The following is a 57,671-nucleotide window of genomic DNA, read 5'->3' as shown; positions in this document are numbered from 1 at the left end:
CGGAGATCGACGTCATCGTCGAGGTGATGGGCGGAATTCCGCATACGAAGGAATACATTCTCGAGGCGTTGTCGCTTGGCAAGCATGTCGTCACCGCCAACAAGGACTTGATGGCGATGCACGGTCCCGAGATTCTCGCGAAGGCGCAGGAGAACCGCTGCGACGTCTTGTACGAAGCGAGCGTAGCCGGCGGCATTCCGATTCTGCGCACGCTTGTGGAAGGCTTCTCTTCCGATCGGATCACGAAAATTATGGGCATCGTTAACGGGACGACGAACTACATCCTGACGAAGATGAGCCAAGAAGGCGCCACTTACGGGGACGTGCTGAAAGAAGCGCAGGAGCTTGGTTATGCCGAAGCGGATCCGACTTCCGACGTGGAAGGGCTTGACGCCGCACGCAAGATGACGATTTTGGCGACGCTCGGCTTCCGTTCCAACGTAGCGCTGGAGGACGTGTCGGTCAAAGGCATCTCGTCCGTGAGCAAGGAAGACATCCTGTACGCGAAGCGCCTTGGCTACGAGCTCAAGCTGCTCGGCATCGCGGAGCGCCAAGACGATTTGGTGAGCATTAGCGTGCAGCCTACAATGGTGAAGAAGACGCATCCGATCGCTTCGGTGGGCGGCGTGTTTAACGCGGTATACGTATACGGCGAAGCGGTCGGAGAGACGATGTTCTACGGCGCGGGTGCGGGCGAGCTGCCGACGGCGACTTCGATCGTGGCGGATCTTGTCGCGGTCGTGAAGAACCTGAAGCTGGGCGTAAACGGCAAACAAAGCAGCTTGGCCTACAAGGAAACGAAGCTGAAGACGGACGACCAGATTTCGTCGAAATATTTCCTCTTGCTGCATGTTGCCGATCGCGCTGGCGTACTCGCGCGAATCACGCAGTCGTTCGCGGAATACGAGGTTAGCCTGGAGTCCGTGCTGCAGCAGCCGAATCCGAACAACCCCGACGCCGAAATCATCATTATTACGCATGACGCCAGCAAGGCAGCCGTCCAGAAGGTGCTTCAGACGTTCGAATCGCTGGACGTCGTGTACAAGGTGAAAAGCGTTTACCGGGTTGAAGGGTAAGCCGATGAACGGAGCAGGGAGCATGGAAAGCAGGATGTTAACGAAGACAGGAAACACGGACAATCGCCGTGTAACCGTGAAGGTGCCGGCCAGCACGGCCAATCTGGGTCCGGGGTTCGATTCGCTCGGGATGGCGCTGTCGCTATTCGCCTGGGTCGAAATGTCGGAGTCCCGTACGGGGGAGACGTCGTTCCGGCTGTATGGAGAGGGCATGGACGGATTACCGCGGGACAAAAGCAACTTAATCTATAAGGTCGCCCAGCTCGTGTTCGACGAGGCGGGCGTCAGCGTTCCGGAGTTGGACATCGCGATGTACAGCGATATTCCGCTCACGCGCGGCCTCGGAAGCAGCGCGTCGGCGATCATCGGAGCGCTCGTCGCCGCAAACGCGCTGATCGGAAGCCCGCTTGGCGACGATAAGCTGTTCCAGCTGGCAACGGCGCTGGAAGGCCATCCCGACAACGTCGGCGCCTCGCTGTTCGGTGGCATCGTCGTCGCGGCTTGGGACGGCGAGAGCGCGCATTACGCGCGAATCGAGCCGCATGCGAGGCTGGAGACGCTGGTGGCCATTCCGGCGTTCCAGCTGTCGACGGAGAAGGCGAGGCACGCGCTGCCTTCACAGCTCTCGATGGCCGATGCCGTCTATAACGTCGGCCGCAGCTCGCTCCTCGTCGCCGCGCTGGCTGGCGGTGAGCTCGAGTTGATCCGGCATGCGATGAAGGATCGGCTGCACCAGCCTTACCGCGCGGCGCTTATCCCCGGCATGACGGAGATTCTCGAGCGCGCGACGGAGTTTGGCGCGCTTGGCGCAGCGCTCAGCGGAGCCGGCCCGACGCTGATCGCTTTCGTGGACGCGGCCAGCTCGTCGAAGGCGGAGCTGGAACGTTTTTTGCAGGAAACGCTGCGAAAGGAAGGCATCGAGGCAGAGACGATGTGGCTTGCGCCATGCGGCTGCGGACCGGCCGTGACGGTGGAGCAATTGCCGGACGCCCAAGCGGTTGCGGATGCGCCAACGTTGCTTGATCGAATCAAAGGAGAAGTCAAAGCATGAAGACGATAGCGTTATTGCCTGCGGGCTCCGTGTCGGATGAAGCGGCGAAGCAGCTGTTTGCCGGGGAAGAGGTCGGATGGAAACATCATCGGATGATCTCCGACGTGTTCCTGTCGACCGTAAACGGCGTCAGCGATTACAGCATCATTCCGATCGAGAATACGATCGAAGGCTCCGTGAGCCTACATATGGATTGGCTTGTGCATGAAGTCGATCTTCCGATGCAGGCGGAATGGGTGTATCCCTCCATTCAGAACTTGATTGGAAGACGCTCCGAGCTGTCGGGCGAGTCGGGCGAGTTGGATCTGACCCGCATCAAGAAAGTTATCAGCCATCCCGTGGCGATGGCGCAATGTACGCAGTTCCTTCGCGAGCGCATGCCGCAAGCGGAGACGGAGCATGTGAGCAGTACCGCGGAAGCGGTGCGCATCGTCCGCGACCATCCGAACGAGGGCATTACGGCGATCGGCACCCGCATCGCGGCCGCGAACAACGGCCTCGACATCTTGGCGCCCGAAGTGACGGATCACGACAATAACTATACGCGGTTCATGCTCGTCGGCTCCGAGCCGTATACGGCCCGCAAGTCGGAACGCGTGAAAACTAGCATTCTGATTACGCTGCCCGAAGATTACCCGGGCGCGCTGCATCAAGTATTGTCGGCGTTCGCTTGGCGGCGCATCAATCTGTCCCGCATCGAATCGAGACCGACGAAGAAGAAGCTCGGCAATTATTATTTTTATATCGAAATCGAGATGTCGCTGGATACGGTGCTGTTGCCCGCGGCGCTTCAAGAGATCGAAGCGATCGGTTGCCAGATTCGCATCCTCGGCTGTTATCCAAGCTTCACCTATGAGCAGCTGCTGTAAATTGGGGAACCTAACGACAACGAAAAGCGATTGGAATGACTATTTCTCGGAGGTGCAAGGGAAGGTATGGCACAGCAATGGATTTACTTAAACGGCGATTTCGTATCGAAGGAAGACGCGAAAGTTTCCGTCTACGATCACGGCTTTTTGTACGGGGACGGCATTTTCGAAGGCATTCGCATTTATGAGGGAAATATTTTCAAATGCAAGGAGCATCTTGACAGGCTGTACGATTCAGCCAAATCGATCATGCTCGACATTCCGCTTACGATCGACGAAATGCAAGCCGCGCTCGTCGAGACGATTCGCCGCAACGAGCTGCGCGACGGCTACATTCGCCTCGTCGTATCCCGTGGTCCCGGCAATCTTGGGCTTGATCCTCGCCGCTGCCCTTCCGCTTTCGTCATCATTATCGTGGAGCAGCTGGCGATCTACCCGGAGGAGGCTTATCGCAACGGTCTCGTGTCCGTATCGGTATCCCAGCGACGCAACATTCCGGACGCGCTGAATCCAAAGATCAAATCGCTGAACTACCTGAACAACATCCTGGTCAAAATCCAGGCGAACCTCGCCGGCGTCGGCGAAGCGATCATGCTGAACGCGCAAGGTTACGTGGCGGAAGGCTCCAGCGACAATATTTTCATCATCAAAAACAACGTCGTTTATACGCCTCCATGCTACATCGGCGCGCTGGAAGGCATTACGCGCGCTGCGATCATGGAGCTTTGCGGCAAGCTTGGCTACAAGCTGAAGGAAGAGCCGTTCACGCTGCACGACGTGTACGTCGCGGACGAAGTGTTCTTCACGGGCACGGCTGCCGAAGTTATCGCGGTTCGCGAAGTCGATGGACGCAAAATCGGTTCCGGACAAGCCGGCCCGATCACGACGCATCTGCTTGAGCAGTTCCGCAGCATCGTTACGGTCGACGGAGTTAAAGTTTACGAATAACGCATATTTGCGAAGAACCTGCCCGGGGCGACATGGAGACATGCGTCCGGGCAGGTTTTTTTTGCGAAGATGGCGACACCTGCCCATGTGCTGCATAGGATGTAGAGATTGATAACAGGCATTAGCCGTGCCGAGTTATCCAGAACGTGACAGGAGGTTGTCGGCGAGTGAAAATCCATCTCGTAAAAAAAGGCGATACGTTGTATTTCATCGGCCAAAAATACAATGTTTCGATCGAAGAAATTTTGAGCTTGAACCCGGGCATTACGAACCCGGATGTTCTTGAGGTGGGGATGAAACTAAAAATCCCAACCGTGCAAGGACAAAACGGCATCAGTGGAATGGAAGTTATGCATCAGCATGTCGTGAAGCAAGGGGATACGTTGTGGAAGCTTTCGAAAGCATGGGGCGTTCCGCTGGCGACGATGATTTATGCCAATCCGCATCTGAAAAACCCGAACGTGCTTCTGACGGGGGAAGTCGTAAACATACCAAAAGCCGATACGATCGTGCCGGCATCCGCCATGCATGCGATGAGCAACCCAGGGAAGACGCCGACGGGCGTCGCGCATCCTCTGCACCCGACATCGATCAAGCAGGGCGTGCAAGGCATCGTCGGCAAGCTGTCGACCGCTCCGGCGGCGATCGGCAAGACGCTGACGGGACTTGCGACGGACAAAAAAAATACGGCACCGATCGCCGGAAAAACGCCAACCGGCCCGATCGTATCGCCGGTTCCAAACCCAGCCCCGGCGCCAGCACCGAAGGAAACGAAAGTCGAGCCGCTGGATACGGGCAAGGTCGAACCGCTAGGTACAGGTAAAGTCGAGCCGCTGGATACGGGCAAGGTCGAACCGCTAGGTACAGGTAAAGTCGAGCCGCTGGATACGGGCAAGGTCGAACCGCTAGGTACGGGCAAGGTCGAGCCGCTGGGAACAGGCAAGGTCGAGCCGCTCGGCGCGGGCAAGGTCGAGCCGCTGGGTACGGGCAAGGTCGAGCCGCTCGGCACGGGCAAGGTCGAACCGCTGTCGTCCAACATTGCTCCGCTTGGCACGGGCAAAGTCGAGCCATTGTCTGCCGGAACAGGCAAAACATTGCCGAATACGCCGGTTTCGCCGCTCAGCGCGAACAACGTGGCTCCACTGTCGACGAACGTTTCGCCGCTTAGCACGAACAACATGGCTCCGCTGTCGACGAACAATGCCGGACCGAATGTTTCGCCAACTCCTTACGCGGGCAAAAAAGCATTGCCGATCGAGAAGCCGGTCGAGCATAAAGTGAGCCCGGCCCATTCCGAATACATGCAGAACATGGATATGAATTTGTTCCAGCAATACTACGTGCCGGCTACCGAAGCGATCTATATGAACCATCAACCGAGCGTTTCGCCGTACGGAGCGCATGGCGGAATATCCCCATACGGCGAAATGGCGCCGATGTTCCCATACGATTGCCCGCCGGGAACCTTCATGACGGGGTATCCTTTACCTATGCCTTACGGCGGAGGTGGCCCTGGTTGGGGTTATCCTGAAGCATTTTCGGGCATGAACGAGAATGGCATGGTGTCACCGCTGTCGAACATGTCCAATGCGGGCATGGTGTCGCCGCTGTCGAACATGTCCAATGCGGGCATGGTGTCGCCGCTGTCGAACATGTCCAATGCGGGCATGGTGTCGCCGCTGTCGAACATGTCCAATGCGGGCATGGTATCGCCGCTGTCGAACATGTCCAATGCGGGCATGGTGTCGCCGTTGTCGAACATGCCAAATGCGGGCATGGTCTCGCCAATGTCGGGCATGCCGACGAAAGGGCTTCCGAGCACGATGTCGACCTTGTCGATGCCAAGTTATGACGGAGGCGGTTATCCGATGACTTACCCGCCATATGCGCCATACCCGCTCTGGCAGCAAAACGCAGGGGTGTCGCCTGTTCAAACGGCCAATACCGCGAATGACGATTGCGGCTGCGGCGGCAAGCGCGAAGACGAGTTGGAGCAGCCGAAACAAACCTCCGGCAAATTCGCCGCTCCGAAACCGCGCAAAAAAGGCAAAAAAGCGGCGATCCGGACTGTCGCACCGCGTCCGAAGAAAAAAACGACGATCGGCAGCCGGCCATGGCTGAATCGTTAACGTAGATTTATAAGCTGAAAAAGAAGCAAGCTCCGCAGCGCCGGGGCTTGCTTCTTTATTTTGCCGCATTGTTTGCCATGTCTGAATAATTACCCATTTCTGGCGCACACTATCAGCAAAACGAAAGCCAAAGGGGGCTTCCCCATGATGTGGTTCAGCTTGTGGAAGCAAGTCAAAAAAAAAATCCGAAGAAACCGCAGGCCGTTATGGACGTTAGGCGGATTTGCGATCATGTTGGCGATAGCGGCCGCGCCGCAGCCGGCTTGCGCCGAGACAGACCTATATGAAACGCCGTCGATCGGCAGCTACTTGCAAGACAGGAACGCCCCGGTGCAAGTGAAGCTTCATCGAATCTATGTGTGCGGAGAAGAGACGGAGCCGCTCGGGCTGATGAAGCCGGAGACGATCATCCAGCTGCTCAGGCAGCATCCGGAGTGGAGCGCGAGCCTTGAAGAGGACGGCCGGACGGTGCGCGTCATGCAGCAGATCGATGATCTGTCGTCCGAGTGCAAGTCGAACGCTTATTTCGGCATGGATCGGAACGGCAATTTCTCCTTGTTCAACGGGGAACCGAGCAATGAGAAGGTGATGCGAACGTTCTTCCAACTGGACGTCAGGTTCATGGAGAGCAGTCTGCCGCAGGATCAGCTCGACCAGCTTTCCCAGGGCATTCGGGTCAGCGATATCGACGAATACAACAGCGTGTTGTCGACGTACAGCGATTATGCGATGGAAACCGAGGACGCGGCAAGCCAGAAACATAGCTACTGAATTCTAAAGGATATCATTAAAATCAACGAATCGAATTGCCGCCCGGACAGCCGGGCGGCTTTTTTGTCATTTTACGATCGGTCGCTCACAGAATGGACAAACGTTCGTTCTCATTTCGGGTTTCTTTTGTTATAATGAAGGACGGACAAGAATCGTAGTTATTCGTCTTTATTACATACTGAAGGGGTTGACGGCTTGCGCGTATTAGGCATTGACCCCGGCATCGCGATTGCGGGTTTTGGTTTCGTGGACAAAAACGGGCATAAGCTGACGCCCGTGCAATATGGCGCGATTACGACGGAAGCGCATACGCCTGCCGAGACTCGGCTGGTGCAGATATACGAATCGGCGGGCGCGCTGATGGACCGGTACAAGCCGGATTCGGTCGCGGTAGAGAAGCTGTTCTTCAACCGCAACGTTACGACCGCGTTCGCGGTCGGGCAGGCGCGTGGCGTCATTATTTTGGCGGCGGCGCAGCGGGGGCTTCCGGTTGCGGAATATACGCCGCTTCAAGTGAAGCAGGCCGTCGTAGGCTATGGCAAGGCAGAGAAGCGGCAGGTACAGGAGATGGTGAAGATGTTCCTAAGGCTGTCGGCGATACCGAAGCCCGACGACGTCGCGGACGCGTTGGCCGTGGCGATCTGCCATGCCCACTCGGCGGTGCTGGCTAACAAAATCAACGAGGTGAAACGTTCATGATCGATTACTTAAGAGGACCGGTCGTCCATATCGAAGCCGAATACATCGTGATGGACGTAAGAGATACCGGCTACCGCGTGTTCACGCCGAACCCGTACGCGTTCGCGGGCAAGGACGAACCGATTGTCGTTTATATCCATCATCATGTCCGGGAGGACGCGATCCATCTGTTCGGCTTCGAATCGAGGGAGCAGCAGACGTTGTTCCGCAAGCTGCTCGATGTGTCGGGGATCGGTCCGCGCGTGGCGCTCGGCGTTTTGTCCGCGGGGCGTCCGGAAGCGATTATTGCGGCGATTCAGCAAGAGAACTTAACGTTTCTGACGAAGCTGCCGGGCATCGGCAAAAAGACGGCTCAACGCATGGTGCTGGATTTGAAGGACAAGCTGATCGGCGCGGGAGGCGAAGGGCTGCTACTGACGGCTGCCGGCTTTGCCGCCGAGCTTGGCGCGGCGGGCATCGGCAACGGGCAAGGAGCCGGCACCGCATGGGAAGAGGCGCGTGAAGCGCTCGCGGCTCTAGGCTATACGGCTGCGGAGCTTGACCGCGCGTGGAACGGCCTGCAAGGAAGCGTTACCCCGGACGAGTCCGTCGACTCGCTCATGAAGCGGGCGCTGCAGCAGCTGTTCAAAGGGTAACGGAAAGGAGAGAGACCGAACATGGACGACAGAATCATCTCCGCGAACCTGATGATGGAAGACCAAGCGGTCGAGCTGAGCCTCAGGCCGCGTTATCTGGCCGAATATATCGGACAGACCAAAGCGAAAGAGAATCTCAAAATCTATATCGAAGCGGCCAAGATGCGCAAGGAAGCGCTTGACCATGTGCTGTTGTACGGTCCTCCGGGACTCGGCAAAACGACGTTGTCCAATATTATCGCCAACGAGCTCGGCGTGAACCTGCGCACGACGTCCGGACCCGCCATCGAACGTCCCGGCGATCTCGCGGCGCTTCTCACGAACCTGCAGGAAGGCGACGTCTTGTTTATCGACGAGATTCACCGGCTCCACCGCACGGTCGAGGAAGTGCTGTATCCGGCGATGGAGGATTTTGCTCTCGACATTATGATCGGCAAAGGGCCGAGCGCGCGCTCGGTCAGGCTCGATCTGCCGCCGTTCACGCTGATCGGCGCGACGACGCGCGCGGGATTGCTGTCCGCGCCGCTGCGCGACCGGTTCGGCGTCGTGAGCAGGCTGGAATTCTACACAGTGGACGAGCTGGCATTTATCGTATCACGCGCGTCCGAAATTTTGAATGTCTCAATCGTTGGCGAAGCTTCGGAAGAGATTGCGATGCGCTCGCGAGGGACGCCGCGGATCGCGAACCGGCTGCTGAAGCGCGTCAGGGATTTCGCGCAGGTGCGGGGAGACGGCGTCATCACGCACGAAATCGCGCGCTCCGCGCTAGAGCTGTTGCAGGTCGATCCGATGGGGCTCGACCATATCGACCACAAGATGCTGCACGCGATGATGACAACCTTCTCGGGGCGTCCGGTCGGACTCGATACGATCGCGGCGACGATCGGGGAAGAAAGCCAGACGATCGAAGACGTGTACGAGCCGTATCTGATGCAAATCGGTTTCCTGCAGCGGACGCCGAGAGGAAGAATCGCTACGGACAGCGCGTACCGTCATCTCGGTCTGCCGATTCCCGGCCGTCCCTAACAAGCCGATGAACGGACGATAACAACTTGCGATCCATACATACGAGAGGAGCATGTCAATGAGGAAGACGAACAAGCCAAATAAGCCGTCATACAGGCGAATTGCGCTTGTGACGATAGCAATGGCGTTGCTGGCATCGACCTGGACGGCGCAGCCGTCGAGCGCGGCGGTGCCGACTCTGGATAAGATAAGGGTCGCATTATTTCTGCACCTGCCCGGCAAATACGATACGACGACGCCTGCCGCGACGTTCTCGTCGCAAGGGGGCTTAAGCGTCGGCATTCGGGAGCCCGCCGGAGAGCAAGCCTGGTTCGGCGTCCCAGCGGACCAGAGCGCAAGGTTCGGCGCGGACGATTACAAGGCGAAGCTGTACGAGTCGGAGACTTTCGCTGCCGCGCTAGCCGTATATCAATACGTGAAGGCAAGCGGCGGCGCGGCGTTCCTGACGTCGATCCCGACGATCGGCGCGGCGCGGTTCCAAGTCGCTGAAGGTACATACAAAACCGAAGCGGAGGCTGCTGTGGCGCTCGCCCGTTGGACGGGCGACGCCAAGCTGACAGGTTTGCTCGGCGCGTACAAGCCCGCCCTGCAAGGCCCGTTCCATTTGGAGACGGCGCCGTACGGCAGCAAGAAGGACGCGCAGACGGCGGCGGCCGCTTTCGGCGGAGCGGGTCTCGATGCCTTCGTCGCCGTGCGGAGCATCGGAGAGAAAGAAACCTACTCCGTGATGGTAGGCAGCGAGACCGCGCAGGAACGGCTGCCCGCCGTTCAAGCCTCCGCGGCCGCCGTCCCGAACGGCGCGGCGCTCAAAGCCGTCGCCCCTCAGTCCCGTCATATGATCATTCGCAGGGACCATACGGTTGGCGGCAAGGCGAACGCGAGCCACGAGCTGTATCAATTCCCCGGCGGCGGCGACATGAAGGTATGGATCGCGCCGGCAGGCGATGCCGTCATCGGACTCGCTGAGCGAAGCAATCGGACGTATAGGGGAAGCTTCGAGCTTAGCTCGTTTAATGGCAAGCTTGCCGTCATTAACGAGCTGCCGTTCGAGGAATATCTGTATTCCGTCGTGGCGGTCGAGATGTATACATCCTGGCCGCTCGAGGCGCTGAAGGCGCAGGCGGTGGCCGCAAGGTCTTACGCGCTGAACAAAGGTTTCGGTTTCCAAATCGCTCATGTCGTCGATACGACGCTCAGCCAGGCTTATTTCGGCTCGAGCGTGGAGCGCCCGTCCTCGACGGACGCGGTCGAAGCGACGAAAGGTGTCGTAGCTCTTTACAACGGCAAGGTTATCGAAGCGATTTATTCATCGAGCGGAGGCGGCATGACGGCCGATGCTTCCGAAGCGTGGAATAACGCCATCCCGTATTTGCAGCCGGTCGGCAGTCCGGACGATATTTCCGAGGCAGGTCTTCGAAGCTGGTACCGCGTCGTATTGCCAAGCGGCGCGATCGGCTATATTCGCGAGGATCTGGTTGCGGATACGGGCCGAATGACAGAAGCGGGCAGCGCCATATTGGAATCGACCACGGATGCGACGAACATTCGCCGCCATCCGGTCATCCAGGATACGGTGCCCGTCATCGCCCAGATACAGAAAGGCACTACGCTGATCGCGATCGACAAAGTGATCGAGTCCAACCCGATGAGTTGGGAGCGAGGCCCGTTCACGAGCGACGAGCTGCTTACGGTCATGAACGCGAGAGTAAGTCCGAAGGTGACGGGGCCGATTACCTCCCTGGAAGTCGGCAAGCGCGGACCATCCGGCCGCGCAACGGAATTGACGGTGAACGGCGCGAAGCTCGGCGTCTCGTCGCCTGACGCTCTGCGCTCGGCCTTAGGTTACGGCGGATCCCTCCCCAGCACGAAGTTCGACGTGGAAGAGACCGGCAAAGTCGTGATTCGAGGCGCGTCGGGAGCGACGTCGACGAGAACCGACGATTCGAAGAAGCTGTACGTCATGGGCAGCGGGGGCAAATCCGCCGCTTACGCTCAAGACCATCTCTTCGTCCTTGACGGCAAAGGCGAAGTGCGCGCGGCGACAAAGACGCCGGCGTTCGCCTTCTCAGGCACCGGCTACGGGCACGGCGTGGGACTCTCGCAATACGGCGCCTACAGCCTGGCGAAGCAAGGGTATGACTATGAATATATTTTGAAATACTACTATAATGGCATAACATTGGCTAAGGAATGATTACTTCGATATGAACGTAAATTGGTTTGATTTTGAATTGCCCGAACGGCTGATCGCCCAGACGCCGCTCGCGGAGCGAACCGCTTCCAAGCTGCTGATGCTGGACAAGGAATCGGGCGAGATCCGTCACGGCGTTTTCACGGATTTGGAAGGCCGATTAAACGATGGCGACGTGCTTGTCCTGAACAATACGAGAGTGTTGCCCGCCAGATTGGTGGGCGCGAAGCTCGATACCGGGGCGAAGGCGGAGCTGCTGTTGCTGAAGCAACTGGACGGGGACCGCTGGGAGGCGCTCGCCAAACCGGCGAAACGGCTTAAGACGGGAACGGTCGTAGGCTTTGGCGACGATGGGAACGGACAGCCGCTGCTGAAGGCAGAGGTGCTCGCAGAAGGCGATATAGGCGCTCGAGAGATCAGGTTCCTCTATGAAGGGATCTTCCAAGAGCTGCTCGACAAGCTTGGCGAAATGCCGCTTCCTCCTTATATTAAAGAGCGGCTGGAAGAGCGCGAGCGATACCAGACGGTATATTCCAAACATCAAGGATCGGCAGCCGCGCCGACGGCGGGACTACATTTTACGGAAGACTTCCTGGGCAAGCTGCAAGCCAAAGGCGTCAAGCTGGCATACGTTACGCTTCACGTCGGCCTCGGCACGTTCCGTCCGATGTCGGCGGAGCTTGTGGAAGAGCACGAAATGCATGCGGAATATTACGAGCTGGACGAAGAAAACGCGGCCATTCTCCGGGAGGCGAAGGCGGAAGGCAAGCGGATCGCGGCGGTCGGCACGACGTCGGCCCGCACGCTGGAGACGGTGGCGGCCCGATTCGAAGGCGCGGCCATCGAAGCTTGTAGCGGCTGGACGTCGATCTTTATTTATCCCGGCTATTCGTTCAAGCTGGTCGATGCGTTGCTAACGAACTTCCATCTGCCGAAGTCGACGCTTGTCATGCTGGTCAGCGCGCTAGCGGGAAGAGAACATATTATGCGCGCGTACAAAGAAGCGATCGAACGCGAGTACCGGTTCTTCAGCTTCGGCGACGCGATGTTTATCGAATAACGGATGACGTTCGTTCATCTCAAAGAATAGGAAGCGTGTAAAAGTGGCAGTCAAATACGAATTGATCAAACAATGCAAACAATCCGGAGCCCGGCTCGGCCGCGTCCATACGCCGCACGGCGTCATCGAGACGCCGACCTTCATGCCGGTCGGAACGCAAGCAACCGTAAAGACGATGAGCCCCGAAGAGCTGAAGCAGATGGATGCCCATATTATTCTGAGCAATACGTACCATCTGTTCCTCCGTCCCGGTCACGGCATCGTGAAGCAAGCCGGCGGACTTCATAAGTTCATGAACTGGGATCGTCCGATCCTGACGGATAGCGGCGGGTTCCAGGTATTCAGCTTAAGCGAGATGAGGAAAATTTCGGAGGAGGGCGTTCACTTCCGGTCCCATCTGAACGGCGACAAGCTGTTCATCTCGCCCGAGGTCGCGATGGAGATTCAGAACGCGCTCGGCTCCGACATCATGATGGCGTTCGACGAATGTCCGCCTTACCCTGCGGAGTACGAATACGTGAAACAATCGACCGAGCGGACGTCCCGCTGGGCCGAACGATGCCTTGCCGCGCACGCGAGGCCGCATGACCAAGCGCTGTTCGCGATCGTGCAGGGCGGCATGCACAAGGATTTGCGCATACAGAGCGCGAAAGATTTGACTTCCATGGATTTCCCGGGGTATGCTATTGGTGGACTGAGCGTAGGCGAGCCTAAGCATTTGATGTATGATGTGCTCGATTATACGGTGCCCGAGTTGCCCGCCGACAAACCTCGTTATTTGATGGGCGTCGGATCCCCGGACGCGCTTGTGGAAGGCTCGATCCGTGGCATCGACATGTTCGACTGCGTATTGCCGACGCGCATTGCCCGCAATGGGACAACCATGACGAGCAGCGGCAGATTGGTGATCCGCAACGCGAAGTTCGCGGAAGACTTCGGTCCGCTCGATCCGAATTGCTCCTGTTATACGTGCACGAATTATTCCCGGGCCTATATTCGCCATCTTTTGAAAGCGGACGAAACGTTCGGCATTCGCCTCACGACCTATCATAATTTGCATTTCTTGCTCCAGCTTATGCGTGACGTCCGTCAAGCCATCATGGAAGACCGACTGCTCGACTTCCGGGATTCCTTCTTCGAGGCTTACGGGCTGAATGATAACGACAGAGGATTTTGAAAGGGGTGAATTCCATGTCTCAATTACTAGCAGAAGGTGCTGGCGGTTCCCAAAACATTTGGCAGCTGATCTGGCCGTTTATTCTGATGTTCGCAGTATTTTACTTCTTGCTTATTCGTCCGCAACAGAAGAAACAAAAACAACGCAGCTCCATGCTGAACCAAATCAAGAAGGGCGACAAAGTGACGACGATCGGCGGCTTGCACGGCACGATCGTGGAGATGGCCGACGATACGGTCGTTCTGCGCGTCAACGATACGACGAAGATGACGTTCGAGCGCAGCGCGGTTAACGCCGTCGTTAGCTCGGCGCCTGCCGCAACGGAGAAGGAATAATCGCCATAGAAGAACGGCCCGCGGAATATTCCGCGGGCCGTTCTTTTTTGTACACGAATAGAGATTAACTAGACCGTGATCGACCTAAATGAATCAATCAGGCGCGAGATGGCTAACGGAGGCCAAAGCCGTTATTCGATTCAAATCGGCGGTTAACAAATTCTAACGGAGCAGGAGGCCGCTATTGACTGTCAAACGTGGCCATTTCCCTAGAAATCCATCCAATAAGCGCGCGTAACTCCGTTAGATTTTAAAATGAGGCATGAAAGGCAGAATAGCGGCTGTACGCTCCGTTAGCCATCCGTCCGGTTCGACGTACCGTTTAAGGAAGCGCCGAAGTCGCGAAGGTAACGGAATTTAGGGAGGTTTCCTCACCTTTTGAGATTGACGCCGATCATTCCTCCAAAGGCTCCGGCCAGAAGAACCGCTGCCAGCATCAGCAGGCTGTGCCAGGATATAGACGCGTTGGAAGCGAGGAAGCTGACGATGATGACCAGAATGCCGTAAATTCCGCCAAGCAATCCGCCGTTATACCAGCCGCGCCTCTCCGAACGTCTGCCCGAAGAGAAACCTCCCGCCAGCGCGGAAGCGGCATGAACGAGCATCGAGTAGGTTCCCAGCTCGTTTTCTTTCATATTGCCGAAGTGGAGCATGAAGGACAGCAGCAGGGCGCCTGCTGCCAGCCAGATCAAGGAGAATGCGACTCCCGCAAGTAACGGGGGTCCGATTACGGGCGGTTTAGGGGATTGCTTGACGGAGCTCATCCTATTCCTCCATTCGATTCATGGTATTAGTACACCATATGGCCAAGCCGGCCGAAATAGTACAAGGAGTTCATGCGCCCGCCATAGATTTTGCCATATATTCGCGTTCTTTCTTCCGTATGAGGCGATGCCCCAAAGGTGAGAATAGCTGTACGAGCTTGAGCGAAGGCCGGACCGCCCGAGAGCCACCCTCTGGTTATCGCGCGGGCCGAATGAACGGAGGAGGCGCTAACCTTTGGAATTGTGGAGCCTGTTGATCCGGACTACGGTCATTTATTTTGTCGTATTCCTGATTATGCGGTTAATGGGAAAGCGGGAAATCGGCAAACTGTCGGTGCTGGATCTGATCATTTCGGTTATGATCGCCGAGATCGCGGTCATTGTCATAGAAGATGTCGAAAGGCCGATCTGGGATGGGGTCGTCCCGATGGTAGCGCTGCTTGTCATACAGGTCAGCATGGCGCTGCTCGCCATGAGCAATCGAAAAATCCGGTTGTTGTTCGACGGCAAGCCAAGCGTCTTGATCGACAAAGGGAAAATCAACAAGGACGTCATGCGTAAGCAGAGGTATAACTTGGACGATTTGATGCTTCAGCTTCGAGAGAATAAAATAACTTCCGTCGCCGACGTTGAATTCGCCATTCTTGAGACAAGCGGGAAGCTGTCGGTTATTCCGAGGGAAGATGACGATCAATCGAATTCGGAAGAACCCGAGAAATCAACCGCATCCGTTTCGAACCTAATGAGCGTAAAGAACGGTCAAACTCAAAACCCAACGCGAAGCGGGAAAACAAAAATTATACCTTCGGGCTACCGATTCGAAATATTGCCGATTCCGCTTATTATGGACGGCAAGGTGCAGGACGAAAACCTTGCCAAAATCGAGAAGACGCGATTCTGGCTCAAAAATGCGCTGCAAGAGGAAAATGTACATGATTTCAAGGAAGTGTTCCTCTGCACAATCGATCATAAGGGAAAAATATTTGTGGACGTCCATCAGAAAAAATTCACCTAAACCACGCGCCGATCCAAGGGATGCGCGCAATGTCGTGACGATCGATGATTTTCATCCAAATCATGAGCAGCAGATAAAGAATGACGCTAATGAAGCACGCGGACACGAGGGCGATCCATTCCAGCGTCATCGGCATGCGGTGCATGATCCATTGCGCGGCCGCTCCCATGATGACCATGGCTGCGCCTACTTTGACGAAATCAGTGAATTTCATGCGGAAGCCGATAAAACGAAGCACGCTAATGCCGTGCAGAAGCGTCACGAGCACGATATTGACGTTGATCGCGATCAAAGCGCCGTAGATGCCAAGTTCCGGCTTGGACGCCAGCTGCACGATCAGTATAAGCTTCACCGCCGCACCAATGAACGTATTCATGAGCGCCGACCCGGGTTTGTCGAGCGCTTGAAGCGCGGCCTGCAGCGGAGCCTGCAGGTAAATAAATATGCCGATCGGCGCCATAAGCTGAAGCATCGGGGCATATTCCTCATGCGCATAAATGATGCGGCACAGCGGCTCGGCGAACAAACTCATGACGACGACGAACGGTGCGCCGGATACAAGAGCGATCCGCATCGATTGATGCATCCTTTTCTGAATCAGCGCCTTGTCGCCGCGCGCGGCGGCTTCCGACAACGACGGTACGAGCGATACGGCCAGCGAATAAGTTAATGCCGTGGGAAGCAGCAGCAGCGGAATGATCATGCCTTGCAGCGCCCCGTATTGCGCAGTGGCAATGCCGGTTACGATCCCTGCCGCGGCCAGGCTTTTGGCGGTGAAGATCGACTCCAGCAAATAGGATAACGAACCGACCAGCTTGCTACCCGTAACCGGAAGGGATAAACCAAGCAGCCGCTTCAGGACCGGCTCGCTGCCGACAGCGCCCTTCTTGACGCTGTTCGTTCCTTTGCCCATATTCTCGGCGGTTCCCGGTTCGTCCCTATCGGCTACTGTCTTCCTCGATTTACGATCTTCCTTGCGTCTTCGAAAATTCCACAACAGCACGGCTAATCCCCCGAGCTCTCCCGCGACAACGCCAAGCATGGCGCCGGCTGCCGCCCATTCGAGACCGTATGGCAGCAGCATGTAGGCGAAGACGAGCGAAGCGATAATCCGGATGATCGTCTCGAGCGTCTGGGACAGAGCGCCAGGAATCATGTTTTGTTTGCCTTGGAAGTATCCGCGGTATACGGAAGAAACGCCTATGATCAGAAGCAGGGGCGTCATCATGAGGAAAGTGCGATAGACTCGCGTGTCCGGCAGCAGATAGCGGATAATGTAAGGAGCGAAGAGCAGCATGGCTATCGTCAGCACGACAGCGACGGCTACCGTCAGTAACATGGCAGTGCGGAAAATATGATTGGCGCGGCGGGTGTCGCCTGTCGATTCCGCCTCCGCGATCCACTTGGCGATCGCAAGCGGAATGCCTCCGGTGATGATGGTCAGCATGACGATGAGGAACGGGTAGGACAATTGATAGAGCCCCACGCCTTCCGCGCCGATGATCCGCGGGAGCGTAATCCGCGGAACGAAGCCAAGTATCCGGTTCACGATGCCGGCGGCGAGCAGGATCATGGCTCCTTTTATAAAGGTTTGTTTCGTCATGGCTAGCAACTCAACTCCTTCGGTTTGGACCTTGCCGCATTGCTTGTACCCATATCATTATCTTTATGCGTGGCATGTCCACTTCCATGTCTGCCAATTTTGTTCACTCGCGTCCCGGCAGGAGAATGGAGAGCGGCATCGAATACATAGGAAGTAAGGTGAAACGGCTGTCACAGTCCTCTAGCGGAGAAGCGCGTTTCATTCCGAGAATTCTAAGCATGGATAAGGTGCAAAACTTATAAATTCTTAGAATTTACGGAAGACGGATACGGATACGGGAGGTTAGCCATGGCGGATGAAGAGCTTAACGCAATGATCGAAGAGTTGTGTCTCAGCAAAGCGGAGGAATTCCGGCTCATCGGCTACGAGCACGTTACGGGCAAGGAAGTTTGGGAATGCGTCAGCGCGGGTTACGTTAAGACGGGCCAGCCGGGTTTGCACAAGATGGTCAACGACATCCTGTCGCTGAAGGTCACGCAATTCATGAACCATATGACGCTTAGCGCGTATAAGGGAACCTCGTTCTAACGGAGAGGTTCTTTCTTTTTGACTCGTTTTTGCGCCATCTGTATAATGGGAATATTGAGATCATAAGGAGGATTCAGTCGTATGTTCGGGAAGAGAATAGTAGCCTTCCTCATGGTCGTGGTCGTCGCGTTCGCCGTGATGGCGGGGACAAGCCCTTGGCTGCTGAAAGGCGTCAAGCTAGGCCTTGATTTGAAAGGCGGCTTCGAGGTGCTTTACGAAGCGGTGCCGTTCGAAGGCGGTGCGGCGGTAACGCCGGAGAGCTTGAAGCAAACGGCGCAAAGCTTGCAGGATCGGGTGGACGCACAAGGTCTTGTAGAGCCGGAGATTACGACGGAGGGCGAGAACCGCATCCGCGTCAAGCTGCCTGGCATCGAGGACGAGACGGCGGTTCGGGAATTGCTTGCGAAACCGATCAACCTTACATTCAGATCGCCGGAAGGCGAAATCATGCTGAACGGAACGGACTTCGTGGAGAATGCGGCGGGGCTGGAATTTAACGAGCTGAATCAGCCGGTCGTCACGATCAAGCTGAAAGACGCGAAGAAGTTCGAGGAAGTAACGACCAAGCTGGTAGGCAAAACGATGTCGATCTATCTGGACGAAGAAGAGATTTCGAGTCCGATGGTCAATCAAGTAATCGCCAGCGACAGCGCGGTCATCGAGATGGGCAATTCCTCCACCGAGGAGGCGAGGGAATTGCGCGACCTCATCAACATGGGTTCTTTGCCGCTTAAGCTGGAAGAGAAGTATACGCAGAGCGTCGGTGCCAAGCTCGGGATGGAATCCCTCAAGGATACCGTCACGGCCGGCATACTGGGCTCGCTGATCGTCCTCGTGTTTATGGTCATCGTCTACCGCGTGCCGGGCTTCGTGGCGGCGATTACGATCATTACGTACGCTTGGATGCTTATTCTCGTGCAGAATTTGATGAATGCGACGCTGACGCTTCCGGGCATCGCGGCCTTCGTGCTCGGCGTCGGGCTGGCGGTCGACGCCAATATCATTACCGCTGAGCGGATCAAGGAAGAAATCCGGACGGGCAAGAGCATGCTGTCTTCCCTGAAGGCCGGTTCCAAAAACTCGTTCAGAACGGTTATGGACGCCAACATTACAGGGATCATCGCAAGTACCGTTTTGTTCTTCATCGGCGACGGCGCCATCAAAGGGTTTGCGCTTACGATGATTTTCAGTATTCTGGTCAGCATCGTCACGAATATTTATTTCGCGCGTTTCCTCTTGGATTTGCTCGTACGAAGCAACCGGTTCTTGAAACCAAGCTACTACGGCGTGAAGGAGAGTGAAATCCGTGAACTTTGATACTAAAATCCGGTACGACATCATCAAAAACCGGAACAAATTTTTTATCTTTCCCATCGCGCTAACGCTCGCGGGCATCATTTCCTTGCTTTTGTTCCAACTCAATTTCGGCGTCGACTTCAAAGCCGGAACAAACATGGACGTCTCGATGGGCAAATCGGTTACCCAGCAGGACGTGAAGGCAACGATGGACGCGGCCGGCTTTCCCGATGAAACGCCGACCGTAGGCGGCGCGAACAACGACCGGGTAACGATCCGCTTCAACGATATTCTGAATCAAGAGCAATCGTCCAAAGTGCTCGCGGCTCTGAAAGCGAAATACGGCGAGGAGATTTCGGCCGAGGTTAACGTCGTGTCCCCCGAGCTTGCGCAAGAGCTGGGAATCAAGACGATCTGGGCGATCCTGATCGCCAGCCTAGGGATTATGCTTTACGTCATGATCCGTTTCGAGTGGCGCTTCGCGCTCGCTTCGAATATTTCTATTTTGTACGACAGCTTCGTCGTTATCGCGGTGTTTTCGATCTTCCGCTTCGAGGTGGATCTTCCGTTTATCGCGGCGGTGCTGACGACGCTAGGCTACTCGATCAACGACAAAATCGTCATTTTCGACCGGATCCGTGAGAATATGCGATTCTCCCAAATCAAGAACGAAGAACAGCTGGCCCATCTCGTCAACGCCAGCATCTGGCAGACGATGGCCCGTAATATGTATACGGTCTTGACGGTCGTTATCGTGACGACATGTATTTTCTTGCTGGGCAGTCCTTCGATCAAAATGTTTTCGCTTGCCCTGCTTGTCGGTCTCGTCAGCGGCGCGTATTCGACGATATTCATCGCGAGCCCGCTGTGGTTCCTCTTCAAGCGTAGAGAGAAACCAAAGCAGAAAGCTGCAGCGAAGACGGCTCCTTAATCATCACTTTTAGGCAATACGCTTGCGATACAGGAGGTACATGGAACACATGTCAACCAGAGAGCGAGAGGGCGGCAGACGGCCCGTCGGCAAGAAACGCTTATGGGATCACGTGACGAACGTTCTGTTTCGTGGCATCGGGAAAGGCGGAATGGACCGGAAGCGGGAGGAATCGGCGGAAGAACTCATGCAAGTCGTTCAACGCGTCGAGGGCGTCGTGACGGTCCAGTCGCTTCGGGCAAGGGAACAAGGGCATTATGTCGTGGCCGAAATCGTGATTAGCGTAAATCCTAGAATAACGGTGCTGGAAGGGCAAGACATTGCGAAAAGAGTTAAGCTTCTGCTCATGCACCGATTCCTGCACTTATCCGAAGTTATGATTTACGTTGAGCCTTATGATCCCGGGTATCCATACAAATCCAATCACGACCCTAATCAGGAGCAGATGCCCACACTGCTGCAATAGGCATTAGACAGCAGGAAGGAGAAGAAACCTGATGATTACGAGAAAGACCCGCTGGCAATTGGCGGAATGGAATGAAACCAGCGAAGCGAAGGCACGCCGGCTCTGCGAGGAGCTCGGCGTGCCTCCTCTTGTGGGTAGGCTGCTTGTCCAGCGCGGGTACGCAGATAGCGAAAGCGCAAGCCGGTTTCTGCACGGCAATTCGGATCATCTCCATGATCCTTATCTCCTGCACGGCATGGACGCCGCCGTGAAGCGCATACGGGAAGCTCGCGAACGCGGCGAAAAGGTCCGCATATACGGCGACTACGACGCTGACGGCGTATCCAGCACTTCGCTGTTATGTCATGTTTTTCGTGCGGTAGGCCTTATTTACGATTATTACATTCCTCACCGAGCGCTCGAAGGATATGGCTTAAACAAAGGAGCGATCAAGCTTGCGGCAGACGAAGGCGTGACGTTGATCGTGACCGTCGATACCGGGATCAGCGCGTATGAAGAAGTGGAATACGCCAAATCCTGCGGTATTGATATCGTCGTGACGGACCACCACGAACCGCCGGATCGCATACCGGAAGCGGTTGCGGTCGTGAATCCGAAGCAGGAGCATTGCCCTTATCCGTTCAAAGGACTGGCCGGCGTTGGCGTTGCGTTCAAACTCGCTACCGCGTTGATAGAGCGTCCTCCGCTTGAGTGGGCGGATATCGTCAGCCTTGGAACGATCGCGGATCTGATGCCTCTCCTGGACGAGAATCGCATTCTGGTCAAATACGGGCTGGAGCGGATGCGGAAGGAGGCGAGCATCGGCTTCCGCGCGCTCGCAGAAGCCGCAGGCCTTGAGCTTGATGCACTCACGTCGACGGGAATCGCGTTCGGAATGGCTCCGAGGATTAACGCGGCCGGCAGGCTGGACCACGCGAAGCGAGCGGTCGAGCTGCTTACGACGAACGATTACGACACCGCGATTCTTGCCGCGATCGGGCTGGACAGCTTGAACAAGGAACGTCAGCGCATCGTCGACGACATCGTGAAGGAAGCGGAAGCGGGATGGCTCGCGAAACGCGAAGCGGCGGCTGCGAACGGCGCCTCGGAACCGTCCGTCATCTTGCTCGCCGGCGAAGGTTGGAACGTAGGCGTCATCGGGATCGTCGCTTCCAAAATTCTCGAGCGTTATTACAAGCCGGTCATCGTCTTTGGCATCGATGCGGAGACGGGGATGTGCAAAGGCTCGGCCCGATCCATCGAAGGGTTCGATCTGCACGCCGCGCTTACGGAATGCGAAGCGCTGCTCGACCATTACGGCGGCCATCAAGCCGCAGCCGGCATGAGCTTGCATCGCGACAACCTGGAACTACTGGAGCTTCGCATGTCAACGCTCGCGGCGGAGCGCCTAAGCGATGACGACTGGATACCGAAGTCCGCCATCGATCTCCGGTGCGGACTTCGGGACGCGACGCTGGAGACCATCTCCCAGCTAGCCCTGTTAGAGCCGTTCGGCGTCGGCAATCCTTCTCCGCGCCTCTTGTTCGATCAGGTTGGCGTCGCGGACAAGCGGGCGATCGGCAAGGAATCGAAACATCTGAAGCTGTCTCTCGGCAGCGGCAGATCCGGACTGGACGCGATCGGCTTCGGCATGGGGCAGGCGGCGGGATCGCTTGTTCATGGCTGCCTGATCGATCTGGTCGGCGAGCTGTCCATCAACGAATGGAATGGGCAGCGGAAGCCGCAGCTTCAGCTCCATGATGTTCATTACGAACGCGCGCTGCCGGAACGTTTCCCCGAACGGGAGCAGTTCGGCGCGGTTTATCAGCAGCTTAGGAGGCTGAAGGAAGCGCCGGAGCGCGGACTGGCCGAGAAACTTGCGGCCGGCTGCGGCTTGACGGTTAGCGCGGTTCAGCTTATGCTTGACGTATTCGATGAGCTGGGCTTTATCGCGATCCGAGGCGGCTACGTAACCGTCGCGGCTGCGCCCGCAAAGCGGGAGCTGGCTTCGTCCGAGCGCTACCAATCGGAATTGCGGCGTTATCAAGCCGCGCATTCGCCCGCTTAGCGGGTGTATCGGAAGCGAATCGGCAAATCGATATATGGATGATGAAATTTAACTGCGATAAGCATGTTTAGCGAGAAAGGATTGACCACCTGTGTCCAAAACAATTTACAACTTCAAAGACTATATTCGGGTAATTCCCGACTTCCCGCAGCCGGGCATCCGGTTCAAGGATATTACGACCTTGCTCAAGGACGGAGGCGCGTACCGCGCGGTTATCGAGGAGATGCGCGCGGCCGTCGAACATCTGAACATTGACGTCGTGGCCGGACCCGAAGCACGCGGCTTCGTTGTCGGGGCTCCGCTCGCGATCGCGCTTGGCGTTGGTTTCGCGCCGATCCGCAAGAGCGGCAAGCTGCCGGGTGCGACCATTACGGCTAATTACGATTTGGAGTACGGCAAGGATCAATTGGCGATGCACACGGATGCCATTACGCCCGGCCAACGCGTTCTGATCGCAGACGACCTGCTCGCGACAGGCGGCACGATCGCGACATCCATCAATCTGATCAAGCAATTAGGCGGTGAAGTCGTCGGAGCCGCATTCCTGATCGAATTGGCTTATTTGACGGGACGCACCAAGCTGGAAGGCATCGACGTCTTCTCGCTAATGACGTACGAATAAGAACGATCGCGCTATTAGTAGCGGCAACATATCCAAAAGGAACCTCTTCGCAAGGAAATGCCGGGTTTAACCCCCTTCTTCCGACGCGGGGCGGTTTCTTTTTTTTGAATCTTCAGCTCTGCGCGGTCGATTTTCTAAGCCGGAAGTTGACGCGGCGGGACTGTTAAAGGCATAATATTAGAAAACTCACATTAGAAAACTCGGAAATTTAGCCGAACTTTGGCGATAACCGTCAGCGCTTGACATAGACGCAGGTTAGGGCTTTAGCCATACTTGGCTACCACTTATTCGAGAATCGGCTTGAGGGCTCGTCCGCGTAGGACGGAGCCGCCGTTTCTTTTTGGGAAGGGACGTTTCATGGGCATAGAGCAATTACTTGAGAAGGCATCCGCGTATATGAAGGAGCAGGACCTCGAACGCATCAAGGAAGCCTACGACTTCGCGGAGCAGGCCCATCATGGACAAGTGCGGAAGTCGGGGGAACCTTATATTTTGCATCCGGTCACGGTCGCGGATATATTGGTGGATATGGGCATGGACGTGCTGTCGATTATCGCGGCGCTTCTTCATGACGTCGTCGAAGACACCACGGTGGATTTGCAGACCGTCCGCGCGAAATTTGGCGAAACATGCGCCATGCTCGTGGACGGACTGACGAAGCTGGAGAAAATCCGGTTCCAGTCCAAGGAAGAGCAGCAGAACGAAAACTACCGCAAAATGTTCGTCGCCATGGCCCAAGACATCCGCGTCATTCTCATCAAACTGGCGGACCGCCTTCACAATATGCGAACGCTCAAGTATCAGTCGGAGGAATCGCAGCGGCGAATCGCTTACGAGACGCTTGAAATTTTTTGCCCGATCGCGCATCGGCTCGGCATTTCGGCGATCAAGTGGGAGATGGAGGACATTGCGCTCCGTTACCTGAACCCGCAGCAATATTACCGCATCGCGAATCTCATGAAGAAAAAACGCGCCGAGCGCGAGCAGTTTATCGACGACGTTATTACCCGGATCCGGGAGAAGCTCGAGGAGATGGGCATCGAAGGCGATATTTCCGGTCGACCCAAACATTTATACAGCATTTATAAAAAAATGACGACGCGTAACAAGCAGTTCAACGAAATATACGACCTGCTCGCCATTCGCATCATCGTAGAAAATATTAAAGACTGTTACGCCACGTTAGGCATCATCCATACTTTATGGAAGCCGATGCCCGGCCGGTTCAAGGATTACGTCGCCATGCCGAAGGCGAACATGTACCAATCGCTCCATACGACCGTGATCGGTCCGAACGGTGAACCTACGGAAGTTCAGATCCGGACCTGGGAGATGCACCGCACTTCGGAGTACGGCATCGCGGCCCATTGGGCGTACAAGGAAGGCATGGTCGTGCCGGACGGCAATTTCGAGGACAAAATGTCGTGGTTCCGCGAAATTCTCGAGCTTCAGCAGGAAGCCCGCGACGCGTCGGAATTTATGGAATCGCTGAAAATGGATTTTTTCGCCGACTTGGTGTTTGTCTTCACGCCGAGCGGGGAAGTCATCGAGCTGCCGGCAGGTTCCGTTCCGCTGGACTTTGCGTACCGGATTCATACGGAGGTCGGCAACCGGACGATCGGCGCCAAAGTGAACGGCCGGATCGTTCCGCTTGACCACAAGCTGAAGACCGGGGATATCGTCGAAATTCTAACGTCGAAACATTCGTACGGGCCGAGCCAGGATTGGGTCAAGATCGCCCAGTCGTCGCATGCCCGCAGCAAGATCCGCCAATGGTTCAAGAAGGAGAAGCGGGAAGAGAACGTGGCCAAGGGCCGCGAGATGCTGGAGCGCGAGCTGAAGCGTCTCGGACTTGAGCCGTCCGCTTGGATGAGCGACGACAAGCTGCAGGAAGCGGCCGCGAAATATACGTTCAACGACATCGAAGACATGATGTCCGCGATCGGCTTCGGCGGCATTACGGCGGCGCAGATCTGCACGAAGCTGACCGAGAAGATGCGCAAGGAAGCGGAAGAAGCCAACCAGATCGAGCTGACCGGCGAGCTGAAGGAAATCAAAGCTTCGGCTCCGGGCAAGAAGAGCAGGCCGAATCACGGCGTGACCGTGAAGGGCGTCGACAATCTGCTCGTCCGGTTCGCCCGCTGCTGCAACCCGGTTCCGGGGGATGCGATCGTCGGTTACATTACGCGCGGTCGCGGCGTGTCCGTACATCGAATGGACTGCTTGAACATCCCGTTCGGCGCGGACGGCGAAGAAGCGGAACGCGTCATCGAGGTGGAGTGGGAAGATTCGATCGAGGCCAATTACAGCGTCGACATCGAAATTACCGGCCACGACCGCAGAGGCCTCTTGAACGAAGTGCTGCAAGCCGTGTCCGAGAGCAAAACGAATATAAGCGCCGTAACGGGACGTTCCGTGAAAAACAAAATGGCGCTTATTCATATGACGGTGCTCATTCGCAATATCGATCACCTGTCGGCGGTCGTGGAGAAGATCAAGCGGGTACAGGATATTTATTCCGTGCAGCGCATTATGCAATAATTGCGGGTTCAAAAAATCCGATTTTCAGCACCGAGAAGATTGGATGAAGCTAGGAAATGAGGTGCGGAGCGTAGTGGAACTACGTGAGCACCTGCAATGTTTCCGGAGGAAACATACTTCGAAAGCATATGCTTAGTTCCGGCTGAATTCAAGATTCGATGTCGAATAAGCTTTCAGTTAAAGCTTCGTGATCAAAATTGGATTTTTTAAACAACCTTAAAAAAGGAGATTTGGTTGTGAGAGTTGTCGTGCAGCGAAGCAAGGAAGCCAAAGTATCCGTGGAGGGCGAGATCGTCGGGGCAATCGACCGCGGTCTCGTTCTTCTCGTTGGGCTGACCCACGAGGATACGATGCAAGACGTACGGTGGATGGCGGACAAGATGGCCGGGCTGCGTATTTTCGAGGACGAGGCGGAGAAGATGAACTTCTCGGTGTTGGATGTCGGAGGCTCGATCCTGTCGATCTCGCAATTCACGTTATACGGGGATTGCCGGAAGGGCCGGAGGCCTAACTTCATGGCGGCCGCCAGGCCCGAGCAGGCCGAAGAGCTTTACGACGCGTTTAACGAGACGCTGCGCGGACTCGGACTGAAGGTCGAGACCGGCCGGTTCGGGGCGATGATGGAAGTTTCGCTTTGCAATGACGGTCCCGTCACGTTAATTTTGGAAAGCGGTGCTTAAGGTGGGGCAGTCGGGGCAACAATAAGGGAGAGATCAATACAAATCGAACATTCCCTTATTGGAGGTAATAGACATGCATCAATCCAGGAAGGAACAAGGACTGGAACGGACCACGAGGCAGCTGATGCTGCCCGATCTCCGGGAGGCCCGCATCATGGCGGAGCTGGAGGCGGACATCGCGGCAACCGAGCAATGGGGCGGACGATCTCAGACGATCCGGCGACCGGGCTTTGGATTGTAGGACTCGGGGAGTCTGTCAGTAAAACGCTTACGAAATTGTAATATTCCTGTAATCAAACGCTAACGTTCGTTTAACATCGTTAACCTATAATAAATCTCGACCCCCTTTTTTAAAATATAAATTACTTTGGACCTGCATACGGAATGCAGGTTTTTTTCTGTCCTTATCCGTCCTTGCGTCTGTCCCTTGACTTTCGGTACAGTGGACTGTACAATTACAATCACTATTGTTATATGGATTCAATGACGGGACAAAGTAATTCCTCTTGGGATACGCAGAGAGGGGCGCCAAGGCTGCAAGCGTCCTTATACCGGTCGAATGAAGAACCTCCCCGAGAACAGACGGTGAACGGCTTGCTCATGCCGCGCTTTAGCGCCGGCGCGAACGCAAGCGTTATTAGCCGAACTGCGAATGACGGACGTTACCCGTTCTGGAGCGAATGTTTTGATGCGGATTTAACGTCACATCGAAGGTTCGGAATGTGGGTGGTACCACGGGAGCTACAACTCTCGTCCCTTGCGGCAGCGAATGCCGCGGGGGACGGGAGTTTTTTGGTTTTTTAAGAAGCAGTGTTAGGAGGAATAAGGGATGAAATTTCAAAAGTCGCCCGGCACGCAGGATATCCTGCCTGGCGCGGTAGAGAGATGGCAATACGTCGAAGGCAAGGCTCGAGATATCTGCAGGCGCTTCAACTTCCGCGAGATTCGCACGCCAATGTTCGAATCGACGGAGCTGTTCCAGCGCGGCGTAGGCGAAACGACGGATATCGTCGAGAAGGAGATGTACACCTTCACCGACCGCGGCGATCGCAGCTTGACGCTGAGGCCCGAAGGAACGGCGGGCGTCGTCCGAGGTTACGTCGAGAACAAGCTGTTCGGCGAACCGGATTTGACGAAGCTGTATTACATCGGACCGATGTTCCGGTACGAGCGCGCGCAGGCAGGCCGTTACCGGCAGTTCCACCAGTTCGGCGTGGAGGCGATCGGGGCGGTCGATGCGGCGCTGGATGCGGAAGTCATCGCTTTGGGTTATACGTTCTATACGGAGGTTGGCCTGAAAGGCGTCCGCGTCGAGTTGAATTCCGTCGGCACGCCGGCGGTGCGCGCGGCGTTCCGCGAACGTCTGCTGGCTTTCCTCGAACCGAAGCGCGAATTGCTCTGCAAGGATTGCCAATCGCGTATGGAGCGCAATCCGCTCCGCGTGCTGGACTGCAAGACCGACCAAGCGCATTTCACGGACGCGCCTTCCATTCTGGATAGCTTGGACGAGGAATGCCGGATCCACTTCGAGAAGGTTCAGGCATGCCTGACCGACATGGACATCCCGTATGAGATCAATCACCGTCTCGTACGCGGCCTCGACTATTACACGCATACGGCGTTCGAGTTCAAGGCGGAAGGCATCGGCGCCATCGATACGATCGGCGGCGGCGGTCGTTATAACGGACTTGTCGCCGATATCGGCGGGCCGGATCAGCCGGGCGTCGGCTTCGGCATCGGCCTAGAGCGCACGGTTCTGCTGCTGGAGCACCAACAGACCGAACTGCCGGAATTGCACGGCATCGACGTCTACCTCGTTGCGCTTGGAGAAGCGGCGGACCGCGAAGTGTCGAAGGTCATCTACCAGCTTCGGACACGCGGCATCCGGGCGGAACGCGATTATCAAAGCCGCAAGATGAAGGCCCAGCTGAAGTCGGCAGACCGTCTCGGCGCGAAGTTCACGGCCATTCTTGGAGACGATGAGCTTGCGCGCGGCGAAATCGCGCTGAAGGAAATGGCGACAGGCGACCAACGCATGGTAGCCATCTCCGTTTTGGCCGACGAACTTTCGAAATAATAGATTGAACAACCTCTAATACTTGATAATAAGGAGTTTGATGATGATGATGTTAAAGACGCATAGCTGCGGAACATTGACGAAAGCAGACGTAGGGCAGACCGTAACGCTGAACGGCTGGGTACAGCGCCGTCGCGACCTTGGAGGCGTATTGTTCATTGACCTGCGCGACCGTACCGGTATCGTCCAGATCGTGTTCAACCCGGATTTCTCCGGCGATGCCCTTGCGGTTGCCGACCGCGCGCGGAACGAATACGTGCTTGCCGTCAGCGGCAAGGTAGTCGAGCGCGATCCCGAAACGTACAACGCGAACCTGGCGACAGGCGAGATCGAAATCCGCGTAACCGAAATCGAAGTGATGAACGCGGCGAAGACGCCTCCGTTCCCGATCGAGGACGGCGTTGAGGTCGACGAATCGCTCCGCCTGAAATACCGTTATCTTGATCTGCGCCGTCCGGAAATGCAGAAGACGCTTCTTCTTCGTTCCAAATCCGCGAAGATCTTCCGCGACTTCCTTGACGGCGAAGGTTTCATCGAAGTCGAGACGCCGATCTTGACGAAGAGCACGCCGGAAGGCGCGCGCGATTACCTCGTGCCGAGCCGCGTGCACGAAGGCGAATTTTTTGCCCTGCCGCAATCGCCGCAAATTTTCAAGCAGCTTCTTATGGTCGGCGGGTTGGAACGTTACTACCAGATCGCCCGTTGCTTCCGAGACGAAGATCTTCGCGCAGACCGCCAGCCCGAGTTCACGCAGGTCGACATCGAGACATCGTTCCTGTCGCAGGACCAATTGCTCGGCATGATGGAGCAATTGTCCGCGAGACTGCTCCGCGAGACGCTGGGCGTGGAGCTTGAGCTTCCGTTCCAACGCATCACGTACGCCGACGCCATGAACAAATACGGCTCCGACAAGCCGGATCTGCGCTTCGGCCTCGAAATCGAGGATATTACCGATATCGTCGCGAGCAGCGAAGTGAAAGTATTCGCGAGCGTAGCGGCGGGCGGCGGCGTCGTGAAGGCGCTGAACGCGAAGGGCTGCGCGAGCTGGAGCCGCAAGGAGCTTGACGATCTGCAGCCGTTCGCGGCGCGCTACGGCGGCAAAGGTCTGGCTTGGATCACGGTCAAGGACGGCGAATGGCGCGGTCCGATCGTGAAGTTCCTGAAGGAAGAAGAGATCGCGGCGCTGACGGAGCGTCTTGGCGTCGAGGAAGGCGACCTGCTAACGTTCTCCGCGGACAAACCGAAGGTCGTTGCCGACGTTCTCGGCAACCTGCGCCTGAAGCTCGGACGCGATCTCGGTCTGATCGACGAATCCAAGTTCAAGTTTGCCTGGGTCGTCGACTTCCCGCTGCTTGGTTGGGACGAGGATTCCAAACGTTACGTGGCGGAGCATCATCCGTTCACGCGTCCGAACGAAGACGACTTGCATTACTTCGAGACCGATCCGGGCAAGATCCGCGCGCAAGCGTACGACCTTGTGCTGAACGGCTACGAAGTAGGCGGCGGCTCCATGCGGATCTACAAACGCGACGTGCAGGAAAAAATGTTTAAAGCGCTCGGCTTCTCCATGGAAGAAGCGCAAGAGAAATTCGGCTTCCTGCTTGACGCGTTCGAGTTCGGCACGCCTCCGCACGGCGGCATCGCATTCGGCTTCGACCGCATCGTCATGCTGCTTGCGGGCCGCACGAACCTGAGAGAGACGATCGCCTTCCCGAAAACGGCAAGCGCGACGGATCTGCTTTGCGACGCGCCGTCCGAGGTGGAGCTCTCCCAACTGGAGCAGCTGCACATCCGCACCGTCGTGAAGCCGAAGCCGGTTGCGGCGGCAGCTGGCGCCGCTGCAGGCGAGTCCAAAGAATAATAATCGGTTAGATAGATGAAGGAGGCGGCACACATGCTGCACCAATTCTCGCGAACGGAACTGGCGATTGGCCCCGAAGGCCTTGAGCGGATGAAAGGCAGCACGGTTGCCGTGCTCGGCATCGGCGGCGTCGGCTCCATCGCCGCGGAGGCGCTGGCTCGTACCGGCGTCGGCCGCATTATCCTGATCGACAAGGACGTTGTCGACATTACGAATATCAACCGCCAGATCCACGCGCTGATGACGACGGTCGGCCAGCCGAAGGCGGATTTGATGAGAGACCGGATCAAGCTGATCAACCCGGAATGCGACGTTATTTCCTTGCGAATGTTCTACACGGAAGAAACGTACGAGAAGTTGTTCGAGTACCCGCTTGATTACGTGGTCGACGCGTCCGATACGATCATCTACAAGGTACATCTGATCAAACAATGCCTGGAGCGCGGCATTCCGGTCATCTCCAGCATGGGCGCGGCGAACAAGATGGATCCGTCGAGGTTCCGGGTGGCGGACATTTCCAAGACGCATACCGATCCGATCGCGCGCGTCGTCCGAACGAAGCTTCGCAAGGACGGCATCAAAAAAGGCGTCAAGGTCGTCTTCTCCGACGAGGAGCCGATGAAGCCGCGCGAGGACGTTACGCAGCGCATCGTGCCGGATAACGCGCCGGAAATCCGGAAGGCGCAGCAGCCGCCGTCCAGCAACGCGTTCGTTCCGCCCGTCGCGGGACTGATCATGGTGAGCGTCGTCGTGAAGGATTTGCTAGCTTCCGGGGGCAACTAACCATGAACGAAGACCTGATTCGAAAGCTGCACCTCTCGGAAGGGGCTAGGGCGATCGTCCTGAATCCGCCCGAAGGCTACGAAGCGTTGCGGGAGCTGGGCTTGCCGGAGTCTGCGAGTGAGTCGGCTGATGCCGAGCTTGAGGCCGGATCCTACGATTATGTGCATCTGTTCGTGTGGTCCATGGCAGAGCTTATGGAAACGGCTGCCATAGCCGTGCGCGCCGTGAAGCCGGATGGGCTGCTGTGGATCAGCTATCCGAAAGGCACGTCCAAGGTAAAGACCGACATTAACCGGGACAGCGGCTGGCGATTCTTGAAGACGCTAGGCGTGGAAGGCGTCGCGAGCGTCTCCATGAACGAGACATGGTCGGCCATGCGCTACCGTCCGGAAGGCGCGGCGACATCCCGTCCCTCGCGTTCGAACCGGCAAGGGCAGCCTGCTTCCGATGGCAGCGTGTTCTATACGGTTGGAGCCCCCGTGCCCGACATGCCGGACGACTTGGCAGCAGCGCTTCAGTCTTCACCCGCGGCAGTCGACTTTTACGGCACGCTTACCGATTCCATGAAGCGGGACTATCTTCGCTGGGTTTTGGACGCGAAGCGCGAGGATACCCGCGCCAAGCGGGTCGCTTCGACCGTAGAGAAGCTGGAGCAAGGATTGAAACGTCCGACGGACAAATCATAATCCAATCGCCTAAAGCCGCCGTTGAACGGGACATGTTCCCGTTCGACGGCGGTTTTTTTTCATCGATGGGCTCGCCGAAATATCGCGAATAAGGGGATTTGAGTCCGTAGCGTTGAACGCGCATCATGACAAAGCCCGATCTCCGTCCCGATTTTGTCCTGGATATTTAGTTCGGATTTATGATTGTGCGGTTACCAAAAATGGGATAAAATAAAGGTGATTAAATGGAACTGTGTTTCATTAGGTGAAACGAAAAAAGCGTGTGAGGTTTATCATCCGGCACCGATGTGCCTTGAGGGAGGTGATCGCAGTGACGTTTCGATTTATTGGCATCGACCATGTGCAGCTGGCCGCGCCGCCGGGCTGCGAGGAGGAGGCTAGACGTTTCTATGGATCGATTCTGGGATGGCCGGAGCTCCGCAAACCGGAAAGCCTGCAAGCCCGCGGGGGTGTTTGGTTCCAGTGCGGAAGCAGCCAGGTTCATGTCGGAGTCCAAAAGGAATTTCGGCCGGCCGAGAAAGCGCATCCCGGATTTGCCGTGGACGATTTGGCTTCGCTCCGTTCGAACCTCATCGCATCCGGCGTTCAAGCGCTGGACGACGAGCTGCGGGAAGAAGAGGGCATTCGCCGATTGTTCGCGAAGGATCCGTTCGGGAATCGGCTGGAGTTTCTGGAATACGTAAGCAAGCCATGGCATTCGAAGGAGGACGAATCGAGATGAATAACAAAGAACGTTTCACCGACCGCGTCGACACGTATGTGAAGTACCGTCCGAGTTACCCTCAGAAGGCGCTTGATTTCCTATATGGGAAGGTTGGTTTCTCCGACCGCAGCATCATTGCGGATATTGGCGCCGGTACGGGCATATTCTCCGGGCTGCTTCTGGACCGGGGAAGCCGCGTTGTAGCGTTGGAACCGAACGAAGCGATGCGGGAGGCCGCGATCAAGCAATACGCCAGCCATCCGCGGTACGCCTCGTGCCCGGGCTCCGCGGAGCGTACGGGTTTATCCGAGGAGTCCGTCCATCATATCGTCTGCGCGCAGTCCTTCCATTGGTTCGACCGTCCGGCCGCCCGAGAGGAATTTCGCCGGATTTTGAAGCCAGACGGCCGCGTCGCGCTCATTTGGAACTCCAGAAGGACGGCGGGCACGCCATTCCTGGAGCAATTCGAGCAGCTTCTTCTTCGATACGGAACGGATTACGAGAAGGTTGGGCACAAAAACATTACGCGCCAAACGTTATCGGAGTTTTTCTCGGATGACGGTCCGGCATTGGAAGTGTTTGCATCGGAGCAGCGCTTGGATGAAGAGGGTCTGAAGGGAAGGCTGCTTTCCTCCTCCTATTGCCCGTTGCCGGGACATCCGAATTACGAGCCGATGATGGAGAGGCTTTCTGTCATTTTCAAGCAATGTGCGGTGGACGGGCTCGTTACGATGACGTACGATACGGAGCTTTATTGGGGGACCGTTTAAGGAATCTTGTGCAGTATTCGGCCAGGTGGCGAACGTTTGTGCGGATGTGCTATGATTTAGAGAGCATTCATCATTTCGTACGAAGGATTGAGTAGCAGTATGGATTTGTTCACCTATCAGGAAGAAGAGACTCCACGCGCCAAATTGCTGGCGGATCGGATGAGGCCCCGGACGCTGGATGAATATATCGGTCAGGAACATATCGTGGGAGAAGGCAAGTTGCTGCGAAGGGCCATTCAGGGGGATCAGGTATCGTCCATTTTGCTTTACGGTCCTCCCGGCTGCGGGAAGACGACGCTGGCCCATATTATTTCGTTGACGACGAAAGGCGATTTCGTCAAGCTGAACGCGGTCGACGCATCCGTCAAGGACGTACGGGACGTGATCGACCGGGCCAGGAGCAATAAGACGTTATACGGCAGGAAAACGATCCTGTTCCTCGACGAGGTTCACCGGTTCAACACGTCGAGGCAGGATGCGCTGCTGCCGGCTGTCGAGCAAGGGATCATCATATTCATCGGTGCGACGACCGAGAATCCGTTCCACCACGTAAACGGGGCGCTCTTGTCGCGCTCGACGTTGTTCCAGCTTCACGCGCTGGAGGAACGCCATGCGCTGGAAGCGATGAGACGGGCGCTGACGGATACGGAGCGCGGCCTCGGCTTTATGACGCTGCAAGCCGACGAGGATGCGCTAAACCATATTGCGGCCATGGCAGGCGGCGACATTAGGCGGGCGCTGAACGCGCTGGAGCTAGCGGCGGTCACGACGCCCTCCGAACCGGACGGATCCGTGCGGCTCACGCTCGAAGTCGCGCAGGAATCGATCCGCAAGCCGACCATCCGGGCGGACCTGTCCACGCAGTACGATGTATTGTCCGCCTTCCATAAGAGCGTGCGGGGCTCCAGCGACGCCGCATTATTCTGGTTTCTCTACGCGGTGGAGCGGCTCGGCATGGATCCCATGACGTTTATCCGGCGGCTGATTGTCGCCTGCAGCGAGGATATCGGGCTTGCGAATCCGCAAGCGATGATCCAAGCGGTGACGGCCATGGACGCCTATCACAAGATCGGCTGGCCGGAAGCCAAATACAATATCTCGCAGGCCATTCTGTTCGCCGTGGAAAGTCCGAAGTCCAATGCGACGGCGGTCGCGATCGGCAACGTCATGAACGCGATCGAACGGGCGGGCAATGCCGAGGTTCCGCTTCATCTTCGGGATACGCATTACAAGGGCTCCGCTCAGCTAGGCCATGAAGGGTACAAGTACCCGCACGACTACCCGAACCATTACGTTCGGCAGCAGTACCTTCCGGATCCGATCGCGGGCAAGACGTTTTACCAAGCGACGGAGCAAGGGATGGAGGACAAAATCAAACAGAACCAGCAGCGCCGCTCCACTTGAAGCTGCTGGTTTGTTTTTTGCGGCTTCATGCTAGCGGCGCAACCGCTAATCGAATGAAGGAGACAAACGATCATGCAGACGGAGACAAAGACGAAGACGAGGGCTCCCATTTTTTATGGCGCGGTACATCTTTTGTTTTTCAAGGATGACGAAGTATTGCTGCTGAAGCGGAAAAATACGGGATTCGAGGACGGGAAGTGGAGCGTGGTAGCGGGGCGTATCGATGGCAACGAGGAAGTGAAGGCCGCCGCGATTCGCGAAGCGAAGGAAGAAGCGGGTGTCGACATTGTCTCGGACGACTTGGAGGTGACCGGCGTATTCCACCGCAGGAATCCGAAGGGGGCCGGATCGGAATGGATTGATTTTTACTTGTCTGTTCGGAATTGGCAAGGGGAAATCGTAAACATGGAGCCGCATAAGTGCGAGGAGTTAAGATGGTTCCGCATGAACGAGCTGCCCGTCGATATGATCGGGTATGTCCGCATTGCCGTTCAGAAAAAACAGGACTCGCTTTGGTTCGACAGCATCGGCTGGGACGCGTGATCCTGTACTAAGTAAAAAAGACGCTTCGATCCCCGCATTCCATGCGGCGGTTGAAGCGTCTTTATACATTGTCACGCCATGGAGAACATAGCTCCCAGGTAAGCGAATACGGCGGTAAGCAGGCCCATGGCCAAAGCATATGACGGCCTCTTGGCGCGGTACATCAAGACGATGCCTGCCGCCATGACGAGAGCCGCAGCGAACAAAAGAATGCCGCTGCCTGTCAACCCAAACGTCAACGAGATATCAGGGCTGTATGGCCCTTGGAAAATCGTCGTGAAGAACGGCGATGGAGAAACGGACTGCAGCGTCTCTTGCACGTCATGAGGCGGTGACTGCTGGCCGAGAACCGCGGTTGCGGCCAGGACGAGCAAGGCGACGGCGCTTTCCGCCTTCAGCCAAGCGCCGGGCCTAAAGCTTTCATCCGATGATGCCATCCGTTTGTACAGGAAGCCGTTCGTGTATGCGAAAACAAGTAAAGGCAAAATGAGTGCGTGTTTCATGAGCAGCGCTTGGCCATAGGGCAGAATCCACGACTTGACGTAATCCGGCGTCGTGAAGGTCATGAGCGCGAATCCGGCTGCAAGCGTAACGAGAACGGCCGCGATCGCAAGCGGAGAGAACCACTTCAGGAACGCCGTCCAATTGTGATCATCCTTGGCGAACCAGCCGGCCGCGAACAGGATGCCGATCCAGACCGAGAAACCAAGGAAGTGGATTGTATGTAGGATCCAGCCTTTGGTCGGGCTTAGCGAAGACGCGTGGCTCGCATAACCCAGCCATACGATCAGCAGCAGGGTTACGAACAAAGCGATCTTTGGCATATGACGGTCATTGCGGAAAACTTTCACACCAAGCAGTACGAGTAGACCTGCCGAACCGATGACGGTCCAAATCCAGGCTTTGCCGGTGTTGACGTCGATCAGGATGCTGCGTAGCATCTCTGAGTACGAAAGCTCGAATTGCTCCGAGAACAGCTTGGCGAGCTGATGAATCGGCACGAACGACAAGACGGGGATGGCTGCGGCGCATGCGAGCAGCAGACCGTTCGGAACATGCACGGTAGGTTTGAACCGCTCCGGCACGAGCCGGAGCAGCAGCGCTCCCGTCAGAATCGCGAAGCAGATATACAACAATCCTTCGCTGACGTAGATCATGGTTTCCGTCTCCTAAGCAGCGCCGCGGCAACGGCGACAACGACGATGATTCCGCCTACCGCGAGAAGAGGTGACATGCCCGAATCGGCATTGTCCGGCTCCTCCCCGTCTTCGTTTGCGACCGGGCTTGGGGACGGCGAAGCCTCCTCTTCCGCAGCCGTCGGACTTGGCGAGACTTCGCCATCGGAGGTTGCTTCTGTCGTTGGCGACGGCGCAGCCGAAGGCGAAGGCTCCGGCGTCGCAGAAGGCACAGGAGTTTCGACAGCGAAGCCGTATTCGCCTTCGATCGCGTGGCCATCGGCGCCGACGATCGTCCATTTGACCTTATAGGAGCCGTTCGCGAGAGGAGCGGTCGGCCTGTTCGACATCGTATCGCCTTCAACGTCGGTTTCGCCAAGCGCCACCTCCTCTCCTTCGGCATCGAATAACTTGAAGCTGCTGATCTTCTCGATTTTGGTATTGAAGGTCAGCCTAATTTCTTGCGGCGAGGATTCGGACGTCGAATCCTTTTCGGGGACGGTGTCCTGCAGCTTGGAATGAGCGAGTGCCGCCTGAGGCAGCAACCAGATTAGCGCTAGGCAAATAAGCAGAATACGTTTCATGTCTGAGTTCCTCCTAGGATTTCCGATTTCATCGAACTTGGATAAGGTGTCAATAGCTTTCACTATTATACCAAACAAGAGCAGCGGCAGGCGCAGCCCGGATGATCATTTCGTTGCAGAGTCATGAACTTTCTATGAATGGGAATGCAGATCGTACTCATAAAGGAAAAGCAGCTTCGAATATACATCATTATTGATATCCAGTCATCTGCAAGGGAGGTGCGCCTGCCGTCGCAATGCGTTTGGCATGAAGCGGCAGGCAGGGAGGCGCTTGAGTGAACCGTTACCGTTAGGCTGGTCGTTGATCGTTGTGATGGCTCTGATTGGAATGAACGGTTTCTTCGCCGCGGCGAACGCGGCGATAGCCAAAGCCCGAATCAACCGGATCGAACAGCTGGAAGGTTCGGGGACGGCCCGAAACGTGCACGTACGATCGATACTGGGCAGCCAAGATTTGTACTCGGCGGCATGCAGGCTCGGCATGGCATCGGCCGTGGTCGGTCTGGGGTGGATCGGCTATATGATTGCAATCAATCATGTGTCTCCTTGGTTTGCGGCAATCGGAATGAAGTCCGGCGGACCTTCGTCGGCCACCGCGTTCCTTATCGTCTATATTGGCGTCGTGGCGCTCCATCTTGTCTTCGGGGAGCTCATCCCCCGAAGGGCCGTCCAGCGCAACGCGGAATCGGCAATCGTATTGCTGACGCCGCCGCTGAGGTTCCTTTACGTGGTCCTGTCGCCTGCCGTACGGCCGTTGCAATGGATCGCGAACGGCTTCATGCCCTTATTCGGCATCGACCCCACAAAGGGACACGGGGACGCGCATACGGAAGCGGACCTGCGGCTCTTGATGAAAGAAAGCCACAAGAGAGGTTATATCGATCAGACCGAGCTGACTCTCGTCGACAATATCTTCGAATTCACCGATACGACCGCCCGCGAAATCATGATTCCCCGCACCGAAATGATCTGCTTGCGCGCCGGCCTCTCCTTAGCGGCCAACAAGGCAATCGCGATCCAGCATATGCGAACCCGCTATCCCGTCTGCGAACACGACAAGGACAATATTATCGGCTTCGTCCATATCAAGGACCTGCTGAAAGACGACTTGCGCCTGCCGAGCGGCATGGCATCGCTAATCCGCCCCGTTACGACGGTGCCGGAGACGATCCCCATCAGCGCGCTTTTGAAGCTCATGCAGAGGAAACGGAGCCAAATCGCGATTCTGATCGACGAATACGGAGGTACTTCGGGTCTCGTGACGCTGGAGGACATCATGGAGGAAATCGTCGGCGATATCCAGGATGAGTTCGATACCGACGTCTCCAGCATCGTGAAGCGGGATGACGGCACGTATTCCATAAGCGGGCTCATGCTGATCGAGGAAGTGAACAGCTTCTTCGGGACAACCGTAGACACGGACGAATACGACACGATCGGAGGGTGGATGTACGCCCGAATCGACTTCCCGCCAGCGCGCGGGCAGTCGTTAACGCTCGGAAGCGAATACGAGCTGCTAATCGAGGAGACGCTCCATCTGCGCATTTCCCGCATCACAATTCGTCCATTGGGGCTAATGAAGGCGACGGTTCAACCGGCTCCGGCCGATTCATATACAAACGAACAATAAAAAAGAGGACGATGCCCGCGACTTTCGCGGTCGAGGCATCGTCCTCTTCGATTCTGCAAAATCAGGTGTCGGTATGCATGGCTACACGAACAGGTCCGCTTGGACCTTGTTCACGACGTCGATCGTGCCGCCGCCCAAACATTGATCGCCGTCGTATAGGACGACCGCTTGCCCCGGCGTTACCGCCTTCTGCGGCTGATCGAAGACAATCAGCGCCGAACCATCCGGCTGCACCGTCACGGTGACGCCTTGGTCGGGCTGGCGGTAGCGGAATTTGGCTGTGCACTTGATCGGACCAACGCAAGCCGGAGGCACGATCCAGTTCAGGCCGGTCGCGACCAGGCTCTCCGAGTAGAGGCTCGGATGCTTCTCGCCCTGCACGACATACAGAACGTTTTTCTCCAAATCCTTGTCCGCCACGAACCAAGGCTCGCCGGAACCGGTGCCGGAGCCTCCGATGCCGAGGCCTTGCCGCTGCCCCAAAGTGTAGTACATGAGGCCGTCATGACGGCCTTTCTTCTCGCCGGTGCGGATGTCGATCATGTCGCCGGACTTAGCCGGCAAATAACCGCTGAGGAATTCTTTGAAATTCCGCTCGCCGATAAAACATACGCCCGTGCTGTCCTTTTTCTTAGCTGTATATAAGCCTGCTTCTTCAGCGATCCGGCGCACCTCTGGTTTCGGAAGATGGCCGATCGGAAACATCGCCTTCGCCAGCTGGGTTTGGTTCAGCGCGCTCAGGAAGTAGGTTTGATCCTTGTTGCCGTCCACGCCTCTTAGCAATCGTGTCGTGCCGTCCGCATCCCGTTCGACGCGAGCATAATGGCCCGTCGCCAAATAGTCGGCGTCCAGCTCCAGCGCCTTGTTCAGGAAATCGCCGAACTTGATCTCGCGATTGCACATCACGTCGGGGTTCGGCGTGCGGCCGCGCTTGTATTCGTCCAGGAAATAGGAGAACACTTTATCGAAATATTGTTTCTCGAAGTTGACCGTATAATAAGGAATACCGATCTGGTCGCACACTCTGCGCACGTCTTCGGAATCTTCTTCCGCCGTGCAGTGCCCGAACTCGTCGGTGTCATCCCAGTTTTTCATGAAGATGCCGATCACGTCATAACCTTGCTGCTTGAGCAGAAGAGCCGTGACGGAGGAGTCGACGCCGCCCGACATGCCGACGACGACGCGCGTTTGCGCCTTACTCTTTTCCATTCGAATCACCACCTTTGATATAAAGCATGTACCATTGTACCACAAAGACAAAAGTTTTTCATGAATGAGGCAAGCTTTTTACACACGATAACCGATCGATATGTTAACATATAAGGATGATGGGAATACAGTGATTTATAGAGAGAGGTGCTACCTTTGAAAATATCGACAAAAGGCCGTTACGGACTAACGATAATGATGGAGCTTGCCGCCAAATTCGGCGAAGGCCCGATTTCCTTGAAGAGCATAGCGGAACGCAACCAGCTGTCCGAACATTATTTGGAGCAGCTTGTCGCTCCTCTTAGAAATGCTGGCCTGGTGAAGAGCATACGAGGCGCATACGGCGGTTACATTTTGTCCAAGGATCCGGCGGACATTACGTCCGGCGATATCATTCGGATTCTGGAAGGGCCGATCTCGCCGGTCGACTTCACCGAAGAAGACGACCCCGCGAAGCGCAATCTCTGGCTCCGCATTCGCGACAGCATCGCGGAAGTGCTGGACTCCACGACGCTGGAGAACCTGATCACGTATCAGGAAGCAGAGAAAAAAGACAGTTATATGTTTTATATTTAAGGTTTTAGGGTGAATGAGATGAACAACCATTATTTCGACCATGCCGCTACAACGCCGATGCATCCCGACGTTCTGGGAACGATGGTAGAGCTGATGCAAGGCCCCGGCGGCAACGGTTCCAGCGTTCACGCGTACGGACGGGCCGCGAAGGGCCGAATTAGCCGTGCGCGTGATCTTGTTTCGGCTGCCGTCGGCTGCAAGCCGGGTGAGCTGCTGTTCACCTCGGGCGGCACGGAGAGCAACAATATGGCACTAATCGGCGCGGCAAGAGCTCAGCGGAAGGACGGCAAACGCCATATCATTACTTCGTCCGCGGAGCATCATGCCGTACTGCATACCTGCGAATGGCTAAGAGACGAGGAAGGGTTCGAGCTAACGTTATTGCCGGTCGACGAATACGGCTGCGTCCATCCCGACCAAGTGCGGGACGCACTTCGGCCGGACACGGCGCTCGTCAGCATCATGCACGGCAACAACGAAGTCGGCTCGCTGCAGCCGATCGAAGCGATCGGCGAAGCCGTGCATGCCGGCGGTGCGCTATTTCATGTAGATGCGGTGCAGACGCTCGGCCTGATGGATTACCGCCTGTCCCAAATGCCCGTCGATCTCATGAGCTTCTCCGCTCATAAGATAAACGGGCCGCAGGGCGTAGGCGCGTTATACATCGCGGCCGGGACGCCTTGCGAGCCCCTCATGTACGGCGGATCGCAGGAGCGGAAGCGCCGGGCAGGCACGGAGAACGTCGCCGGCATCGCCGGATTCGCCGCCGCTGTTGACATTTGTGTGAACGAAAGAGAAAAAAAGCAACCTTTTATGGACAAGCTTCGTAATAGATGGATAGAACTGCTCGTGGAAGGAATTGGCGAAAACGGCATCGCGGTGAACGGTCATCCGGACCCGAACCAACGATTGCCCCACATCGTCAACATCAGCTTCTTAGGGGTTCAAACCGAAAGCATGCTCATGAATTTGGATATGGCGGGCATCGCCGCGGCAAGCGGCTCCGCCTGTACATCCGGCTCCTTGGAGAAGTCCCACGTGCTTCGGGCAATGGGATTGCCGCCCGAGAGATTGGATACAGCCGTAAGGTTTAGCTTCGGATTGGGGAATACTTTGGAGGAACTGGAGAATGCGGCCCGGACCGTGATCGGGATCGTGAACCGCGTTCGCACCAAAGGTTAGGAGGTTTCCTTCCGTCGTGATCAAACTCCAAGGACTGATCGGGCTTCCGGTCATCGTAATCCATTCTGGGAAACAAGTAGGGACCGTGAAGGACGCATGGTTCGACGAACATTGGCGGCTTAAGGGCCTCATTCTGGAGTTCGCCAAGTGGTTCGCATCGTCCGCAAGGGCCGTATCGTGGAACGAAGTCTTGACGTGCGGGGAAGATGCCGTTATCATCTCCAAAGAAGATGCGGTCATTGCCATGAAACCGAAACACGTGCGCCGAGCGTTCCATACCGGCATCGTCAAGCTGAAGGATTTGCCCGTCGTTACGGTGCAGGGCGTTCAGCTCGGGCGAGTGTCGGATGTTTATTTTTACCCATTTCAGGGTACACAAATAGTAGGCTATGAGCTTACAGACGGTTTTGTTTCGGATCTGATGGAAGGGCGTAAATGGCTGAAAGCGCCGAGTGATCCGGATGAGGTATTGCTCGGGGAAGACGCGATTATCGTTCCGGCTGTCAGTGAAGCGGAATTGGAGCCTGTCGCAGCTTCCAATTTCAGAGGATAGGGAGAAATGTATATGATGAGATGTCCGAATTGCAACTCGAAAGATATCGGGAAAATCGGTTCCCACCAGTTTTACTGCTGGGGCTGCTTTATCGAATTGACGGTGAACGGCGACAAAATGTCGGTTTACCAGGTGGAGGAAGACGGCACGCTGAGCTCGCTCGACGATCTGTTTTTCGAAGACGAAGTGTCTCTTACGGAAGCACAACTGAATTAAAGAATCGGTTGCCGCAGGGCGACATCATGAAGCGACGGAGCAATTCCGTCGCTTTTTTGCAGCGTTCCTTGCAGGCAACGGCGACTATATTTGGTCCGAATAGGATGATCGGCCGGACTTGTACATATACTGAACTAGACCTGCTTACGGCTCGGGCGGAAACGCCGCTTGCAGCCTACAGTCGAAGTTCGGGGGTGTTGCCGATGGAACGTTTCACAAGCAATAGGCTGTTCGTATGGCTGGTATATTTGATTCTCGGTCTCATCGCGATTTATTTCCTGCAGCAGCTGAAGCCGCTCATCGTCACGATCTACGGTTTCCTCAAGGCCGTGCTCGGCCCGTTCATTATCGCCATGATTATTTCTTACGTGCTTAACCCGATCGTGTCGATGCTTCACGAGAGGAAGGTGCCTCGTACGATCGCGGTGCTGCTCATCTATGCGGTTTTCTGCGCGGCTATTACGGTGCTGCTCGTCAACCTGATACCGATGTTCGTCGGTCAGGTGCAAGAGCTCAATCACCATATACCAGAGCTGACGATAAGGGCACAGAACATCGTGACCGATCTGAACAATACGACTTTCCTGCCAGAAAGCTTCCGGGACGGCGTCGACAAGGCACTGATCGGCATCGAGAAAAAAATATCGGAATCGTTGTTTCATTTCGTCAATAACATCGGTTCCATGCTGAGCGCGGTGTTCGTCGTATTCATCATCCCATTCCTCGCGTTTTATATTTTGAAGGATTTCGACGTGTTCGAGCGGACGATCATTACTTACGTTCCGAAGTCCCATCGGAAGAACACGGTCCGGCTCATGAAAGATATCGACCAGGCGCTCGGCAGCTACATCCGGGGACAATTCCTGGTCTGCATCATCGTGGGAACGCTGGCGTACGGCGGTTATTTGCTGATCGGCATGCCTTATGCGCTCCTGCTGGCGAGCGTCGTGGCGATCACGAACGTCATCCCGTACCTCGGCCCGTTCTTCGGCGCCGCGCCTGCGCTGCTGATGGCTTCGACCGTCTCGCTCAAAATGATGATCTACGTCGCCATCGTCAATACGCTTTGCCAAATTCTCGAAGGCAACATCATCTCCCCTCAGGTCGTCGGGCGCACGCTTCATCTGCATCCGCTGCTCATCATCTTCGCCTTGCTCGCCGGAGGTGAGATCGCGGGCATCGCGGGCATGATTCTGGCAGTGCCGATCTTCGCGGCATGCAAAGTGATCGTGCAGCACATGTTCGCCTACTATGTTAGGCGAAAGATCATTTGACAGCGATTCGGGGGATGGATATAATTTGTGCATATATGCTTAAGATAAAGGTTCAAAAATTCGCTTTTCAGTACTGAGAAGGTTGAATGAAGCTAGAACGTGAGGAGCGGAGCGTAGCAGAGCTACGTGAGCACCGGAAGGTTCGGCTGAATTCAAGATTCGATGTCGAATAAGCTTCTCGACATACTTCGTAATCAAAAGCGGATATTTGAACTTCCTTAAATCGATGATGAAAATAAGTAGGTCATTGCCCGACAGCCAGAGAGGGCGCTTCTTCGCTTCCATATCGCCACAGGCGGGGAGCGTCGGTTGAGAGAGCGCTTCTGCGAAGGATGGCCGAAAGCTGTTTTCGGAGTGTGAACGAACTTCACCGGTTGGACCCGTTATCGTCCGCGAAGGCGATTGCGCTCATGAGCGCGATAACCAGGGTGGTACCGCGATATTGATTCGTCCCTGTCATTGACAGGGGCGTTTTTTATTTTTGACCGCGAGCGGGCAGCCGCATCGACGACCAAGGAGGAACTATTCCATGAAAGCTAGCGAAATCAGATCCAAGTGGCTTGCATTCTTCGAGAGCAAAGGCCATGCCATCGAGCCGAGCGCGTCGCTCGTGCCGCATAACGACCCGTCCTTGCTTTGGATAAACGCAGGTATGGCGCCGCTTAAGCCTTATTTCGACGGCCGGGTTATACCGGACAATCCGCGCATCGTGAATTCCCAGAAGTGCATTCGCACCAACGATATCGAAAACGTCGGCAAGACGCGCCGCCATCATACGTTTTTCGAGATGCTGGGCAACTTCTCCATCGGCGATTATTTCAAAGAAGAAGTTATCACTTGGGCTTGGGAGTTCCTGACCGACAAGAAATGGATCGGCTTCGATCCGGACCGTCTGTCCGTCACTGTCTATCCGGAGGACGAGGAGGCGTTCCGCTTCTGGAACGAGAAGATCGGCCTGCCAGCGGAGCGCATCTACAAGCTGGAGGAGAACTTCTGGGATATCGGCGAAGGCCCATGCGGTCCTTGCACCGAGATCTTCTACGACCGCGGGGACAAGTACGGCGATCTGTCGGATCCGGAATGCTGGCCAGGCGGCGAGAACGAACGTTTCCTCGAAGTATGGAACCTCGTGTTCTCACAGTTCAACCACAACAAGGACGGCAGCTATACGCCGCTGCCTAACAAAAACATCGATACGGGAGCGGGTCTCGAACGTTTCGCTTCCATCCTGCAGGACGTTGATTCGAACTTCGACACGGACTTGTTCCGTCCGATCATCGACCGCACCTGCGAGATCGCGGGTGTGAAGTACAAGACGAACGAAGATCAGGATGTCGCGCTGAAGGTCATCGCGGACCATGTCCGCACCGTCGTCTTCTCCGTCGGCGACGGCGTCATGCCGTCGAACGAAGGCCGCGGCTACATTATCCGCCGCTTGCTTCGCCGCGCCGTACGTTACGGGAAGTCGCTCGGCGTAGACCGTCCGTTCCTGTTCGAGCTGACGCCTGTCGTAGGCGAAGTGATGGGCGTGTATTATCCGGAAGTGGTCGAGAAGCGCGAATTCATCGAGCGGGTCATCCGGACGGAAGAAGAGCGGTTCCACGAGACGCTATCGGACGGCCTGGTTCTGCTGGAGGCTCTCGTGAAGCAAGCGAAGGAGTCCGGAAGCGGCGCGATCGGCGGCAATGACGCCTTCAAGCTGTATGACACTTATGGCTTCCCGTTCGACCTGACGGAAGACTTTGCTTCGGAGCACGGACTGACCGTCGACCGCGAAGGTTTCGATTCCGCGATGGAAGCCCAGCGCGAACGCGCCCGCGCCGCCCGCCAAGATACGGGCAGCATGAAGGTTCAGGGCGGACCGCTTGCCGACTTTACGGATAAAAGCGAGTTTGTTGGCTATAATGATTTGGTAACTGAATCCAAAATCACGGCGATCATCCTGGATGATGCGCTGGTCGATCTGGCAGGCGAAGGCAGCCGCGTGGCGATCCTGCTCGACCGTACGCCTTTCTATGCGGAGAGCGGCGGACAGATCGGCGACAAAGGCACGATTAACGGCGGCGGCTTCACGCTGCAGGTCGAAGACGTGACGAAGGCTCCGCACGGCCAGAACGTGCATCATGCCGTCGTAACGTCCGGCACGGTCCGCTCCGGCGAGCTTGTCACGGCGGCGGTAGCGAGAGCATCTCGCGAGGATATCATTAAGAACCACACGGCTACGCATCTGCTGCACAAAGCGCTCAAAGAAGTGTTAGGCGACCACGTCAACCAGGCCGGATCGCTCGTTGAAGCGGAGCGTTTGCGGTTCGACTTCTCCCACTTCGGCAGCATTACGGCCGAGGAGCTTGCCTTGATCGAACGCAAAGTGAACGAACAGATCTGGTTCGGCACGGAGGTGGCGATTTCGAACAAGTCGCTGAACGAAGCGAAAGCGATGGGCGCCATGGCGCTGTTCGGCGAGAAATACGGCGATGTCGTGCGCGTCGTCCAAGTAGGCGACTACAGCCTCGAGCTGTGCGGCGGCTGCCACGTCAGCAACACGTCGCAGATCGGCCTGTTCAAGCTGCTCGGCGAGAGCGGCATCGGCTCCGGCGTACGCCGGATCGAAGCGGTGACGGGCAAACATGCATACGTCTATTATGAAGAGCAGCTCGAACTGCTGAAACAATCTTCCGCTCTGCTGAAGTCCAATATCGCCGACGTGCCGAAGCGGATCGAAGGATTGTTCGGACAAGTGAAGGAGCTCTCGCGCGAGAATGAGTCGCTTCAAGCGAAGCTGGGCCGCATCGAAGCGGGCTCGCTGGAGACCAAGGCCATTAAGTTTGGCGATATCCAAGTGCTGTGTGCGAAAGTAAACGCCCCTACCATGGACGCGTTGCGCGGCATCGTGGACGAGTTGAAGCTTAAGTTGGGATCGAGCGTTATCGTTCTAGGCTCGGTGCAAGAGGACAAGGTGAACCTAGCGGCAGCCGTATCGGCTGACCTGGTGAAACAAGGCTATCATGCAGGCAAGATCATCAAGGAAGCTGCGTTGGTGTGCGGCGGCAACGGCGGCGGACGCCCGGATATGGCCCAAGCCGGCGGCAAGGATGTTTCGAAGCTGGATGAAGCGCTCAAAATTGCCGAGGAACTGGTTGTCGGCAGGGCGAATGTGATATGATAGTACTAGGCAACATCCCGTATGGGATGCGTTTCTTGAAAGCGAGGTGCTGTTGATGAGTTCCATGGACCAAACAATGAAGTTTAACGTGAAGGCGGAGGGGGTGGAAACTTCTTCCGGGGATATTCTTCTCAGCGTTCACGAAGCGCTGCTGGAGAAGGAATACAATCCGATTAACCAGATCGTTGGGTATTTGCTGTCCGGAGATCCCGCGTATATTCCGCGGCACAACAACGCCCGAAGTTTGATCCGTAAGAAGGAACGGGACGAATTGATCGAAGAGCTGGTTCGGTTCTATCTGCAGCATAAGAAACAGTAAAATTTAAATCAGAGTTCAAAAATTCGGTTTTCAGTACCGAGAAAGTTGGACGAAGCTAGAAAATGAGGATCGGAGCATAGCGGAGCTATGTGAGAACCGAAAGTTTCGGCTGAGTTCAAGATTCGATGTCGAGTTTGCTTCGGAGCATTTGCTTCGTAATCAAAAGCGGATTTTTGAACTTCCTCTAAGGGGCCGGGCGGTTAGTGAGAGTAATGGGATTGGATTACGGAGACCGTAATATCGGCGTAGCCGTCAGCGACGCTTTCCGGTGGACCGCGCAAGGCTTGACGGTCGTGGAACGCAGGCGGGACGGCGGCGAGATGGACCGGATCGCCGATCTCGTCAGCGAGCACGAAGTGTCCGAGATTGTCGTCGGTTTGCCGAAGAACATGAACGGTTCCGTAGGTCCGCGTGGCGAAATTTGCATCGCGTTTGCCGAACAGATTGGGCAGAAGCTAGGTATACCTGTTCACCTTTGGGATGAAAGGCTGACAACGGTAGCTGCCGAACGGACGCTTCTCGAAGCGGACGTCAGCCGGAGGAAACGGAAGCAAGTAATCGACAAGATGGCGGCAACGCTGATCTTGCAAAATTTTCTCGACTCTAAAACGAAAAGGTGAGGGTAACCATGACAAATGACGACATGCAATATGAAGAGCCGGAAATTATTTATATTCCGGACGAAGAAGGCAATGAAGAAGAATTCGAAGTCATCATGAAATTCGAAGTCGATGGTTCGGATCAGAAATATATGATGGTCGTGCCTCTGATCGGCAACGACGAGGAAGAAGACGAAGTGTACGCGTTCCGCTACGAAGAGGAAGGCGACGACCTCAAGTTATACACGATCGAGGACGAAGAAGAATGGAATATGGTCGAAGAAACGTTCAACACGCTTCTAGGCGAGATGGAGGAACAGGACTAATGTCCGAGCTTAATCATACGCCCAAACGACTCAGTATGCTAAAAGAGGCTTTCGGCGATCATGTCGACCTGGTTGCCGAGGACGGAAGCACGCAGACGTTCCGAATCAAAGCCGAATTCGAGCTGGGCGGCGCCGTTTACGCGGCGCTGCAAAGCGAGGAGATGGAAGCGGAAGACGAGGTTGAATTTTTGCGTGTCCGCCAAGGAGACGGAGAACCGCAGCTCGAGACGATCGAGGACGACGAAGAATGGGAAACGGCGTCCGAAGCGTACGACGATTTGCTGTTCGCAAGCGACGACAGGCCCTAGCATCTTCCATATAGTTGACACTAAGGGCGGCTGACAACCGCTCTTTTTCAAATTCCAAGCCATGATAAGATTCTCGCCTTATTCGCACTAGCGGAAACTTACTTAAAGAGGGTGTAGCAGGTTGGATATGCCGGAAGAAAAACAGCAATCAACGACCGAAAAGAAAAAGAAAAAGAAAAAAAGCAACAAAAACCGCTCCAGACCAAAAACCTGGGTCATCTCGCTTTGGGTCGTGCTTAGTTTAATAAGCATTATGGCAATTGGAGCCGGAATCGTGCTTTACTACGTCTGGAGCAACCTTCAGCCGACGCCGGCAGGGGATGCGAAACAAGTGACAATCTCGCGGGGGATGTCCGCCAACTCGGTTGCCGACTCGCTGGAAGAGAATGGAATCATCAAAAACAGCTTCGTGTTCGGTTATTATTTGCAGCTGAAGGACGAAGGGGCGCGTTTCCAGGCCGGCACATACGAAATGAAGCCGGGCATGGAGAATTCCGAGATCATCGCCATGCTGAACGCCGGCGATACGGTCGCGGAAGAAACGATTCGATTCACGATTCCCGAAGGGTTCACGGTGCTACAGATCGCCGACAAGCTGGCGGCGGATGGATTAATTAACAAGGACAAGTTTCTGGACTTGGCAGAGAACGGCCGTTCGTGGAAAGAAGCGGAAACCGTCCTCTCCATTCCGGATAACGATAAATTGCACAAACGCCTCGAAGGTTACATGTTCCCGGAGACGTACGAGATGAAGAAGGGAAGCACCGAAGAGGAGATTATCGCGCGCATGCTCCAGGAGACGGACCGGAAGCTTAGCGGCTTGCCGGATGATTGGCAGGATGCGATGGAGGCTTCGGGCAGAACGCTGCACGAGATTATGACCATCGCTTCTCTTATCGAGCGGGAAGTCGTCGTCGACGAAGAGCGGCCGCTCGTCGCAAGCGTCATCTATAACCGGCTCGCCGAGCCGATGAGGCTGCAGATCGACGCGGCCGTCCAATACGCGCTGGACGAACCGAAGGAGCGGCTCATGCAGAAGGACTTGGAGATCGACAGTCCTTATAATACTTACAAAAACGACGGTTTGCCTCCCGGTCCGATCGCAAGCCCGAGCCTTGCGTCCATCGAAGCGGCGCTCTACCCGGCGGAGTCGGATTATTTGTTCTACGTGACGAAAAAAGACGGATCGCAGACGCATCTGTTCGCGAAGACGTATAACGAGCATCTTCGCAATATCGAAAAGAGCGAAAAAACGGCCAACTAGTTTTTCTTGAGTTCTGCATGGAGAAGGAGAATGGACATGACTTACAAACCGGAGCTGCTGTCGACAGCCGCATCGCTGGAAGAGCTCGAACGACTAATGGACGCCGGTGCCGATGCGTTCGTGATCGGTGAGTCGCGTTACGGCACCCGGCTTGCCGGAGCGTTTACGCTTGAAATGATCGGGGCAGCCGTTAAGCTGGCTAAGCCGAGAGGCGTTCGCATCTATGTATCGATGAACAATTTGATCGATAACGAAACGCTCGAGACGATGCCGGACTACATCCGCGCGATTCACGGTCTCGGCGTGGATGCCATCGTCTTCGGCGACCCCGCTGTGCTCGTTGCCGCGCGCGAGCTTGCGCCCGGAATCGGGCTGCATTGGAACGCGGAGATGACGTCGACGAACTTCGTCACGGCGGAATATTGGGCCCGCAGAGGGGCAACCCGCTACGTGCTGGCGCGCGAGCTGAACATGGAGCAGATCGAGGACACGAAGGCAAAGTCGAAGCTCGAAATCCAGGTGCAAGTGCACGGAATGACGAACATTTACCATTCGAAGCGGTCGCTCGTCAATAGTTATTTGGATCACCATGGCGATACGGGACGCATTGAAGACGCGGAGCGAGAACGCGGCCTATATCTGATGGAAGCCGAACGCCCGGACGAGCGATATCCGATCTTCCAGGATGACGGCGGCACCCATATCATGAGCTCGGACGATATTTGCATGCTCGAGAATATCCATGAGCTTCTGGCAATTTCCGTGGATAGCCTGAAGGTCGAAGGAATCATGAAATCAATCGAGTATAATGAAGCAGTAGTCAGGGCGTACCGTCAAGCGATCGACGCTTACATCGCCGACCCGGAAGGGTATTCGTTCCAAGAGGAATGGCTGGATGCCATTCGCGACGTGCAGGATCCCAAGCGGGAGTTAAGCTTCGGATTTTTTTATAAAGAGCAAGTGTATTGATCGAATATGGGAATGCAGGAGGTGCATGCAGGTGAGCACGACGCCAACCACCGCTCCGCGGTATACCGGCAAACGGAATCGGCTCGACAGACCGGAGCTGCTGGCTCCCGCGGGCAATCTGGAGAAGCTGAAATTCGCCGTGCATTACGGGGCCGACGCGGTTTATATCGGAGGACAGAAGTACGGCCTCCGTTCGGGCGCCGACAACTTTAGCTTCGAGGAAATGAAAGAAGGCGTAGAGTTCGCGAGCCGTTACGGCGCCAAAGTATTCGTGGCTACAAACATCTACGCGCACAATGAGGATATCGATGGTCTTGAGCAATACCTTCGCAATCTGGAGGAAGCGGGCATTGCGGCCATTATCGCCGCGGATCCCGTCATCATCGAGACGGCGCAGCGCGTAGCGCCTAAGATGGAGGTTCATCTGAGCACGCAGCAGTCTACGATGAACTGGCAAGCGGTGAAATTCTGGAAGGACGAAGGATTGCCGCGCGTCGTCTTGGCAAGGGAGACGAGCTTCAAGGAAATCGCGGAAATCAAAAGCCATGTCGATATCGAAATCGAGGCTTTCATTCATGGCGCGATGTGCTCTTCGTATTCGGGCCGCTGCGTTTTGTCCAACCATTTTACCGACCGCGATTCCAACCGGGGCGGCTGCTGCCAATCCTGCCGCTGGAAGTACGACTTGTTCGTGGACGACGCCCCGATGTACGAGGAAGGCGAAGATCAATTTACGATGGGCTCGAAGGATCTGTGCATGATCGAGTATTTGCCCGAGCTCATCGAGGTAGGCGTCGACAGTTTCAAAATCGAAGGCAGAATGAAAAGCATTCATTACGTCGCGACGGTAGTGAATGTATATCGTAAAGCGATCGACGAGTACTTCGAAGATCCGGTTAACTTCAAAGTGAAACCGGAATGGATCGAAGAGATGAACAAGGCTGCCAACCGTCCGCTAAATACGGGCTTCTTCCTGGATATGCCGGGAGCCGAAGACCATATCTACGAGCCGGAGGAGAAAGCGGCTCCATACGATTTCGCCGGCATCGTCCTCGAATACGATGAAAACACCGGCTTTGCGACTCTTCAGCAGCGCAATCACTTCAAGCCCGGCCAAGAGGTGGAGTTTGTCGGTCCGGGAGGCACGTTCTTCAAGCAGACCGTAACGGAACTTACGGATCTTGACGGCAAGCCGATCGACGCGGCCAGACATCCGCTGCAGCATGTACGGATTCGCACGCTCAAACCGGTGAAGCCGATGGATATGATGCGCAAAAAAATCAGATAATCGTTTGTTTCCGAACCTGTCCCCTCTGGGGGCGGTTTTTTTTTGACAGTTCAACTTTGGAAAGTTCACGCGGTTTATTTTTTTCTCCAAGCAATTGACAAGGGAAAGACAATCACAAATAATAGAACTTAACTACTATACATATTTCGGCACAGTTCGCTAGACGGATGCGGTAATCGACGTTCCAACCAACATGAAAGCGGGGTATTCGACAATGGCCGGTAAGAAGAAAGAGAAGAAGACTGCGTCAAAAGGAATCGAAGGGCATCAACAAGGCAAACTTGAAAACGCTTCCAGTGGATTGGCGGGTTCCGGTGCGGGTTCAGCGTTTGCGGCAGCCGCAAACAGGGCGAACACCGTAGCGGAAATGATGAAAGAGACGAAGCTGGCGAGTCCGCTCAAATCGGTAGGGATGAAGCTGTTTCTGATCATTTTCGTGAGCATATTGGCATGCGTTCTGACCGTGGGACTTATGGCCTATGGCGAAGCGAAGTCCATCGTCGAGAAAAAAGTGTCGGACGCCAGCCTTCAAACGGTAAACCAGGTAGCTGAAAATTTGGATATCATTTATAAAACATACGAAGACATTACACTGCAGATTTTGGTCGACAAGGATTTCCACACGATCGTTGGCGACATCGCGAGCAACGCGGACGATTATTCGAGATTCGAAGCTTCCCGCAAATTAAGCGACAAGATTCAAGCCTATGCCATCGGCAACAGCTCGATCAAGGGGATCATGCTGCTGCCGGTCAAGGAAGGTTTACATATCGTAGCTTCCGGTTCCGCGCTTAGCACATCGGCGGATGCGCTGATGAAGCAGGCATGGTTCCAACAGACCATCGAGTTCAACGGCAAGGTGAATTGGATCGCGCCACAGGCGGAAGGGCTGTCGATGGGTCCCGATCAGAAGTCGATCGGCATCAGCCGCCTGCTGAAGGATAGCGTATCGAGCGATGCCTCGTATGTGCTGCTGCTGGAGATGGAAGTCGGCACGTTCAGCGACCGTTACAGCGAAGTTTCGCTCGGCGAGGGCAGCGAAATAGCGATCGTCGACGGCAGCGGCAATTATGTCGTCGCGAACGACCCGGCGCGAATCGGTCAGCCTGCGAACGTTCAATTGCCCGCAGGAGAAGACGGCGACTTCGGCGCGACGAAGCTCACGACGACGAATGGCCTGGAAGTGCTGGCCGTGTACAAGTCGTTCGAGGCTATGGACTGGAAGCTCGTCGGCACGATCCCGGTCGAGATGCTCGTAAAGGATGCCGAAGCGATACGCACCTTGACTTGGATCACGGTCGCGGCAGCAGCGGTCATCGCGATCGCAATCGGGTTCCTCGTGTTGTTCTCAATCGCAACGCCTCTTGTACGGCTGCGGAATTTGATGGTCGAGGGAGCGGGGGGCAATCTGACGGTGCGGTCGTCGATCCGGAAACGCCAGGACGAGATCGGAGGTCTAAGCGACAGCTTCAACCGTATGATGACGCAAATTACGGAGCTCGCTCATCAATCGACGGCTTCGGCCGAACAAGTCCTCCTCACGGCATCGGATCTGACGAGCGCATCGAAAAAAACTTCGATGTCCGCTAGAGAGATCGCGGTCGCTACCGAAGAGATCGCGGGAGGCGCGACAAGTCTGGCCGTCGAGGCGGAGCGCGGCAACGACTTAACGAGCGACATGAATACCCAGATGCGGAGGGTCATCGAAGCGAACCGGGAGATGGCCGCTTCGGCCGCGCAGGTGGAACGGGCGAGCGGACAAGGTACGGCCTACATGGGCATGTTGATCGAGAAGACCGGATTGACGGAAGAGATGACCCGTTCCATGGTCGAGAAGGTGGACAAGCTGAAGGACAGCACCGGTTCGATCGTCAAAATTTTGGATGTGCTGAACAATCTGACGAAACAGACGAACATTCTTTCCTTGAACGCTACGATCGAAGCGGCGCGCGCAGGCGCGGCAGGCAAAGGTTTCATGGTCGTAGCGGACGAGATTCGCAAGCTCGCCGACCAGTCGAGGCAATCGATCGACGTCGTCGCGCAAATTACGGCGAAGATCGCGGGCGAAATCGAAGAAACGGTTCATGTGCTGTCGGATGCATATCCGATCTTCCAAGAGCAGATTGGCTCGGTGAAGGAAGCGAACGGCATCTTCTTGACGGTGCAGGAGCAAATGGGCAATTTCGCCAGTCGGTTGGAAGGCGTTACCTCTTCGATCGAGGAGCTGAATCAGTCGCAATCCGTGCTTGCCGTGGCGATGACGAACGTAAGCGCCGTTGCGGAGGAGGCATCGGCCACTTCGGAGGAAGTCGCGTCGCTCAGCAGCGAGCAGCTGGCAATCAGTGAAAGCCTCGTACAGCTGTCCGAGAAGCTGGATGCGGTGTCGAAAGGGCTTAAGGACTCGTTGTCCAAGTTCAAAATATAACCTGTGGGTGAGGGGAGTCTTCCGTACAGAGCGGAAGACTCTTTTTGTGTTTTTTGGGACGGATGATTTCTACTTTACCTATTATTAATTCGGAGGGAGTGGTCGATAAGTAATAGTAGGCATTAAGAAGCTGGGTACATATCACTAGATACGTCTAAAACCAACGAAGGCGGTGCATGACTTCATGTCAGACTTGAAGAAGGAACATTCCGGGAAGGGGAAAATAGGGAGAGACAAGTGGAAAAAGGTTTCCGCGGGGCTCTCGGCCGGAGGGTCGGTCGTGGGAATGGCCAAGTCTTGGGGGGCAGGGCTTAAGGAGACGAAGCTAACGAATCCGATCAAATCGGTTGGACTAAAGCTTTTGCTCATTATTTCGGCCAGCATTATCGCTTGCGTCATCGCGGTAGGCGTGCTTTCTTATTTCGAAGCGAAAAAGCTGGTGGAGGAGAACGTTTCCGAAGCAAGCTTGCAGACGATAACGCAAGTCGCGAACAATTTGGACACTGTATTCCAGAATTACAGCGATCTTACGATGCAAATTATGATCGACAAGGATATTCGGGAACATTTGCAAACGTATGTTACGCAGACGGACGAATTCGATTCGCTCATGGCATCGCGCGACGTAGCGGAAAGGCTCTCCAATTATATTATGGGCAACAATACGATTGCCGGCGCGGCGTTTATTCCGACGTCTCCGGATACGATGCCGATCACCGCAGGGCTTGCGGACAGCACCGTAGGGAAAAAGGTTAGGGAAGCCGAATGGTTTAAACAAGTCATCGAGATGGACGGCCGCGAAATGTGGATCGAAGCGCAGGCAGACGGAATCGTTGCGGCGAAGGATGCATCTTCGATCGCGCTTGCGCGGCTGGTCAAAAATATCGGGATGATCGACGATACGTTCGTGCTTGTACTCGAAGTTCCGGTGGAACGGTTCGTCGAACGTTATCAGGATGTGAATTTGGGCAACGGCAGCAAGCTGTTCGTCGTTGATGCGCAAAACAACACGATCATTAACGACGATGCTGCCCTGATCGGCAAAGCGGCTTCGGTTTCGCTTCCCGCGGATGCGGAAACCGGTCGGCCTAAGCTGAACGACGCGGACGGAAACGAGGTGCTGGCGGCCTACCAAACGTTCAAAAACGCGGAATGGAAGCTCGTAGGAACCATTCCGGTAGAAGAACTGGCGAAACAAGCAAGCGTCATCGGCAACCTGACCATATGGATGGGACTGCTCGGCGCCGTAATCGCGGTAGCGATTGGCTTGCTCGTCATCGCGACGATCGCGAAGCCGCTCGTGCAGCTACGTAACTTAATGGTCGAAGGCGCTAGAGGAAATCTAACCGTCCGTTCGAACGTAAGAAAACGTCAGGATGAAATCGGTCAACTGGCGGACAGCTTCAATGAAATGATGACGCAAATCCAATCGCTGGCGCTTCAGACGACAAGGTCGGCGGCCGAGGTGCTCGCCACGGCATCGGACTTGACCGAAGCTTCGAAACAAACGTCGATCGCGGCGAAGGAAATCGCCGTCGCGACGGAAGAAATCGCGAATGGCGCAACAAGCCTGGCGGTCGAAGCGGAGAAGGGCAGCGACTTAACGAACCATATGAACGTGCAGATGAAAGAAGTTATCTCGGCGAACGTTGAGATGTCTAGCTCCGCGTCGGAAGTCGAGAAAGCGAGCCGACAAGGTACCGCTTATATGGGCGTCCTGATCGAGAAAACGGGAACAACCGAAGAAATGACGCGTTCCATGGTCGAAAAGGTAGACGCGCTCAAAGACAGTACGGGCTCGATCGTCAAAATTCTCGATGTGCTGAACAACTTGACGAAACAGACGAACATTTTGTCCCTGAACGCAACGATCGAAGCGGCCCGGGCAGGCGCGGCCGGCAAAGGTTTTATGGTCGTTGCCGACGAGATTCGCAAGCTGGCGGATCAATCCAGGCAATCGATCGACGTCGTCGCGCAAATTACGGCGAAGATTCAAGGCGAGATCGAAGAAACCGTATCGGTGTTGTCGGAGGCTTACCCGCTGTTCCAGGAGCAGATCACATCCGTTAAGGAAGCGAATTCGATCTTCCTGAAGGTTGAGGCCCAGATGGGGCAGTTCTCCGACAAGCTGGAGCTGGCTACAAGCGCGGTGAACGAGCTCGAGAAGTCGCAGGCGGTGATGTCGGATGCGATGACAAGCGTCAGCGCGGTCGCGGAGGAATCTTCGGCTACGTCGGAAGAAGTCGCTTCCCTCAGCAGCGAGCAGCTGTCGATCAGCGAAAGTCTCGTCCGGTTATCGGATAAGCTGGATGCCGTGTCGCGCGAGCTGAAGGAATCGTTATCCAAGTTCAAAATGGATTAGGCCTGACATTCATAAAAATTACCTTTAAGAACCCTGTACCGATGGCGCAGGGTTCTTCGGCGTTTCGCCTTCATTGCGGCGCATTCTCCTAGGTTTGAGAGTTTGAATCTTAAGGGAACAATAAAGAGAGGAGGTGCGCGAACGGATGTTGAAACGGATTGTCATCGCAGGTATATGCATGAGTATCGTTTTGCTCTTTTTTATTGGTCGTCTTGCGTGGCTGCAGCTGCTGCCCGGACAACCGGGAACGGCTGCGCACGGCACGATGCCGCGGGAAAGCTGGAAGCGGATGGCCGTCGTTCAGCGCCAGCGCAGCCTGGTGCTGGATTCGGGCCGCGGCGATTTCGTCGACCGGTATGGCAAGCCGATTACCGGAGAGACGTATGAGACGCCGGCTTTATTCCCCGTCCATCCGGATGCTAGAGGGAGCGAGACGGACCTCGCAAAGCTAGCAGGAATTTTAGGCGTCGGCTTGCCCGAGCTGCTTGCGAGATGGGACCAGATGACCGCTCCGGACTTCTGGAGGGCGACGACGGATTCCTCGCCTTATCGGCTTTCGCGGGAACAAGCAGAACGGATCCGGGCGCTCAAGACGAACGGGGTCAGAGTGCTGCCCTATCGGAATCGATATTTGGACAGCTTTGACGCCAAACATATCATCGGCTTCACGAGCCAGCATCCGGAATGGCTCATGCGGGCGCATCCACGCGATTTGAGAGAAGGCAAAAGAAGGCTGACCGAGCAAGTCGGCGGATCGGGTTTGGAAAAGTCGCTTGATTCGCTCCTGCATGGCGTCGGGGAGACGTCGGTCTCCTATTTCATCGACGGCAGGAATGCGCCGCTTCACGGGCTCGATCTGCGAATCGTGCAGCCGAAGAACGGCTATTACCCGCTGAAAGCGGTGACGACCATCGACCTGTCGCTGCAGAACGATCTGGAGGATTATGCCGACCAGGCGGGTC

General features: G+C 55.9%; 53 protein-coding genes (2 of these 53 cut by a window edge). 48 read left to right on the top strand and 5 right to left on the bottom strand.

The features are described from left to right. The 13 genes from RB620_RS04100 to yajC all read left to right on the top strand — a co-directional run. Window positions 1–1,076: the 3' portion of a homoserine dehydrogenase gene (locus RB620_RS04100; protein WP_308092256.1), read on the top strand. It extends 211 nt beyond the left edge of the window; only the last 1,076 of its 1,287 coding nucleotides appear in the window; its start codon lies off the left edge, out of view; it ends in the stop codon at window positions 1,074–1,076. 22 nt (window positions 1,077–1,098) lie between these two features. Beyond that, entirely contained in the window at window positions 1,099–2,127 is a 1,029-nt protein-coding gene (gene thrB / locus RB620_RS04095) for a homoserine kinase (RefSeq protein WP_308092255.1), read from the top strand. Beyond that, window positions 2,124–2,996, top strand: a complete 873-nt coding sequence (pheA, locus tag RB620_RS04090; protein WP_308092254.1) for a prephenate dehydratase — start codon at window positions 2,124–2,126, stop codon at window positions 2,994–2,996. Before thrB ends, pheA begins: the two co-directional genes overlap by 4 nt. 66 nt (window positions 2,997–3,062) lie before the next feature. Continuing rightward, the gene (gene ilvE, locus RB620_RS04085; protein WP_308092253.1) at window positions 3,063–3,944 is read left to right on the top strand and encodes a branched-chain-amino-acid transaminase; all 882 of its coding nucleotides are present in this window, start codon (window positions 3,063–3,065) and stop codon (window positions 3,942–3,944) included. Between the two features lie 167 nt (window positions 3,945–4,111). Then, window positions 4,112–6,073, top strand: coding sequence for a LysM peptidoglycan-binding domain-containing protein (locus tag RB620_RS04080; RefSeq protein ID WP_308092252.1), 1,962 nt, complete (start codon window positions 4,112–4,114; stop codon window positions 6,071–6,073). 144 nt (window positions 6,074–6,217) lie between these two features. Continuing rightward, window positions 6,218–6,844, top strand: coding sequence for a BofC C-terminal domain-containing protein (locus tag RB620_RS04075; protein ID WP_308092251.1), 627 nt, complete (start codon window positions 6,218–6,220; stop codon window positions 6,842–6,844). 195 nt (window positions 6,845–7,039) lie between these two features. Further along, entirely contained in the window at window positions 7,040–7,543 is a 504-nt protein-coding gene (gene ruvC / locus RB620_RS04070) for a crossover junction endodeoxyribonuclease RuvC (RefSeq protein ID WP_308092250.1), read from the top strand. Continuing rightward, the gene (gene ruvA / locus RB620_RS04065) at window positions 7,540–8,178 is read left to right on the top strand and encodes a Holliday junction branch migration protein RuvA (protein ID WP_308092249.1); all 639 of its coding nucleotides are present in this window, start codon (window positions 7,540–7,542) and stop codon (window positions 8,176–8,178) included. The genes ruvC and ruvA overlap by 4 nt, the downstream gene beginning before the upstream one ends. A 21-nt stretch (window positions 8,179–8,199) precedes the next feature. Next, on the top strand, window positions 8,200–9,204 hold the full coding sequence (gene ruvB, locus RB620_RS04060) for a Holliday junction branch migration DNA helicase RuvB (RefSeq protein ID WP_308092248.1): 1,005 nt from the start codon (window positions 8,200–8,202) through the stop codon (window positions 9,202–9,204). A 58-nt stretch (window positions 9,205–9,262) separates the two neighbouring features. Next, window positions 9,263–11,398, top strand: coding sequence for a SpoIID/LytB domain-containing protein (locus RB620_RS04055; protein WP_308092247.1), 2,136 nt, complete (start codon window positions 9,263–9,265; stop codon window positions 11,396–11,398). A gap of 10 nt (window positions 11,399–11,408) precedes the next feature. Beyond that, entirely contained in the window at window positions 11,409–12,455 is a 1,047-nt protein-coding gene (queA, locus tag RB620_RS04050) for a tRNA preQ1(34) S-adenosylmethionine ribosyltransferase-isomerase QueA (protein ID WP_308092246.1), read from the top strand. Window positions 12,456–12,498: 43 nt separating this feature from the next. Then, window positions 12,499–13,632, top strand: a complete 1,134-nt coding sequence (tgt, locus tag RB620_RS04045; protein WP_308092245.1) for a tRNA guanosine(34) transglycosylase Tgt — start codon at window positions 12,499–12,501, stop codon at window positions 13,630–13,632. 14 nt (window positions 13,633–13,646) lie between these two features. Further along, window positions 13,647–13,967: a preprotein translocase subunit YajC gene (gene yajC, locus RB620_RS04040; RefSeq protein ID WP_308092244.1), complete on the top strand. Its 321-nt coding sequence runs from the start codon at window positions 13,647–13,649 to the stop codon at window positions 13,965–13,967. A 371-nt stretch (window positions 13,968–14,338) separates the two neighbouring features. On the opposite strand, the gene RB620_RS04035 is transcribed toward yajC, so the two are convergent. Next, window positions 14,339–14,731, bottom strand: coding sequence for a TIGR04086 family membrane protein (locus RB620_RS04035; protein ID WP_308092243.1), 393 nt, complete (start codon window positions 14,729–14,731; stop codon window positions 14,339–14,341). A 235-nt stretch (window positions 14,732–14,966) separates the two neighbouring features. Here RB620_RS04035 and RB620_RS04030 point away from each other — a divergent pair, with 235 nt between their 5' ends. Next, window positions 14,967–15,746, top strand: coding sequence for a YetF domain-containing protein (locus RB620_RS04030; protein WP_308092242.1), 780 nt, complete (start codon window positions 14,967–14,969; stop codon window positions 15,744–15,746). On the opposite strand, the gene spoVB is transcribed toward RB620_RS04030, so the two are convergent. Beyond that, window positions 15,739–17,349 (bottom strand): stage V sporulation protein B, encoded by a 1,611-nt coding sequence (gene spoVB, locus RB620_RS04025; protein WP_308092241.1) that lies wholly within the window; start codon window positions 17,347–17,349, stop codon window positions 15,739–15,741. The two genes, RB620_RS04030 and spoVB, sit on opposite strands and share 8 nt — an antisense overlap. Before the next feature lie 288 nt (window positions 17,350–17,637). Between spoVB and RB620_RS04020 the strand changes: the two genes are divergently transcribed. The 17 genes from RB620_RS04020 to RB620_RS03940 all read left to right on the top strand — a co-directional run bounded on the left by RB620_RS04020 (window position 17,638) and on the right by RB620_RS03940 (window position 35,287). Beyond that, window positions 17,638–17,877, top strand: a complete 240-nt coding sequence (locus tag RB620_RS04020) for a post-transcriptional regulator (protein WP_308092240.1) — start codon at window positions 17,638–17,640, stop codon at window positions 17,875–17,877. An 81-nt stretch (window positions 17,878–17,958) separates the two neighbouring features. Further along, the gene (gene secD / locus RB620_RS04015) at window positions 17,959–19,194 is read left to right on the top strand and encodes a protein translocase subunit SecD (RefSeq protein WP_308092239.1); all 1,236 of its coding nucleotides are present in this window, start codon (window positions 17,959–17,961) and stop codon (window positions 19,192–19,194) included. After that, the gene (gene secF / locus RB620_RS04010) at window positions 19,184–20,104 is read left to right on the top strand and encodes a protein translocase subunit SecF (RefSeq protein ID WP_308092238.1); all 921 of its coding nucleotides are present in this window, start codon (window positions 19,184–19,186) and stop codon (window positions 20,102–20,104) included. Before secD ends, secF begins: the two co-directional genes overlap by 11 nt. 49 nt (window positions 20,105–20,153) lie before the next feature. After that, a complete protein-coding gene (locus RB620_RS04005) occupies window positions 20,154–20,570 on the top strand; it encodes a cation transporter dimerization domain-containing protein (RefSeq protein WP_308092237.1) in 417 nt (138 codons plus the stop codon). Window positions 20,571–20,601: 31 nt separating this feature from the next. After that, window positions 20,602–22,617 carry a single-stranded-DNA-specific exonuclease RecJ gene (gene recJ / locus RB620_RS04000; protein WP_308092236.1) on the top strand — a complete coding sequence of 672 codons (2,016 nt, stop codon included), beginning with the start codon at window positions 20,602–20,604 and terminating at the stop codon, window positions 22,615–22,617. A 91-nt stretch (window positions 22,618–22,708) separates the two neighbouring features. Then, window positions 22,709–23,239: an adenine phosphoribosyltransferase gene (locus RB620_RS03995; protein ID WP_308092235.1), complete on the top strand. Its 531-nt coding sequence runs from the start codon at window positions 22,709–22,711 to the stop codon at window positions 23,237–23,239. 357 nt (window positions 23,240–23,596) lie between these two features. Then, complete coding sequence (locus tag RB620_RS03990; RefSeq protein WP_308092234.1) at window positions 23,597–25,780, top strand: RelA/SpoT family protein; 2,184 nt, start codon at window positions 23,597–23,599, stop codon at window positions 25,778–25,780. Window positions 25,781–26,016: 236 nt separating this feature from the next. Beyond that, window positions 26,017–26,460 (top strand): D-aminoacyl-tRNA deacylase, encoded by a 444-nt coding sequence (dtd, locus tag RB620_RS03985; protein WP_308092233.1) that lies wholly within the window; start codon window positions 26,017–26,019, stop codon window positions 26,458–26,460. 73 nt (window positions 26,461–26,533) lie between these two features. After that, on the top strand, window positions 26,534–26,701 hold the full coding sequence (locus RB620_RS03980; protein ID WP_308092232.1) for a hypothetical protein: 168 nt from the start codon (window positions 26,534–26,536) through the stop codon (window positions 26,699–26,701). Between the two features lie 588 nt (window positions 26,702–27,289). Then, the gene (gene hisS, locus RB620_RS03975) at window positions 27,290–28,537 is read left to right on the top strand and encodes a histidine--tRNA ligase (protein ID WP_308092231.1); all 1,248 of its coding nucleotides are present in this window, start codon (window positions 27,290–27,292) and stop codon (window positions 28,535–28,537) included. Between the two features lie 46 nt (window positions 28,538–28,583). Then, window positions 28,584–30,398 (top strand): aspartate--tRNA ligase, encoded by a 1,815-nt coding sequence (gene aspS / locus RB620_RS03970; RefSeq protein ID WP_308092230.1) that lies wholly within the window; start codon window positions 28,584–28,586, stop codon window positions 30,396–30,398. 33 nt (window positions 30,399–30,431) lie between these two features. Next, window positions 30,432–31,181 (top strand): tRNA threonylcarbamoyladenosine dehydratase, encoded by a 750-nt coding sequence (locus tag RB620_RS03965; RefSeq protein ID WP_308092229.1) that lies wholly within the window; start codon window positions 30,432–30,434, stop codon window positions 31,179–31,181. 2 nt (window positions 31,182–31,183) lie between these two features. Further along, window positions 31,184–31,867, top strand: coding sequence for a YdeI/OmpD-associated family protein (locus RB620_RS03960; protein ID WP_308092228.1), 684 nt, complete (start codon window positions 31,184–31,186; stop codon window positions 31,865–31,867). A gap of 310 nt (window positions 31,868–32,177) precedes the next feature. Continuing rightward, the gene (locus RB620_RS03955) at window positions 32,178–32,588 is read left to right on the top strand and encodes a VOC family protein (protein ID WP_308092227.1); all 411 of its coding nucleotides are present in this window, start codon (window positions 32,178–32,180) and stop codon (window positions 32,586–32,588) included. Beyond that, entirely contained in the window at window positions 32,585–33,340 is a 756-nt protein-coding gene (locus tag RB620_RS03950) for a class I SAM-dependent methyltransferase (protein ID WP_308092226.1), read from the top strand. The genes RB620_RS03955 and RB620_RS03950 overlap by 4 nt, the downstream gene beginning before the upstream one ends. Window positions 33,341–33,439: 99 nt before the next feature. Further along, the gene (locus RB620_RS03945; protein WP_308092225.1) at window positions 33,440–34,744 is read left to right on the top strand and encodes a replication-associated recombination protein A; all 1,305 of its coding nucleotides are present in this window, start codon (window positions 33,440–33,442) and stop codon (window positions 34,742–34,744) included. A gap of 72 nt (window positions 34,745–34,816) precedes the next feature. Then, window positions 34,817–35,287 (top strand): NUDIX hydrolase, encoded by a 471-nt coding sequence (locus RB620_RS03940; protein ID WP_308092224.1) that lies wholly within the window; start codon window positions 34,817–34,819, stop codon window positions 35,285–35,287. 71 nt (window positions 35,288–35,358) lie between these two features. Here the strand turns inward: RB620_RS03940 and RB620_RS03935 are convergent, their stop codons facing one another. Both RB620_RS03935 and RB620_RS03930 read right to left on the bottom strand, forming a co-directional pair. Next, window positions 35,359–36,444 (bottom strand): copper resistance D family protein, encoded by a 1,086-nt coding sequence (locus RB620_RS03935; protein ID WP_308092223.1) that lies wholly within the window; start codon window positions 36,442–36,444, stop codon window positions 35,359–35,361. Beyond that, window positions 36,441–37,046 carry a copper resistance CopC family protein gene (locus tag RB620_RS03930; RefSeq protein WP_308092222.1) on the bottom strand — a complete coding sequence of 202 codons (606 nt, stop codon included), beginning with the start codon at window positions 37,044–37,046 and terminating at the stop codon, window positions 36,441–36,443. Before RB620_RS03930 ends, RB620_RS03935 begins: the two co-directional genes overlap by 4 nt. Before the next feature lie 271 nt (window positions 37,047–37,317). Between RB620_RS03930 and RB620_RS03925 the strand changes: the two genes are divergently transcribed. After that, entirely contained in the window at window positions 37,318–38,676 is a 1,359-nt protein-coding gene (locus RB620_RS03925) for a hemolysin family protein (RefSeq protein ID WP_308092221.1), read from the top strand. 81 nt (window positions 38,677–38,757) lie between these two features. On the opposite strand, the gene mnmA is transcribed toward RB620_RS03925, so the two are convergent. Then, window positions 38,758–39,885: a tRNA 2-thiouridine(34) synthase MnmA gene (mnmA, locus tag RB620_RS03920; RefSeq protein WP_308092220.1), complete on the bottom strand. Its 1,128-nt coding sequence runs from the start codon at window positions 39,883–39,885 to the stop codon at window positions 38,758–38,760. A 156-nt stretch (window positions 39,886–40,041) separates the two neighbouring features. On the opposite strand from mnmA, the gene cymR reads away from it, so the two are divergent. The 16 genes from cymR to RB620_RS03840 all read left to right on the top strand — a co-directional run. Continuing rightward, window positions 40,042–40,461: a cysteine metabolism transcriptional regulator CymR gene (gene cymR / locus RB620_RS03915; RefSeq protein ID WP_308092219.1), complete on the top strand. Its 420-nt coding sequence runs from the start codon at window positions 40,042–40,044 to the stop codon at window positions 40,459–40,461. Window positions 40,462–40,479: 18 nt separating this feature from the next. Then, entirely contained in the window at window positions 40,480–41,643 is a 1,164-nt protein-coding gene (locus tag RB620_RS03910) for a cysteine desulfurase family protein (protein WP_308092218.1), read from the top strand. Window positions 41,644–41,659: 16 nt separating this feature from the next. Next, window positions 41,660–42,196 (top strand): PRC-barrel domain-containing protein, encoded by a 537-nt coding sequence (locus RB620_RS03905; protein WP_308092217.1) that lies wholly within the window; start codon window positions 41,660–41,662, stop codon window positions 42,194–42,196. A gap of 12 nt (window positions 42,197–42,208) precedes the next feature. Continuing rightward, window positions 42,209–42,412: a hypothetical protein gene (locus RB620_RS03900; RefSeq protein WP_308092216.1), complete on the top strand. Its 204-nt coding sequence runs from the start codon at window positions 42,209–42,211 to the stop codon at window positions 42,410–42,412. A 203-nt stretch (window positions 42,413–42,615) separates the two neighbouring features. After that, a complete protein-coding gene (locus tag RB620_RS03895) occupies window positions 42,616–43,686 on the top strand; it encodes an AI-2E family transporter (RefSeq protein ID WP_308092215.1) in 1,071 nt (356 codons plus the stop codon). A 529-nt stretch (window positions 43,687–44,215) separates the two neighbouring features. Further along, on the top strand, window positions 44,216–46,849 hold the full coding sequence (gene alaS, locus RB620_RS03890) for an alanine--tRNA ligase (protein ID WP_308092214.1): 2,634 nt from the start codon (window positions 44,216–44,218) through the stop codon (window positions 46,847–46,849). 55 nt (window positions 46,850–46,904) lie between these two features. Then, window positions 46,905–47,168, top strand: coding sequence for an IreB family regulatory phosphoprotein (locus tag RB620_RS03885; RefSeq protein ID WP_116045679.1), 264 nt, complete (start codon window positions 46,905–46,907; stop codon window positions 47,166–47,168). 203 nt (window positions 47,169–47,371) lie between these two features. After that, on the top strand, window positions 47,372–47,788 hold the full coding sequence (gene ruvX, locus RB620_RS03880) for a Holliday junction resolvase RuvX (protein WP_308092213.1): 417 nt from the start codon (window positions 47,372–47,374) through the stop codon (window positions 47,786–47,788). Window positions 47,789–47,796: 8 nt separating this feature from the next. After that, on the top strand, window positions 47,797–48,093 hold the full coding sequence (locus RB620_RS03875; protein ID WP_308092212.1) for a DUF1292 domain-containing protein: 297 nt from the start codon (window positions 47,797–47,799) through the stop codon (window positions 48,091–48,093). Continuing rightward, window positions 48,093–48,401, top strand: coding sequence for a DUF1292 domain-containing protein (locus RB620_RS03870; protein WP_308092211.1), 309 nt, complete (start codon window positions 48,093–48,095; stop codon window positions 48,399–48,401). Before RB620_RS03875 ends, RB620_RS03870 begins: the two co-directional genes overlap by 1 nt. A gap of 127 nt (window positions 48,402–48,528) precedes the next feature. Then, window positions 48,529–49,665, top strand: a complete 1,137-nt coding sequence (mltG, locus tag RB620_RS03865; RefSeq protein ID WP_308092210.1) for an endolytic transglycosylase MltG — start codon at window positions 48,529–48,531, stop codon at window positions 49,663–49,665. Between the two features lie 36 nt (window positions 49,666–49,701). After that, window positions 49,702–50,634 (top strand): peptidase U32 family protein, encoded by a 933-nt coding sequence (locus tag RB620_RS03860; protein ID WP_308092209.1) that lies wholly within the window; start codon window positions 49,702–49,704, stop codon window positions 50,632–50,634. Window positions 50,635–50,665: 31 nt separating this feature from the next. After that, on the top strand, window positions 50,666–51,922 hold the full coding sequence (locus RB620_RS03855) for a peptidase U32 family protein (RefSeq protein WP_374121357.1): 1,257 nt from the start codon (window positions 50,666–50,668) through the stop codon (window positions 51,920–51,922). Between the two features lie 214 nt (window positions 51,923–52,136). Further along, entirely contained in the window at window positions 52,137–54,347 is a 2,211-nt protein-coding gene (locus RB620_RS03850; protein ID WP_308092207.1) for a methyl-accepting chemotaxis protein, read from the top strand. 184 nt (window positions 54,348–54,531) lie between these two features. Beyond that, entirely contained in the window at window positions 54,532–56,709 is a 2,178-nt protein-coding gene (locus tag RB620_RS03845) for a methyl-accepting chemotaxis protein (protein WP_308092206.1), read from the top strand. 145 nt (window positions 56,710–56,854) lie between these two features. Continuing rightward, window positions 56,855–57,671: the 5' end (the start) of a peptidoglycan D,D-transpeptidase FtsI family protein gene (locus tag RB620_RS03840; RefSeq protein WP_308092205.1), read on the top strand. The gene runs 989 nt beyond the window's last position; the window shows 817 of its 1,806 coding nt (coding positions 1–817); the start codon lies at window positions 56,855–56,857; the stop codon falls past the right edge of the window.

It is taken from the genome of Paenibacillus sp. LHD-117 (genome assembly GCF_030929555.1).
In the GTDB taxonomy this organism is placed as follows: domain Bacteria; phylum Bacillota; class Bacilli; order Paenibacillales; family Paenibacillaceae; genus Pristimantibacillus.
Note: the sequence above shows the minus strand (reverse complement) of the source record. Positions and strands in the feature narration are given on the sequence as shown.

Excerpts from the sequence above, each read along its gene's own strand:
- thrB (WP_308092255.1), top strand. The coding sequence starts at position 1,099 with ATGGAAAGCAGGATGTTAACGAAGACAGGAAACACGGACAATCGCCGT.
- pheA (WP_308092254.1), top strand. The coding sequence starts at position 2,124 with ATGAAGACGATAGCGTTATTGCCTGCGGGCTCCGTGTCGGATGAAGCG.
- ilvE (WP_308092253.1), top strand. The coding sequence starts at position 3,063 with ATGGCACAGCAATGGATTTACTTAAACGGCGATTTCGTATCGAAGGAA.
- RB620_RS04075 (WP_308092251.1), top strand. The coding sequence starts at position 6,218 with ATGATGTGGTTCAGCTTGTGGAAGCAAGTCAAAAAAAAAATCCGAAGA.
- ruvA (WP_308092249.1), top strand. The coding sequence starts at position 7,540 with ATGATCGATTACTTAAGAGGACCGGTCGTCCATATCGAAGCCGAATAC.
- ruvB (WP_308092248.1), top strand. The coding sequence starts at position 8,200 with ATGGACGACAGAATCATCTCCGCGAACCTGATGATGGAAGACCAAGCG.
- RB620_RS04055 (WP_308092247.1), top strand. The coding sequence starts at position 9,263 with ATGAGGAAGACGAACAAGCCAAATAAGCCGTCATACAGGCGAATTGCG.
- queA (WP_308092246.1), top strand. The coding sequence starts at position 11,409 with ATGAACGTAAATTGGTTTGATTTTGAATTGCCCGAACGGCTGATCGCC.
- yajC (WP_308092244.1), top strand. The coding sequence starts at position 13,647 with ATGTCTCAATTACTAGCAGAAGGTGCTGGCGGTTCCCAAAACATTTGG.
- RB620_RS04035 (WP_308092243.1), bottom strand. The coding sequence starts at position 14,731 with ATGAGCTCCGTCAAGCAATCCCCTAAACCGCCCGTAATCGGACCCCCG.
- spoVB (WP_308092241.1), bottom strand. The coding sequence starts at position 17,349 with ATGACGAAACAAACCTTTATAAAAGGAGCCATGATCCTGCTCGCCGCC.
- RB620_RS04020 (WP_308092240.1), top strand. The coding sequence starts at position 17,638 with ATGGCGGATGAAGAGCTTAACGCAATGATCGAAGAGTTGTGTCTCAGC.
- secD (WP_308092239.1), top strand. The coding sequence starts at position 17,959 with ATGTTCGGGAAGAGAATAGTAGCCTTCCTCATGGTCGTGGTCGTCGCG.
- RB620_RS04005 (WP_308092237.1), top strand. The coding sequence starts at position 20,154 with ATGTCAACCAGAGAGCGAGAGGGCGGCAGACGGCCCGTCGGCAAGAAA.
- recJ (WP_308092236.1), top strand. The coding sequence starts at position 20,602 with ATGATTACGAGAAAGACCCGCTGGCAATTGGCGGAATGGAATGAAACC.
- RB620_RS03990 (WP_308092234.1), top strand. The coding sequence starts at position 23,597 with ATGGGCATAGAGCAATTACTTGAGAAGGCATCCGCGTATATGAAGGAG.
- RB620_RS03980 (WP_308092232.1), top strand. The coding sequence starts at position 26,534 with ATGCATCAATCCAGGAAGGAACAAGGACTGGAACGGACCACGAGGCAG.
- hisS (WP_308092231.1), top strand. The coding sequence starts at position 27,290 with ATGAAATTTCAAAAGTCGCCCGGCACGCAGGATATCCTGCCTGGCGCG.
- aspS (WP_308092230.1), top strand. The coding sequence starts at position 28,584 with ATGATGTTAAAGACGCATAGCTGCGGAACATTGACGAAAGCAGACGTA.
- RB620_RS03965 (WP_308092229.1), top strand. The coding sequence starts at position 30,432 with ATGCTGCACCAATTCTCGCGAACGGAACTGGCGATTGGCCCCGAAGGC.
- RB620_RS03960 (WP_308092228.1), top strand. The coding sequence starts at position 31,184 with ATGAACGAAGACCTGATTCGAAAGCTGCACCTCTCGGAAGGGGCTAGG.
- RB620_RS03950 (WP_308092226.1), top strand. The coding sequence starts at position 32,585 with ATGAATAACAAAGAACGTTTCACCGACCGCGTCGACACGTATGTGAAG.
- RB620_RS03945 (WP_308092225.1), top strand. The coding sequence starts at position 33,440 with ATGGATTTGTTCACCTATCAGGAAGAAGAGACTCCACGCGCCAAATTG.
- RB620_RS03940 (WP_308092224.1), top strand. The coding sequence starts at position 34,817 with ATGCAGACGGAGACAAAGACGAAGACGAGGGCTCCCATTTTTTATGGC.
- RB620_RS03935 (WP_308092223.1), bottom strand. The coding sequence starts at position 36,444 with ATGATCTACGTCAGCGAAGGATTGTTGTATATCTGCTTCGCGATTCTG.
- RB620_RS03930 (WP_308092222.1), bottom strand. The coding sequence starts at position 37,046 with ATGAAACGTATTCTGCTTATTTGCCTAGCGCTAATCTGGTTGCTGCCT.
- mnmA (WP_308092220.1), bottom strand. The coding sequence starts at position 39,885 with ATGGAAAAGAGTAAGGCGCAAACGCGCGTCGTCGTCGGCATGTCGGGC.
- RB620_RS03910 (WP_308092218.1), top strand. The coding sequence starts at position 40,480 with ATGAACAACCATTATTTCGACCATGCCGCTACAACGCCGATGCATCCC.
- RB620_RS03900 (WP_308092216.1), top strand. The coding sequence starts at position 42,209 with ATGATGAGATGTCCGAATTGCAACTCGAAAGATATCGGGAAAATCGGT.
- RB620_RS03895 (WP_308092215.1), top strand. The coding sequence starts at position 42,616 with ATGGAACGTTTCACAAGCAATAGGCTGTTCGTATGGCTGGTATATTTG.
- alaS (WP_308092214.1), top strand. The coding sequence starts at position 44,216 with ATGAAAGCTAGCGAAATCAGATCCAAGTGGCTTGCATTCTTCGAGAGC.
- RB620_RS03885 (WP_116045679.1), top strand. The coding sequence starts at position 46,905 with ATGAGTTCCATGGACCAAACAATGAAGTTTAACGTGAAGGCGGAGGGG.
- RB620_RS03875 (WP_308092212.1), top strand. The coding sequence starts at position 47,797 with ATGACAAATGACGACATGCAATATGAAGAGCCGGAAATTATTTATATT.
- RB620_RS03870 (WP_308092211.1), top strand. The coding sequence starts at position 48,093 with ATGTCCGAGCTTAATCATACGCCCAAACGACTCAGTATGCTAAAAGAG.
- mltG (WP_308092210.1), top strand. The coding sequence starts at position 48,529 with ATGCCGGAAGAAAAACAGCAATCAACGACCGAAAAGAAAAAGAAAAAG.
- RB620_RS03860 (WP_308092209.1), top strand. The coding sequence starts at position 49,702 with ATGACTTACAAACCGGAGCTGCTGTCGACAGCCGCATCGCTGGAAGAG.
- RB620_RS03850 (WP_308092207.1), top strand. The coding sequence starts at position 52,137 with ATGGCCGGTAAGAAGAAAGAGAAGAAGACTGCGTCAAAAGGAATCGAA.
- RB620_RS03845 (WP_308092206.1), top strand. The coding sequence starts at position 54,532 with ATGTCAGACTTGAAGAAGGAACATTCCGGGAAGGGGAAAATAGGGAGA.